The 56,926-nt window shown below is 70.1% G+C and carries 55 protein-coding genes and 1 riboswitch (1 of these 56 cut by a window edge); of the genes, 35 read left to right on the top strand and 20 right to left on the bottom strand.

Annotated features, from left to right (window positions below; genetic code table 11):
* Positions 1-544 carry the 3' portion of an ROK family glucokinase gene (locus tag ABTZ94_RS08440; RefSeq protein ID WP_351198809.1) on the top strand. It extends 398 nt beyond the left edge of the window, so 544 of the gene's 942 nt are visible here — the last part of the coding sequence; its start codon lies beyond the left edge, outside the window; the stop codon is at positions 542-544.
* A 77-nt stretch (positions 545-621) separates the two neighbouring features.
* Positions 622-1,380: an endonuclease/exonuclease/phosphatase family protein gene (locus ABTZ94_RS08435; RefSeq protein ID WP_351198807.1), complete on the top strand. Its 759-nt coding sequence runs from the start codon at positions 622-624 to the stop codon at positions 1,378-1,380.
* A 42-nt stretch (positions 1,381-1,422) separates the two neighbouring features.
* On the opposite strand, the gene ABTZ94_RS08430 is transcribed toward ABTZ94_RS08435, so the two are convergent.
* Complete coding sequence (locus ABTZ94_RS08430) at positions 1,423-2,124, bottom strand: hypothetical protein (RefSeq protein ID WP_351198805.1); 702 nt, start codon at positions 2,122-2,124, stop codon at positions 1,423-1,425.
* Complete coding sequence (locus ABTZ94_RS08425; protein WP_351198803.1) at positions 2,117-2,896, bottom strand: alpha/beta hydrolase; 780 nt, start codon at positions 2,894-2,896, stop codon at positions 2,117-2,119. Before ABTZ94_RS08425 ends, ABTZ94_RS08430 begins: the two co-directional genes overlap by 8 nt.
* Positions 2,897-3,090: 194 nt before the next feature.
* Between ABTZ94_RS08425 and ABTZ94_RS08420 the strand changes: the two genes are divergently transcribed.
* From ABTZ94_RS08420 to ABTZ94_RS08400, 5 genes are all read left to right on the top strand, one after another.
* A complete protein-coding gene (locus ABTZ94_RS08420; RefSeq protein WP_351198801.1) occupies positions 3,091-3,834 on the top strand; it encodes a lysophospholipid acyltransferase family protein in 744 nt (247 codons plus the stop codon).
* A gap of 49 nt (positions 3,835-3,883) precedes the next feature.
* Positions 3,884-5,107 (top strand): MacS family sensor histidine kinase, encoded by a 1,224-nt coding sequence (gene macS, locus ABTZ94_RS08415; protein WP_351198799.1) that lies wholly within the window; start codon positions 3,884-3,886, stop codon positions 5,105-5,107.
* The gene (locus ABTZ94_RS08410) at positions 5,104-5,796 is read left to right on the top strand and encodes a response regulator (RefSeq protein ID WP_351198797.1); all 693 of its coding nucleotides are present in this window, start codon (positions 5,104-5,106) and stop codon (positions 5,794-5,796) included. The genes macS and ABTZ94_RS08410 overlap by 4 nt, the downstream gene beginning before the upstream one ends.
* A gap of 135 nt (positions 5,797-5,931) precedes the next feature.
* A complete protein-coding gene (locus tag ABTZ94_RS08405; protein WP_351198795.1) occupies positions 5,932-6,960 on the top strand; it encodes a 6-phosphofructokinase in 1,029 nt (342 codons plus the stop codon).
* 101 nt (positions 6,961-7,061) lie between these two features.
* Positions 7,062-8,063, top strand: a complete 1,002-nt coding sequence (locus ABTZ94_RS08400) for a 2-hydroxyacid dehydrogenase (RefSeq protein ID WP_351198793.1) — start codon at positions 7,062-7,064, stop codon at positions 8,061-8,063.
* A 60-nt stretch (positions 8,064-8,123) separates the two neighbouring features.
* Here ABTZ94_RS08400 and ABTZ94_RS08395 read toward each other — a convergent pair whose 3' ends face one another.
* Both ABTZ94_RS08395 and ABTZ94_RS08390 read right to left on the bottom strand, forming a co-directional pair.
* Positions 8,124-10,016, bottom strand: coding sequence for an anthranilate synthase family protein (locus ABTZ94_RS08395; RefSeq protein ID WP_351198791.1), 1,893 nt, complete (start codon positions 10,014-10,016; stop codon positions 8,124-8,126).
* 94 nt (positions 10,017-10,110) lie between these two features.
* Positions 10,111-10,167, bottom strand: a complete 57-nt coding sequence (locus ABTZ94_RS08390; protein WP_148835614.1) for a trp operon leader peptide — start codon at positions 10,165-10,167, stop codon at positions 10,111-10,113.
* Positions 10,168-10,270: 103 nt separating this feature from the next.
* On the opposite strand from ABTZ94_RS08390, the gene ABTZ94_RS08385 reads away from it, so the two are divergent.
* Both ABTZ94_RS08385 and ABTZ94_RS08380 read left to right on the top strand, forming a co-directional pair.
* A complete protein-coding gene (locus ABTZ94_RS08385; RefSeq protein WP_351198827.1) occupies positions 10,271-11,617 on the top strand; it encodes a class II 3-deoxy-7-phosphoheptulonate synthase in 1,347 nt (448 codons plus the stop codon).
* A 168-nt stretch (positions 11,618-11,785) separates the two neighbouring features.
* Positions 11,786-12,082 (top strand): (2Fe-2S)-binding protein, encoded by a 297-nt coding sequence (locus ABTZ94_RS08380; RefSeq protein WP_351198789.1) that lies wholly within the window; start codon positions 11,786-11,788, stop codon positions 12,080-12,082.
* 13 nt (positions 12,083-12,095) lie between these two features.
* On the opposite strand, the gene bfr is transcribed toward ABTZ94_RS08380, so the two are convergent.
* On the bottom strand, positions 12,096-12,575 hold the full coding sequence (bfr, locus tag ABTZ94_RS08375) for a bacterioferritin (protein ID WP_351198787.1): 480 nt from the start codon (positions 12,573-12,575) through the stop codon (positions 12,096-12,098).
* Between the two features lie 154 nt (positions 12,576-12,729).
* Here bfr and ABTZ94_RS08370 point away from each other — a divergent pair, with 154 nt between their 5' ends.
* A complete protein-coding gene (locus ABTZ94_RS08370) occupies positions 12,730-13,362 on the top strand; it encodes a sulfite oxidase-like oxidoreductase (RefSeq protein ID WP_351198785.1) in 633 nt (210 codons plus the stop codon).
* Positions 13,363-13,389: 27 nt separating this feature from the next.
* Here ABTZ94_RS08370 and ABTZ94_RS08365 read toward each other — a convergent pair whose 3' ends face one another.
* From ABTZ94_RS08365 to thiO, 6 genes are all read right to left on the bottom strand, one after another.
* The gene (locus tag ABTZ94_RS08365) at positions 13,390-13,959 is read right to left on the bottom strand and encodes a DUF4396 domain-containing protein (RefSeq protein WP_351198825.1); all 570 of its coding nucleotides are present in this window, start codon (positions 13,957-13,959) and stop codon (positions 13,390-13,392) included.
* Positions 13,960-14,043: 84 nt separating this feature from the next.
* Positions 14,044-14,901 (bottom strand): deoxyribonuclease IV, encoded by an 858-nt coding sequence (locus tag ABTZ94_RS08360; protein WP_351198783.1) that lies wholly within the window; start codon positions 14,899-14,901, stop codon positions 14,044-14,046.
* Positions 14,902-14,907: 6 nt separating this feature from the next.
* On the bottom strand, positions 14,908-16,824 hold the full coding sequence (gene pknB, locus ABTZ94_RS08355) for a Stk1 family PASTA domain-containing Ser/Thr kinase (protein ID WP_351198781.1): 1,917 nt from the start codon (positions 16,822-16,824) through the stop codon (positions 14,908-14,910).
* A gap of 111 nt (positions 16,825-16,935) precedes the next feature.
* Positions 16,936-17,730: a thiazole synthase gene (locus ABTZ94_RS08350; RefSeq protein ID WP_351198779.1), complete on the bottom strand. Its 795-nt coding sequence runs from the start codon at positions 17,728-17,730 to the stop codon at positions 16,936-16,938.
* Between the two features lie 2 nt (positions 17,731-17,732).
* Positions 17,733-17,951 carry a sulfur carrier protein ThiS gene (thiS, locus tag ABTZ94_RS08345; protein ID WP_351198777.1) on the bottom strand — a complete coding sequence of 73 codons (219 nt, stop codon included), beginning with the start codon at positions 17,949-17,951 and terminating at the stop codon, positions 17,733-17,735.
* On the bottom strand, positions 17,948-19,132 hold the full coding sequence (thiO, locus tag ABTZ94_RS08340) for a glycine oxidase ThiO (protein ID WP_351198775.1): 1,185 nt from the start codon (positions 19,130-19,132) through the stop codon (positions 17,948-17,950). Before thiO ends, thiS begins: the two co-directional genes overlap by 4 nt.
* Positions 19,130-19,243: riboswitch (TPP riboswitch) on the bottom strand. Its footprint overlaps the gene before it by 3 nt.
* A 50-nt stretch (positions 19,244-19,293) precedes the next feature.
* Between thiO and ABTZ94_RS08335 the strand changes: the two genes are divergently transcribed.
* The 6 genes from ABTZ94_RS08335 to ABTZ94_RS08310 all read left to right on the top strand — a co-directional run bounded on the left by ABTZ94_RS08335 (position 19,294) and on the right by ABTZ94_RS08310 (position 24,084).
* Complete coding sequence (locus tag ABTZ94_RS08335) at positions 19,294-19,656, top strand: avidin-fold protein (protein ID WP_351198773.1); 363 nt, start codon at positions 19,294-19,296, stop codon at positions 19,654-19,656.
* Positions 19,657-19,665: 9 nt separating this feature from the next.
* Entirely contained in the window at positions 19,666-20,919 is a 1,254-nt protein-coding gene (locus ABTZ94_RS08330; RefSeq protein WP_351198771.1) for an NAD(P)/FAD-dependent oxidoreductase, read from the top strand.
* Positions 20,920-20,989: 70 nt separating this feature from the next.
* Positions 20,990-21,355, top strand: a complete 366-nt coding sequence (locus ABTZ94_RS08325) for an Rv2175c family DNA-binding protein (RefSeq protein WP_351198769.1) — start codon at positions 20,990-20,992, stop codon at positions 21,353-21,355.
* A gap of 105 nt (positions 21,356-21,460) precedes the next feature.
* Complete coding sequence (gene thiE / locus ABTZ94_RS08320; protein ID WP_351198767.1) at positions 21,461-22,114, top strand: thiamine phosphate synthase; 654 nt, start codon at positions 21,461-21,463, stop codon at positions 22,112-22,114.
* Between the two features lie 99 nt (positions 22,115-22,213).
* A complete protein-coding gene (metF, locus tag ABTZ94_RS08315) occupies positions 22,214-23,131 on the top strand; it encodes a methylenetetrahydrofolate reductase [NAD(P)H] (protein ID WP_351198765.1) in 918 nt (305 codons plus the stop codon).
* Between the two features lie 50 nt (positions 23,132-23,181).
* A complete protein-coding gene (locus ABTZ94_RS08310; protein ID WP_351198763.1) occupies positions 23,182-24,084 on the top strand; it encodes a hypothetical protein in 903 nt (300 codons plus the stop codon).
* Between the two features lie 103 nt (positions 24,085-24,187).
* Here ABTZ94_RS08310 and ABTZ94_RS08305 read toward each other — a convergent pair whose 3' ends face one another.
* From ABTZ94_RS08305 to ABTZ94_RS08285, 5 genes are all read right to left on the bottom strand, one after another.
* The gene (locus ABTZ94_RS08305) at positions 24,188-25,699 is read right to left on the bottom strand and encodes a phytoene desaturase family protein (protein ID WP_351198761.1); all 1,512 of its coding nucleotides are present in this window, start codon (positions 25,697-25,699) and stop codon (positions 24,188-24,190) included.
* A gap of 30 nt (positions 25,700-25,729) precedes the next feature.
* A complete protein-coding gene (locus tag ABTZ94_RS08300) occupies positions 25,730-26,347 on the bottom strand; it encodes a DUF4126 domain-containing protein (RefSeq protein ID WP_351198759.1) in 618 nt (205 codons plus the stop codon).
* A 369-nt stretch (positions 26,348-26,716) separates the two neighbouring features.
* Positions 26,717-27,328, bottom strand: coding sequence for a TetR/AcrR family transcriptional regulator (locus tag ABTZ94_RS08295; protein ID WP_351198757.1), 612 nt, complete (start codon positions 27,326-27,328; stop codon positions 26,717-26,719).
* 29 nt (positions 27,329-27,357) lie between these two features.
* On the bottom strand, positions 27,358-29,445 hold the full coding sequence (locus ABTZ94_RS08290) for a YhgE/Pip family protein (RefSeq protein WP_351198755.1): 2,088 nt from the start codon (positions 29,443-29,445) through the stop codon (positions 27,358-27,360).
* Positions 29,417-30,205 carry an ATP-binding cassette domain-containing protein gene (locus tag ABTZ94_RS08285; protein WP_351198753.1) on the bottom strand — a complete coding sequence of 263 codons (789 nt, stop codon included), beginning with the start codon at positions 30,203-30,205 and terminating at the stop codon, positions 29,417-29,419. Before ABTZ94_RS08285 ends, ABTZ94_RS08290 begins: the two co-directional genes overlap by 29 nt.
* Before the next feature lie 169 nt (positions 30,206-30,374).
* Between ABTZ94_RS08285 and ABTZ94_RS08280 the strand changes: the two genes are divergently transcribed.
* From ABTZ94_RS08280 to ABTZ94_RS08270, 3 genes are all read left to right on the top strand, one after another.
* A complete protein-coding gene (locus ABTZ94_RS08280) occupies positions 30,375-30,902 on the top strand; it encodes an SAV_6107 family HEPN domain-containing protein (protein ID WP_351198751.1) in 528 nt (175 codons plus the stop codon).
* 99 nt (positions 30,903-31,001) lie between these two features.
* Positions 31,002-31,760 (top strand): class I SAM-dependent methyltransferase, encoded by a 759-nt coding sequence (locus ABTZ94_RS08275; protein ID WP_351198749.1) that lies wholly within the window; start codon positions 31,002-31,004, stop codon positions 31,758-31,760.
* A 294-nt stretch (positions 31,761-32,054) separates the two neighbouring features.
* Positions 32,055-32,447, top strand: coding sequence for an SCO2097 family morphological protein (locus tag ABTZ94_RS08270; RefSeq protein ID WP_327275703.1), 393 nt, complete (start codon positions 32,055-32,057; stop codon positions 32,445-32,447).
* A gap of 372 nt (positions 32,448-32,819) precedes the next feature.
* On the opposite strand, the gene ABTZ94_RS08265 is transcribed toward ABTZ94_RS08270, so the two are convergent.
* From ABTZ94_RS08265 to ABTZ94_RS08250, 4 genes are all read right to left on the bottom strand, one after another.
* A complete protein-coding gene (locus tag ABTZ94_RS08265; RefSeq protein WP_351198746.1) occupies positions 32,820-35,240 on the bottom strand; it encodes a transglutaminase TgpA family protein in 2,421 nt (806 codons plus the stop codon).
* Positions 35,237-36,628 carry a DUF58 domain-containing protein gene (locus ABTZ94_RS08260; RefSeq protein WP_351198744.1) on the bottom strand — a complete coding sequence of 464 codons (1,392 nt, stop codon included), beginning with the start codon at positions 36,626-36,628 and terminating at the stop codon, positions 35,237-35,239. The genes ABTZ94_RS08265 and ABTZ94_RS08260 overlap by 4 nt, the downstream gene beginning before the upstream one ends.
* Positions 36,628-37,674: an AAA family ATPase gene (locus tag ABTZ94_RS08255; protein WP_351198742.1), complete on the bottom strand. Its 1,047-nt coding sequence runs from the start codon at positions 37,672-37,674 to the stop codon at positions 36,628-36,630. The genes ABTZ94_RS08260 and ABTZ94_RS08255 overlap by 1 nt, the downstream gene beginning before the upstream one ends.
* Positions 37,675-37,917: 243 nt before the next feature.
* The gene (locus ABTZ94_RS08250) at positions 37,918-38,481 is read right to left on the bottom strand and encodes a beta-class carbonic anhydrase (RefSeq protein WP_351198740.1); all 564 of its coding nucleotides are present in this window, start codon (positions 38,479-38,481) and stop codon (positions 37,918-37,920) included.
* Positions 38,482-38,864: 383 nt separating this feature from the next.
* Between ABTZ94_RS08250 and rsmH the strand changes: the two genes are divergently transcribed.
* The 16 genes from rsmH (at position 38,865) to ABTZ94_RS08170 (ending at position 56,862) form a co-directional block, all read left to right on the top strand.
* Positions 38,865-39,830, top strand: coding sequence for a 16S rRNA (cytosine(1402)-N(4))-methyltransferase RsmH (rsmH, locus tag ABTZ94_RS08245; protein ID WP_351198738.1), 966 nt, complete (start codon positions 38,865-38,867; stop codon positions 39,828-39,830).
* 49 nt (positions 39,831-39,879) lie between these two features.
* Positions 39,880-40,458: a cell division protein FtsL gene (ftsL, locus tag ABTZ94_RS08240; RefSeq protein WP_351198823.1), complete on the top strand. Its 579-nt coding sequence runs from the start codon at positions 39,880-39,882 to the stop codon at positions 40,456-40,458.
* A gap of 4 nt (positions 40,459-40,462) precedes the next feature.
* Positions 40,463-42,442, top strand: a complete 1,980-nt coding sequence (locus ABTZ94_RS08235; protein WP_351198736.1) for a peptidoglycan D,D-transpeptidase FtsI family protein — start codon at positions 40,463-40,465, stop codon at positions 42,440-42,442.
* Between the two features lie 18 nt (positions 42,443-42,460).
* Positions 42,461-44,188, top strand: coding sequence for a UDP-N-acetylmuramoyl-L-alanyl-D-glutamate--2,6-diaminopimelate ligase (locus tag ABTZ94_RS08230; RefSeq protein WP_351198734.1), 1,728 nt, complete (start codon positions 42,461-42,463; stop codon positions 44,186-44,188).
* A gap of 4 nt (positions 44,189-44,192) precedes the next feature.
* A complete protein-coding gene (locus tag ABTZ94_RS08225) occupies positions 44,193-45,599 on the top strand; it encodes a UDP-N-acetylmuramoyl-tripeptide--D-alanyl-D-alanine ligase (RefSeq protein ID WP_351198732.1) in 1,407 nt (468 codons plus the stop codon).
* Entirely contained in the window at positions 45,596-46,666 is a 1,071-nt protein-coding gene (gene mraY, locus ABTZ94_RS08220) for a phospho-N-acetylmuramoyl-pentapeptide-transferase (RefSeq protein WP_351198730.1), read from the top strand. The genes ABTZ94_RS08225 and mraY overlap by 4 nt, the downstream gene beginning before the upstream one ends.
* Positions 46,663-48,090 (top strand): UDP-N-acetylmuramoyl-L-alanine--D-glutamate ligase, encoded by a 1,428-nt coding sequence (gene murD, locus ABTZ94_RS08215; protein WP_351198821.1) that lies wholly within the window; start codon positions 46,663-46,665, stop codon positions 48,088-48,090. The genes mraY and murD overlap by 4 nt, the downstream gene beginning before the upstream one ends.
* Before the next feature lie 113 nt (positions 48,091-48,203).
* On the top strand, positions 48,204-49,646 hold the full coding sequence (ftsW, locus tag ABTZ94_RS08210) for a putative lipid II flippase FtsW (protein ID WP_351198728.1): 1,443 nt from the start codon (positions 48,204-48,206) through the stop codon (positions 49,644-49,646).
* 6 nt (positions 49,647-49,652) lie between these two features.
* A complete protein-coding gene (gene murG, locus ABTZ94_RS08205) occupies positions 49,653-50,747 on the top strand; it encodes an undecaprenyldiphospho-muramoylpentapeptide beta-N-acetylglucosaminyltransferase (RefSeq protein WP_351198726.1) in 1,095 nt (364 codons plus the stop codon).
* A gap of 51 nt (positions 50,748-50,798) precedes the next feature.
* Positions 50,799-51,593, top strand: coding sequence for a cell division protein FtsQ/DivIB (locus ABTZ94_RS08200; RefSeq protein ID WP_351198724.1), 795 nt, complete (start codon positions 50,799-50,801; stop codon positions 51,591-51,593).
* Positions 51,594-51,869: 276 nt separating this feature from the next.
* The gene (ftsZ, locus tag ABTZ94_RS08195; protein WP_351198722.1) at positions 51,870-53,084 is read left to right on the top strand and encodes a cell division protein FtsZ; all 1,215 of its coding nucleotides are present in this window, start codon (positions 51,870-51,872) and stop codon (positions 53,082-53,084) included.
* Positions 53,081-53,839: a peptidoglycan editing factor PgeF gene (pgeF, locus tag ABTZ94_RS08190; RefSeq protein ID WP_502967207.1), complete on the top strand. Its 759-nt coding sequence runs from the start codon at positions 53,081-53,083 to the stop codon at positions 53,837-53,839. The genes ftsZ and pgeF overlap by 4 nt, the downstream gene beginning before the upstream one ends.
* Before the next feature lie 6 nt (positions 53,840-53,845).
* Entirely contained in the window at positions 53,846-54,565 is a 720-nt protein-coding gene (locus ABTZ94_RS08185; RefSeq protein ID WP_351198718.1) for a YggS family pyridoxal phosphate-dependent enzyme, read from the top strand.
* A gap of 126 nt (positions 54,566-54,691) precedes the next feature.
* Positions 54,692-55,309, top strand: a complete 618-nt coding sequence (locus tag ABTZ94_RS08180) for a cell division protein SepF (RefSeq protein ID WP_018104459.1) — start codon at positions 54,692-54,694, stop codon at positions 55,307-55,309.
* Positions 55,310-55,379: 70 nt separating this feature from the next.
* Positions 55,380-55,664: a YggT family protein gene (locus ABTZ94_RS08175; RefSeq protein ID WP_351198716.1), complete on the top strand. Its 285-nt coding sequence runs from the start codon at positions 55,380-55,382 to the stop codon at positions 55,662-55,664.
* A gap of 49 nt (positions 55,665-55,713) precedes the next feature.
* Positions 55,714-56,862, top strand: a complete 1,149-nt coding sequence (locus ABTZ94_RS08170; RefSeq protein ID WP_351198714.1) for a DivIVA domain-containing protein — start codon at positions 55,714-55,716, stop codon at positions 56,860-56,862.
* Positions 56,863-56,926 lie beyond the last annotated feature (64 nt).

The following is a 56,926-nucleotide window of genomic DNA, read 5'->3' as shown; positions in this document are numbered from 1 at the left end:
TCTCGGCGGCGGCATCATCATCGGCAACAAGCTGCGCCGCGGACGCTTCGGTGTGGCCGCCGAGTTCGGCCACATCCGGGTCGTCCCGGACGGCCTGCTCTGCGGCTGCGGCAGCCAGGGCTGCTGGGAGCAGTACGCATCCGGGCGCGCACTCGTCCGGTACGCCAAGCAGCGCGCCAACGCCACTCCGGAGAACGCCACGATCCTGCTGTCGCTCGGCGACGGCACGGTGGACGGCATCGAGGGCAAGCACATCAGCGCAGCCGCCCGGCAGGGCGACGCGGTCGCGATCGACTCGTTCCGCGAGCTGGCCCGCTGGGCCGGAGCCGGACTCGCCGACCTCGCCTCGCTCTTCGACCCGTCCGCGTTCATCGTCGGCGGCGGCGTGTCGGACGAGGGCGAGCTCGTCCTCGACCCGATCCGCAAGTCGTTCCGGCGCTGGCTGATCGGCGGCGAGTGGCGTCCGCACGCCCAGGTGCTCGCGGCCCAACTGGGCGGCAAGGCAGGTCTGGTGGGCGCGGCGGACCTGGCCCGCCAGGGCTGAACCACCCGGAACCGGACAGCGCCGGACGCCCGTCGCGCCCCTGGGGAGCGGCGGGCGTCCGGCGTATCGTGAGACGCATGGTTCTGACGCCGCTGCCCGACTCCCGTACCGAGCGGGATGGTTCGGCCGTCATCAGAGTGCTCAGCTACAACGTCCGGTCGATGCGCGACGACTGCGAGGCACTGGCCCGCGTCATCAGCGCCTGCGCCCCCGACCTCGTCCTCATCCAGGAAGCCCCGCGCTTCTTCCGCTGGCGCAAGCGCGCCGCCTGGCTCGCGGCCCGCACCGACCTGGTCGTCCTGAGCGGCGGCGCCACGGCGGCCGGGCCACTGCTGCTCTGCTCGCTGCGGGCCACCGTGGAGCGGACGCAGGACGTGCTGCTGCCGCTCACTCCCGGACTGCACCGAAGGGGCTTCGCCACGTCGGTGGTACGGATCGCGGGCACCCGGATCGGTCTGCTGAGCTTCCATCTGAGCCTGCAGCGCGACGAACGCCTGGTCCAGACGGAGATGCTGCTGGAACGGCTGGACGCGATGGGCGTCGAGCACGCCATCGCGGCCGGCGACCTCAACGACGTACCGACCGGGACCGCGTTCCGACGGCTGGCCGGGCGGCTCCAGGACTGCTGGGCCGTCCAACCGTGGGGTGACGAGAACACCTTCTCGCCGGACCATCCGCGGCGCCGCATCGACGCGGTGTTCGCGACGGACGGGATCGAGGTGCTCGGCTGCGGTGTCCCCGCAGGGCTGCTCGGTGTCACCGACGCGGACCTGCGGGCGGCCACGGACCACCTGCCGGTGCTCGCGGCACTACGGGTGCCCGCGACCAGGCCCTGAGCTGCGCGGCGGCAGCTCAAGGCCACCTCGACCGGCCCGGTCTCAGACCACCGCTCCGCGCCCCGGGTCGTCGTCGTCCTCGTCGTCGTCCTCCATCCGTGCCACCAGCGTGACGAAGCCGCCCAGGAAGCCGCCGACGCAGACCGTCGTGAGCCACCAGGTCATGTCCCACCGCAGCAGTACCGCGACCAGCATCAGCACCGGACCGCCGACGACCGCGAGCCAGGCGAACTTCGACGTGACATCGGCCTCCGGCAGCGGCGGCGGCTCCGGGGGGACGAAATGCCCCTCGTCGCTGTCGTCGAGGTCGCTGTCCTTCGGCTCCTCGACCTCGTAGTCGCGCGGACCGGCGACGCCGGGGGCGAACACGATCGAGCTGCCGAGCGGCCTCTCCGGCGGCTTCGGGGACTTCTTTCCGATCCCCTTGTCCGGATCCAGGACGCCCGACTGGTCGTCCTCCAGCAGTGCGAGATCCTCGACCGACCTGAACGGCTTGGCGCCCGGCGGGTCCGCCGGCTCCTCGCCGTATCCGGCCACGATCGCCTTCCACACGGCGTCCTCGTCGATCGACCGGCCGGGCCGCTCGCCGTCGGCGCCCGGTGGCACTTGCTGGGCAGCAGCATCCTGCGGACCCGTACCGTCGTCGGGGACGGCCGTTCCCTCCGTGGGAAGAGCCGCTCCCTCTGCGGGCAGGGGCTCGCGTCCCTCCTCGCTGCCCGCGCGCTCCGCGTCGTGCTCAGCCACCTGACGTGCTCCCCTTCTTTCCCAAGCTCGGAGCGAGGCGGCCGATGAACCGGTGGCTCTCGTCGAAGATCCGCTCCGCATCGTGGTCCAACGTCGCGACGTGGTAGCTCTGTTCCAGCAGGATCTCCTCGACATCCGTCGACGACACCCGGCTGAGGATCCGGGCCGAGTCGGCGGGCGGCACCACATGGTCCTGCGGGCTGTGCAGCAGAACGATCGGCTGGGTGACCTGGGGCAGTTCGGTGTCGACCAGGCGGAAGAAATTCCGCAGCGAATGCGCCGCGTGCAACGGCACCCGGTCGTACCCCACCTCGGCGGAGCCCTCCAGGGCGATATCGCTCGCCAGCCCCTTCGTCGTCCGCACAAGGTGGCGGGCGACCGGCAGTGCGTACGCCGACAGTCCGTGCACCTTGTTCGCCGGATTGACGAGCACCAGACCGCTGATCGCGTCACCGTGCTTCGCCGCCAGCCGCAGCGTGAGCGCGCCGCCCATGGAAAGCCCGAAGACGAAGACCTGGCTGCACCGCTCCAGCAGGGCGCGCAGTTCCCGGTCCACCTCCGCGTACCAGTCGTGCCAGCCCGTGAGCTGCATGTCCTCCCAGCGGGTGCCGTGCCCTGGCAGCAGCGGCAGCGAGACGGTGAGCCCGCGCTCCGCCAGATAGTCGGCCCAGGGGCGCAGCGACTGCGGGGAACCGGTAAATCCGTGACAGAGAAGGACGCCGACCTCTCCGCCCTCGTGGCGGAACGGCTCGGCTCCAGGCAGGACCGGCACCGGGGTCTCCTGTTCGTGAGGCTCGAAGGGGAGCGAAAGGGGGAGTGCAGAAGGATTACTTCACCGTACGCGACCGGACCGACACCGACCAGGGCCGTCACGGCCACGGCCGCCGCTTCGGTTCCGTGCCGGGCGGGAGTGCGGACGGCCGCACAGGTTAAGGTCTGTCGGACAGAACACAGGAGGCACCCGAGTTGATCTACGGCGCAATGAAGTTCTCCATCGGCGGGTCGTTGAAGCTCGCCTTCAGGCCGTGGGTGGAGGGTCTGGAGAACATTCCCGCGCAGGGACCGGCGATCCTCGCGAGCAACCATCTGTCGTTCTCCGACTCCTTCTTCCTGCCGGCCGTCCTGGACCGCAAGGTCACCTTCATCGCCAAGTCCGAGTACTTCACCGCGCCCGGCGTGAAGGGCAAACTGACCGCCGCCTTCTTCAAGGGTGTCGGCCAGCTCCCGGTGGACCGCTCGGGTGCCCGCGGCGCCGGCGACGCGGCCATCAAGGCAGGCATCGAGGTCATCGAAAGCGGCGGGCTCTTCGGTATCTACCCGGAGGGCACCCGCTCGCCCGACGGCCGTCTCTACCGTGGCAAGCCCGGCGGACTGGCCCGGGTGGCGCTGGCCACCGGAGCGCCCGTCATCCCCGTCGCGATGATCGACACGGAGAAGATCCAGCCGCCGGGCCAGGTGATCCCCAAGCTGATGCGCCCGGGGATCAGGATCGGCAAGCCGCTCGACTTCAGCCGGTACCAAGGCATGGAGGGGGACCGCTTCATCCTTCGCTCGGTCACCGACGAGGTGATGTACGAGATCATGAAGCTCTCCGGCCAGGAGTACGTCGACATCTACGCGACCGCCGCCAAGCGGCAGATCGCAGACGACGCGAAGCGCCGTGCCGAGGAGGAGAAGCAGGCGCGCAGAGAGTCCGGAAGCCAAGGGTGACGGAACGGTTCGGCGCGTAACGCGTCGTTTCCGTCCGGGGGGTGGGGAAGTGGCCAGGCGCGAGCGGGTCGTACGGATGTCGGTCGAGCAGCCGCTGTGGCGCGCGCTGACCGCGTACCGCATTCTGACGATGCTCTACGCGGTCCTGCTCGCCGTCTTCGGCCGGGACAGGTACGACCGGCCGTGGGTCGCCATCGCCTTCCTGGTGGTGATGGCGGCCTGGACGCTCGGCACCCTCCCGAAGGTCGCGGGCGCCGTCGCCTGCACCAAGCGTTTCCTCGGCGCCGACCTGGCCCTCGCACTCGTCGGCATCCTCCTCACCCCGCTCGCCGACTTCGAGGCCCAGCACGTCGACGGTCCGACGCTGCCGTCCATCTGGACCGCGGGTTCCGTGCTGGCCTTCGCCATCAAGGGTGGCTGGCGCTGGGCGGCCTTCGCCTCCACCTTCGTCGCCGTCGTCAACATCATCGAACGGGGCGAGCCCAGCCGGGACACCTTCCACAACGTCCTGCTGGTCTGGGTCGCCTCCATCGCCATCGGGTACGTGGTCGAGGTGGCCAGGGCCAGTGAGCGCACCCTCGCCCGCGCCCTGGAGATCGAGGCCGCCACCCGTGAGCGGGAACGGCTGGCCCGCGACATCCATGACAGCGTGCTCCAGGTCCTGGCAATGGTGCAGCGCCGCGGCACGGCGCTGGGCGGCGAGGCAGCCGAACTGGGCCGGATGGCCGGGGAGCAGGAAGTCGCCCTCCGCACCCTGGTCACCAGCGGTCTGGTGCCCACCACCCGGGTCTCCGAGGACGCCGCCGAGGGCGCCGTGGTCCGCAGCGTCGAGGTCGATGACGCCCTCCTCGGGCAGGCCGAGTGCGATCTGCGCTCCCTGCTCGCCCCACACGCCGGCTCCCGGATCAGCTTTGCGGAGCCGGGCGCACCGGTGCTGCTCGCTCCCGAGGCGGCGAAGGAACTGGCGGCCGCTGCCAGTGCCGCCCTGGACAATGTCAGGGTCCATGCGGGGGAGGATGCCCAGGCCTGGATCCTCGTCGAGGACTGGCCGGACGAGGTGATCGTGACGGTCCGCGACGACGGCCCCGGCATCCCGGACGGGCGGCTTGCCCAGGCCGAGGGGGAGGGGCGGATGGGGGTCGCCCTGTCGATCCGGGGAAGGCTGCGTGACCTGGGCGGCACGGCAGAGTTGATTTCGGTGCCCGGCCAGGGCACCGAGGTCGAGTTGAAGGTTCCGAAGGTTTCACGGGGGAAGGCAGGACCAGCGACATGAGCACGGAGAACATCCAGGGTGCCGAGGAGCGGACCATCAGGGTGATGGTCGTCGACGACCACCCGATGTGGCGCGACGCCGTCGCCCGCGATCTTTCCGAGTCCGGTTTCGAAGTGGTGGCGACCGCCGGTGACGGACCGCAGGCCGTCCGCAGGGCGAAGGCCGCCACCCCCGACGTTCTCGTACTCGACCTCAACCTGCCCGGTATGCCCGGCGTTCAGGTCTGCAAGGAACTCGTCGGCTCCCACCCCGGACTGCGCGTCCTGGTGCTCTCCGCGAGCGGTGAGCACGCCGACGTACTGGAGGCGGTCAAGTCCGGCGCCACCGGCTATCTGCTCAAGTCGGCCAGTACGCAGGAGCTGACCGAGGCCGTACGGTCCACCGCTGTCGGCGACCCCGTCTTCACCCCGGGGCTGGCCGGGCTGGTACTCGGCGAGTACCGCAGGCTCGCCTCCGACCCCACGCCCGTCGCCTCCGACGAGCCCAAGGCCCCGCAGCTCACCGAGCGCGAGACCGAGGTGCTGCGGCTGGTCGCCAAGGGGCTCTCGTACAAGCAGATCGCCGAGCGTCTGGTCATCTCGCACCGCACCGTCCAGAACCACGTGCAGAACACCCTGGGCAAGCTCCAGTTGCACAACCGGGTGGAACTCGTGCGGTACGCGATCGAGCGCGGCCTCGACGATGCCTGAACGCGCCGGAGCGCGCAGCAGTGAGGCCAACCGTCCGGTAACGCAACCGAATTGACCCTCCGACCCATCCCTGAGTGACTTGGATCACGCCTAGCGTGGTCATCAGCGGGCTCACTTCGGCGAAGGGATGTTTCCATGCGGGTCGGAGTACTGACCGGGGGTGGCGACTGCCCCGGGCTCAATGCGGTCATCCGCGCCATCGTCCGCAAGGGCGTGCAGGAGTACGGCTACGACTTCATCGGATTCCGGGACGGCTGGCGCGGCCCGCTGGAGGGCGAGACGGTGCCGCTCTCCATTGCGGCGGTGCGCGGCATCCTGCCGCGCGGCGGCACCATCCTCGGTTCCTCGCGCACCAATCCGCTCGGCGCGGAGCACGGCGTCCGCCGGATCAGGGAAAACCTCGCCAAGTACGAGGTCGATTCGCTCATCACGATCGGGGGCGAGGACACCCTCGGCGTGGCGGCGGCCCTGTCCGACGAACACGGCATCAAATGCGTCGGCGTTCCCAAGACCATCGACAACGACCTCTCCGCCACCGACTACACCTTCGGATTCGACACGGCCGTCTCCATCGCGACCGAGGCCATCGACCGGCTGCGCACCACCGCCGAATCCCATATGAGAGTCCTCGTCGTCGAGGTGATGGGCCGACACGCGGGCTGGATCGCGCTCCACTCGGGACTGGCCGGCGGCGCGAATGTCATCCTCATCCCGGAGCAGCGCTTCGACATCGATCAGGTATGCGCCTGGGTGACCTCCCGGTTCGGCGCGAGCTACGCACCGATCGTGGTGGTCGCCGAAGGCGCCATGCCCGCGCAGGGCGAAATGATCCTCAAGGACGGGTCGCACGACTCCTTCGGTCATGTCCGGCTCTCCGGCGTCGGCGAATGGCTGGCCAAACAGATCGAGAGCCGCACCGGCAAGGAGGCCAGAACGACCGTCCTCGGCCATGTCCAGCGCGGCGGCACTCCCAGCGCGTTCGACCGCTGGCTGGCCACCCGCTTCGGCCTGTACGCGATCGATGCCGTGCGGGACGGCGACTTCGGCGCGATGGTCGCCCTGAAGGGCACCGACATCGTCCGGGTGCCGATCGCGGAGGCGACCGCCCGGCTCAAGACCGTCGATCCGGCCCTCTACGCGGAGGTGGGTGTCTTCTTCGGCTGAGCGGCGCACCGTGGGGATCGAGCGGCGCGCCGGGGGCACGCGCCGTATATTCGCGATGACCGGCTCATATCCCCTGATCTGCATAATGAACGGGAGAAGTCGTGGAAATCCTGGCATTCGGTGTGCAGTCCGACGAGAAGCCGCTGCTCGAGAACGCCTTCGCCGGACAGCACGAGGTCCGTTGCCTGGACGTCTTCCTGACCAAGGACACCGCCCCCATCGCGGCGGGCTACGAGATCATCTCCACCAGCGTCAACGCCGACCTGGGCAGCAGCGTCCTGCAGACGCTCGCAACGGGTGGCACGCAGATGATCGCCCAGCGCTCCACCGGCTTCAATAACATCGATCTCGATGTCGCCGAGCGTCTCGCCCTGCGGGTCGCCCGGGTCTCCTACTACTCGCCGTACTCGGTCGCGGAATTCGCCTGGACGCTCGCGATGGCGGTCAACCGCCGCATCATCCGGGCCGCGAGCCGCACCCGCGACTTCGATTTCCGGCTCGACGGCCTCCTCGGCCGGGACATGCACGGCCGCATGGTCGGGGTGATCGGTACGGGCAAGATCGGCGAGGCCTTCACCAGAATCGCCCACGGCTTCGGCATGAAGCTGCTCGGCTGGGACATCGTCGAGAACCCCGCCTGCGTCGAGCTCGGCATGGAGTACGTCGAGAAGGAACAGCTCCTCGCCGAGTCCGACCTGATCAGCCTGCACGTCCCGCTGCTGCCCTCGACGCACCACATCATCGGCAAGGACGCCCTGGCGCACATGAAGGACGACGCGATCCTGATCAACTCCAGCCGCGGCGGACTCATCGACACCACAGCGCTGGTCGCCGAGTTGCGCGCCGGCCGTCTCCTGGGTGTCGGACTCGATGTGTACGAGGCGGAGGCCGGGCTCTTCTTCCTCGACAAGTCCCTGGAAGGCATCGACGACGACACACTCGCCCGGCTCGTCACCTTCCCGAACGTCGTCGTGACCTCGCACCAGGCCTACTACACCCAGGACGCCGTGGCCCAGATCATCGACGCCACCGTCCAGAACGTCGCCGACTATCTGGCCGACCGCCGCAGCGACAACGTTCTCGTCCCGGTGCTGTCCCGCTGAACCTGTGCCTCCCGGTGAACCGGGACCCCGGAGCTCCTCCGAAGTCCCCGTCCGACTCCTTCAGCCGGCCACCGGCAGCCCCGCCAGCAGCCCGGCCACGATCGTCGTGCCGCGCAGTGTCAGCACCGACTCCGGGTGGAACTGCACCGAGGCGAAGCCCGGACCGCGCAGCGCGTGCAGTTCCCCGGTCGCCGCGTCCAGGCTCGCCTCGACACCATGCGCCGCCAGCTCGGTGACGGCGCCGTCGTCGCAGCGCGCGGTGAAGCTGTTGTAGAAGCCGACCGTCTCCGGCCGCCCGAACAGATCGATCCGGGTCTGCGCGCCCTGGTACGGCACGGTCTTGCGGACGAGCTCCAGCCCCAGCTCCGCCGCGATCAGCTCATGGCCGAGGCAGACCCCCAGCAGCCCGTGCCGGTGATCACGGATCAGCTCCGCGGCGAACTCGCGCAGCAGCCGCATCTTCGGGTCGGTGGTGTCGTCCGGATTCCCCGGACCGGGGCCCAGCACGACCGGACCCTCGTGCGCCCGTACGCGCTCGCGCAGCCCCGGCTCGTCGTAGCGGCGCACCGACACCTCCAGACCCGAGGAGCGCAGCAGATGCGCCAGCATCGCGGTGAAGGTGTCCTCCCCGTCGATCACCAGCGCATGGCCGGACAGCTCGTGCGTACGCTCCTGCATCCGCAGCCAGAACGGCGCGAGACCGTCCCGCCGGGCGTCCAGCGCCGCCCGCACCCGCGGGTCGCCCGCCAGCTGCGGACGCGCCGCCCCGGCCCTCGGCCGGCCCGGCCGCACCCCCAGTGCGGCCAGCACGCCGGCCGCCTTCGCATGGGTCTCGGCGACCTCGCTGTCCGGATCGGAGTGGCGTACGAGCGTCGCCCCGACTGGTACCCGCACCTGTCCCCCGGCCGAGATGTCGGCGGTACGGATCAGGATCGGTGAGTCCAGGGTCTGCGACCCGCCCGGCTCCTGCCGCAGCAGCGCCAGCGCGCCCGCGTAGTAGCCGCGCCCGCCCGGCTCGTACCGCTCGATGACCCGGCAGGCGTTCTGCACGGGGGAGCCGGTGACCGTCGCCGCGAACATGGTCTCCTTCAGAACCTCCCGCACATCCAGCGAGGAACGCCCGCGCAGCTCGTACTCCGTGTGCGCGAGATGGGCCATTTCCTTGAGCCGCGGCCCGACCACCACCCCGCCCATGTCGCCGACGGTGCACATCATCTTGAGCTCTTCGTCGACCACCATGGAGAGCTCGTCCCTCTCCTTGCGGTCGGAGAGGAAGGCCAGCAGATTCTCGACGGTCGGGCCCTCGGCGGGGTAGCGGTACGTCCCGCTGATCGGGTTCATCACGACCGTCCCGCCGGACATCCGCACGTGTGCCTCGGGGCTGGCACCGACGAGCGTCCTCTCCCCGGTGTGCACGACGAAGGTCCAGTACGCGCCCCGCTCACCGGCCAGCAGCCGCCGGAAGAGGGCCAGAGCGTCGGCCCGGCCGAAGCCGGGGATCTCGCCCCGGAAGGTCCGCCGGATGACGAAGTTCGCGCCCTCGCCCTGCCCGATCTCATCCGCGATGACCCGTCGGACGATCCCGGCGTACTCCTCGTCGGGGACGTCGAAGGCGCCGCCCTCGACCCGCACGTCATGGACCGGCAGCTGGTCCAGCACCTCGGCCAGCGGCAGCTCGTACGTCTCGTTTGCGACCAGCACGGACAACGGCGTCCCGTCGTCACGCACATCGAAACCGCGCTCGGCGATCTGCCGGAACGGCACCAGGGCGAGCGAGGGCAGCGCACCGACCGGGAGATCGGCGAGCCGTTCCGCTTCCCGCACCCGGCCGATCAGCACCTCGACGGTGTCCTGGTCGTGGCCGGGGGTGCGCCGGCGCAGCAGCGCGAACGGCGGGCAGTCGTCGCGCAGAAGCCTCTCGATGACGAGGCCGGTGCGGTGAGGCTGAGACATTGGGGGTGTTCCTTCCTGATGGAGGAACGGCTCCCGAAACGCAGAGAAGGCCGCCCCTCGGGCGGCCTTCGCGTGGTCTGTTGCGCGCGATCGATCAGTGGGCCGCCGGATGAGCGGTCCACCACCAGTTCTGGTTCTTCTGCGCGAACATGTTCCGAACCCTAACGGATGCCCACCCCATCCGAGCGCGCGTCTCAACTATTGAGCTTACGGATGGGCGCATCGCCGGACCCCGTAATGTTGTCGGTGTGACCGTGAACGCCAATACCTCCGTCGCCGGTGGCCACACCTGGCGAGACCTTCCCGCGGCGCAGCAGCCCGAGTACCCCGATGCCGAGGCTCTGCGCGATGTACTCGCGGACCTCGCGTCGTATCCACCGCTCGTCTTCGCGGGTGAATGCGACCAGCTGCGTGCCCGCATGGGAGCCGTCGCCAAGGGCGAGGCGTTCCTGCTGCAGGGCGGTGACTGCGCCGAGGCCTTCGACGCCGTGTCGGCCGAGCACATCCGGGCCAAGCTGAAGACGCTGCTCCAGATGAGCGCCGTCCTGACCTACGCGGCCTCCGTACCCGTCGTCAAGGTGGGCCGGATCGCCGGGCAGTACTCCAAGCCGCGCTCCAAGTCGACCGAGACCCGCGACGGCGTCACTCTGCCGACCTACCGCGGAGACTCCGTCAACGGCTTCGCCTTCACCGAGGAAGCCCGCGTCCCGGACCCGGACCGGCTGAAGCAGATGTACCATGCATCCGCTTCCACGCTGAACCTGGTCCGCGCCTTCACCACCGGCGGTTACGCCGACCTGCGCCAGGTGCACGCCTGGAACCAGGACTTCGTGAAGTCGTCGCCGTCCGGCCAGCGCTACGAGGCGCTCGCCCGCGAGATCGACAACGCGCTGAACTTCATGAAGGCGTGCGGTACGGACCCGGCCGAGTTCAAGGCGGTCGAGTTCTACTCCTCGCACGAGGGTCTGCTGCTGGACTACGAGTCGGCGCTGACCCGCACCGACTCGCGCACCGGCCGGCTGTACGACACCTCCGGCCACATGGTCTGGATCGGTGAGCGCACCCGCCAGATGGACGGCGCGCACATCGAGTTCGCCTCGAAGATCCGTAACCCCATCGGCATCAAGCTCGGCCCGACGACCACCGTCGACGAGGCGCTCGGCTACATCGAACGCCTCGACCCCGAGCGCGAGCCCGGCCGGCTGACCTTCATCGTCCGCATGGGCGCCGACAAGGTCCGCGACAAGCTCCCCGAGCTGGTCGAGAAGGTCACCGCCTCCGGCGCCACCGTGGCCTGGGTGACCGACCCGATGCACGGCAACACCTTCGAGGCCGCCTCCGGCCACAAGACCCGCCGCTTCGACGACGTCCTGGACGAGGTCAAGGGCTTCTTCGAGGTGCACAAGGGCCTCGGCACGCACCCGGGCGGCATCCACGTCGAGCTCACCGGCGACGATGTCACCGAGTGCGTCGGCGGCGGACACGAGATCTTCGTGGACGATCTGCACCAGCGCTACGAGACGGCCTGCGACCCGCGGCTCAACCGCAGCCAGTCCCTCGACCTGGCGTTCCTGGTCGCCGAGATGTACCGGGACCAGTAGGCATCACCGCAGGCGGTGCGCGTACGACTGTGGGGCACGGATCAATGTGATCCGTGCCCCACAGGGGTTCGGAGGCTTTCAAGGGCTTTGAGCGCCGGGTAAGGTTAGGTTAGCCTCACCGATCAACGGGGTGGCAGTAGCGACCGATCCCGCCGGGAGGTGAACCGCATGTACGTCTGCTCGTGTTTCGGCATTACGGAGAAGCAGGTCAAGGAACATGCGGAAGCCGGGGCGTGCACGCCCCGGCAGATAGCCTCCGCCTGCAAGGCGGGCACGGACTGCGGCGGCTGCGTCCGCGCCATCCAGGCCGTGCTCGGCCGCGGCGCCTGCCCACGCCGCGAACTGCTCGACCGGAAGCGGACACCCGGCACTGCCGCCGACGCCGCCACGGACGCCGCCCCCGAGACCGATCCGGGTACCGCTCCCGGCATCGCCCCGGGCATCCGACTCTCCGAAGCGGCCTGACCCCGCGGGGGCGCTAGCTGTCCGGCTGCTCGATCTGCTGGGCGATGTAGAGCGGCTCGCCGAGCTTCTCGACCAGTTCCAGCTGGGTGTCGAGGTAGTCGATGTGCTCCTCCTCGTCCTCCAGGATCGACTCAAAGATGTTTGCGGACGTGATGTCGCCCTTGCCGCGCATCAGCTCGATCCCGCGCTTGAGGCGGTCGATCGCCTCCACCTCGACCTGGCGGTCGGCCTGGAACATCTCGGTGAGGGTCTGACCCACCCGCACATGGAACAGCCGCTGGTAGTTGGGCAGTCCATCGAGGAAGAGAATGCGGTCCGTGAGGATCTCGGCGTGCTTCATCTCGTCGAACGACTCGGAGCGGGTGTACTTCGCGAGCTTCGTCCAGCCGAAATTGTCCTGCATCTTTGCATGCAGGAAGTACTGATTGATGGCGGTCAATTCGGCGGTCAGCTGTTCGTTCAGGAACTCAAGGACCTCGGGGTCGCCCTGCATCGCAGAGGCTCCTTCCAACCGGTGGACTGGGCAAGTTGGCCGCATCCTCGCACCGCACCCGTTGATCGTCCAGTAAGTGCACGCTTAGTATGAGTTGCCCGAATTACCCCTACCCTGGTCGGAACCATCCCTGCCTGTCTGTCACCATGGAGTCATGGGTCAGCCGGAAAGCCGGGAATACCGCGAATCAGAGCAGTCCGAGCTTCCGCCGGGTCAGCGACTGCAGCGCGGTTGGCCGGTTACCCACTACGGGCCTGTTCCCAAGTTCAAGCCCGACCGCTGGGAGTTCCGGGTCTTCGGAGCCACCGCGGACGGCGAGAAGCACTGCTGGAACCACCAGGAGTTCTCGGCCCTGCCGTTCTCCTCGGTCGTCGCCGATCTGCACTGCGTCACGAAATTCAGCATGCTCGGGGCCGAATGGGGCGGCGTCCTCGCTCGTACGATTCTGGAACTCGCACCGCCCGCCCCCGAGGTCACGCATGTGATGGTCTGGGCCGAGTACGGATTCAGCTCGAACCTGCGGCTCGCAGACTTCACCTCGGACCGCACGCTTTTCGCCACCCACAAGGGCGGTGAGCTGCTCACCGCCGAGCACGGCTTCCCGCTCCGGCTCGTCGTGCCGCATCTCTATGCCTGGAAGGGGCCCAAGTGGGTCCGGGGCGTCGAGTACATGACGGCCGACCGCCGCGGCTTCTGGGAGGAGCGCGGCTATCACAACATCGGCGACCCGTGGCGCGAGCAGCGCTACTCCTACCAGGAAGAGCCCGGGGAAGGCCCCGAGCTCTGACCTGACGGTCCCGGTGCGGGACCGTCCTCAGTGGTGGTACTGGTGCACCACCGCGTGGCCCTTGCCGCGGCCGATCATCCACTTGTTGACCGGTGTGGTGACGACGAAGGCGGCGGCCAGCGACAGCGCGAGCGCTCCCCAGAACAGTGCGTCGGCGAGCTGTGCGTCCATGGCGCCCGGCCACAGGACGATCACGCCGTTGTCGATCAGTTCCATCACCGCGATGGAGAGGGTGTCGGCGGCGAGGGCGACCCGGAACGCGGTACGGAAGTCGACGCCGGCCTTCAGGATTGAGCGCAGTGTCAGCGTGTAGCCGAAGAAGAACGCCAGGACGATCGCGAGGGTCATCGTCCCCGTGTTGCCCCAGCCGAGAGCCGTGCCGATCACCATGCCGAGGATCTCGCCGATGGCGCATCCGGTGAGGCAGTGCAGTGTGGCGCGCGCGGCCATGGCCCAGTCGACTGGGCCGGGGGAGTGCGCCGCGTGGCCGGCGTGAGCCGAGTGGTCGGCATGGCTGCTGTCGTCGTGGCCCTGCCCGTGGTGCTCGTGGTGCTGCTCGTGCTGCTGGTGCTCTCCGTCACGCGTGTCGTGCTGCATGGTGATCCCCCAATGCCGGTAGCGGTTCCTGTCGGCCACAGGAACCGTATACCCCCTGGGGGTATTCCTCAATGGGTATCGCGGTCAGCCGCAGTCGCGCAGCCCCTTCAGTCGCGCCACATCCGCCGCATGGCCTTCCTTGCCGCCCGGCGTCTCGATGATCAGCGGTACGCCGGCGGTCGCCGGATGAGCGAAAAGCTCCCGGAACGGCTCCTTGCCGATGTGACCGGCGCCGATGTTCTCGTGCCGGTCCTTGTGGGCTCCCACCACGTCCTTGGAGTCATTGGCGTGGATCAGTTTCAGCCGGCCCTCGCCGACCGTGTCCACCAGCAGGTCCAGGGTCTGCCGCATGCCCGCCGGGCCCGTCAGATCGTGGCCCGCCGCATAGATGTGGCAGGTGTCGAGGCAGATGCCGAGCTTGGGGTGGGCGTCGAGTGCGTCGAAGTACGGGCCGAAGTCCCAGGTCCGCGAGCAGAGCGAGAACCCCTGCCCGGCGGTCGACTCCAACAGCAGATACGGGTCGTCGTCGTGCGTCAGCTCGTCCAGGAGCGGCCGCATATGCGTGCGTACCTGTGCGAGCGCCTGCTCGCGCGGCCGTCCGCCGGTCGCCGATCCGGTGTGCACCACGACGCCCAGGGCGCCGATCTCACGGGCCCGACGCAGTGAGTGGCGCAGCGATTCCACGGACTTCTCGACGGTGGCCTCGGTGTGCGAACCGAAGTTGATCAGGTACGGGGCGTGGACGTACGCCGGTATGGAATCGGCGGCACACTCGGCGCGGAACTGCTCGTCCTGGGCCGGGTTGCCGACGGGCGTCGCCCAGCCGCGCGGGTTGGCGACGAAGACCTGGACGGCCTCCGCCCCCATCTCGCGGGCGTAGGGGAGACCGGCCTTGGCGAGGCCGCCGGCCACGGGAACATGGCCGCCGACTGGGTTGCGCATGTGGATTTAGAGTCCCTTGGTCTTGATGGTGATGGTGCTGCCCTCGGGGGCCTGCTTGCCGCCGTCGACGGACTGGCTCGCGATGGTGTCGCTGAAGGAGAGGAACGGGCGGTCGACCTTGACCTCGAAGCCCGCGTCCTCCAGCTCGCTCCTGGCGTCGTCGACGTTCTTCCCGGTGACGTCCGGGACGTCGATCATCCGAGGCCCCTTGGAGACCGTGAGCGTGATGGTGTCGCCCTCGGCGGCCCGGCTGCCCTCGGCCGGCGACTGATGCGCGATGTCGCCCACGACCTCGGGGGAGCTGACCCGGTCGGGCAGCACCTCGGCCTTCAGCCCCTTCTCGTCCAGCGCGGCAGTGGCGTCCTCGACGGACAGCCCGGTGACATCGGGGACGTCGACCGGAGCGCCCTTGCTGACGACGAGAGCGACCGCAGAGTCGGAATGGCGCTCGGCGCCCGCCACGGGGTCCGTACGGATCACCTCGCCCCGTCCCGTCTCCTCGCTGAACTCCTTGGTGACCATGCCGGGCACCAGGCCGGCCTTCTTCAGCGCGCTCCTGGCGTCGGCGAGTGCGAGGCCCTGAACATCGGGCACCTTCACGATCTCGGGGCCGCGCGAGACGACGAGCGTCACCGCGCCGTTCCCCCGGGTGCGGGCGCCGGACTCGGGGTCGCTGCTGATGACCTTGCCGCGCTCGACGGTGTCGCTGTAGGCCCGCTTCACGCTCTTGAGTTCCAGGCCGGCGTCCGAGAGCCGGTCTTGGGCGGTCTTCTCGGTCTGGCCGAGCACCGAGGGGACCCGGGTGAACTGCCCGGAGTTGATGTACCAGACACCGGTACCGATTCCCAGCGCCAGCAGCACGGCGACGACCACGGCGATGACGGAGCGCCGTGGACCACGGTGGCGCAGGTCGTGCGGCGCGGGCTGCAGGGATGCCGGTGGGGGCATTTCCAGCCGGCTGGTGTGATGGGCGACGCCCTGGTCGGCCGGGAGCAGCCGCGGGATCACGCTCGTGCGGTCCTCGGCGGCGTCGTGCACCTCGGCGAGGGCCTGCGGCGGTACGGCGTCCAGCTGGGCGTCGGTGAGGCCGGAGCGGGCCTCACGGGTCTCGGCGAGCAGCGCCACCGCGTCGAACGGGCGGACCTCGGGGTTACGGGCGGTGGCGCTCGCCACCAGGTCGTCGAGCGCGACCGGGAGCCCCGGGACGGCGGCCGACGGGGCTGGGACGTCCTCGTTGAGGTGCTGGTAGATGACCTGCGCGGGGGTGTCGCCGGCGTGCGGCTTGGATCCGGTCAGCATCTCGTACAGGACGACACCGCAGGCGTACACATCGGTGCGGGTGTCCGCCGTGCCCTGCTCTATCTGCTCGGGGGCGAGATAGGAGACGGTGCCCAGGACGGACCCGGTGGTGCTGGTGACGGTGCCCACTGCCCGTACGAGACCGAAGTCGGCGACCTTGACCCGGCCGTCGTCCCCTATCAGGACGTTCTCCGGCTTCATGTCGCGGTGCACGAAGCCCGCCCGGTGCGCGGCGCCGAGGGCGGCCAGGACCGGCTCCAGGATGTCCAGTGCGGCCCTCGGCTGCAGGGCACCGCGCTCGCGCAGTACGTCGCGCAGGGTGCAGCCCGCGACGTACTCCATCGCGAGGTAGACGTACTGCCCCTGGGCGCCCTGGTCGAAGACCGCAACCACATTGGGGTGCGCGAGCCGGGCCACGGACTTGGCCTCGCGGATGAAGCGCTCGACGAACGAGGCGTCGGTGGCGAGCGCCGGGTGCATCACCTTGAGGGCGAGCACCCGGTCGAGACGGGTGTCCACGGCCCGGTAGACCGTGGCCATGCCGCCCACGGCGATGCGGGCATCGACGCGGTAACGGCCGTCGAGCAGCTGCCCGACGAGAGGGTCCTGGAGGGTCGTATCCACGCATGCGATTCTACGAGCCGCCACGGACGCGGCCCACGGGCCGGGGCAGTCCCGGGGCCGTACTGCAGCCGAGCCGTGACAGGGACATGCGCTCCACGGCATCACGATGGGTCAGAACGCCGGGCGCTCCGGGTCCAGCACTGCCAGCCCCTCCGCCGGCGACGAGGCCTCGGCGAAGTGGCGGCGCGGGATCCGGCCCGCGCGGTACGCCAGCCGCCCGCCCTCCACCGCGTGCCGCATCGCCGTGGCCATCAGTTCGGGCTCCTGGGCCCTGGTCACCGCGGATGCCAGCATCACCGCCGCGCACCCCAGCTCCATCGCCAGCGCCGCGTCCGAGGCCGTCCCGGCGCCCGCGTCGAGAATCACCGGCACCCGGGCCTGCTCGACGATCAACTGGAAGTTGTGCGGATTGCGGATGCCGAGGCCGGAGCCGATGGGGGAGCCGAGCGGCATCACCGCCGCGCACCCCACGTCCTGGAGCCTGCGGGCCAGCACCGGGTCGTCATTGGTGTACGGCAGCACGGTGAAGCCGTCGTTCACCAGGGTCTCCGCGGCGTCCAGCAGTTCGATCGGGTCGGGCAGCAGGGTGCGCTCGTCGGCCACCACCTCCAGCTTGACCCAGTCGGTGCCGAGCGCCTCGCGGGCCAGCCGGGCGGTCAGTACGGCCTCGCCCGCGGTGAAGCAGCCCGCCGTGTTCGGCAGGACGCGGATGGAGAGCCGCCGGAGCACGGAGAGCACCGAGCCCTGCACGGTCGGATCGAGGCGGCGCATCGCGACGGTGGTCAGCTCGGTGCCGGAGGCGGTCAGGGAGCGTTCCAGCACGTCGAGGCTGGATGCCCTGCCGGTCCCCATGATCAGCCGGGAGCCGAAGGTGGTGTCGCCGAGGGTGAAGAGGTCGTCGGACACGGTCAGCCTCCCTGGACCGCGGTCAGGACCTCGACGCGGTCACCGTCACCGAGTGCGGCGGTGGGCCACTGGCCGCGCGGGACGACAGTCTCGTTGACGGCGGCCGCGACGCCGGAGTGTGCGGCGGTCAGGGTGGCGACAAGGATGTCCAGGGTGGTGCCCGCGGCGAGGAGACGGACCTCGCCGTTCACGGACACGCAGAGCGGTGCGGGCTCGGTCATGCGGGCTGCTCCTGACGTACGGCGACGGCGGCGGACGAGAAACGGTGCGGGGTGAAGGGGCGGGCCGTCTCGGGCAGCTCGCCGCCGGCCAGGAGCTCTGCCATGACGTCACCGGTGACGGGGGTGAGCAGCACCCCGTTGCGGTGGTGGCCGGTGGCGAGGTGGAGACCGGGCAGGGCGGTGGGGCCGAGCAGCGGGGCGTTGTCGGGGGAGGCGGGGCGCAGTCCGGCCCGGGTCTCGGTGAGTGGCAGTTCGGTGATGCCGGGCACCAGTTCGTGGGCGTCCCGCAGCAGCTCGTAGACGCCGCCCGCGGTGACGGTGGTGTCCCAGCCCATTTCTTCGGTGGTGGCGCCGACGACCAGTTCGCCGTTCTCGCGCGGTACGAGATAGACGTGGCTGCCCCGGACGACGGCCCGGACCGTCCGGGTGAGGAACGGCGCGTACGCGGCGGGCACGGTCAGCCGCAGCACCTGCCCCTTCACCGGCCGGACCGGCGGTACCGCCTCGTCCGGCAGCCCCGGGAGCCGGCCGCTGAGGCTGCCCGCGGCGAGCACGACCTGGTCGGCGGCGAGCTCCGTACCCCCGGCGAGCACGGCTCCGGCGGCCCGGTCGCGGATCACCGTCAGGCGTTCCACCCAGCCGCGGTGGAAGACCACCCCGGCCCGCTCGCAGGCGGTCAGCAGTGCGGCGGCCAGCCGGCGGGGATCGATCTGGTGGTCGCCGTCGACTCGCAGACCGCCGCGGACGCCCGGCGCGAGCATCGGCTCCAGGCGACGGCATTCGCGGCCGGTGAGCCACTGCGACTCCAGGCCCGAACGCTGCTGCAGGGCGTGCAGTTCCCGCAGATGGGCACGGTCGTCGGAGTCCAGCGCGACGGCCAGGGTACCGCAGGCGCGGAAGCCGGTCTCCTGTCCGCTCGCCGCCTCCAGCTCGGCCGCGAAGGCCGGATAGCGGGCGGCCGAGGCGACATTGAGGCCCAGCAGCAGCTGTTCGCCGTAGTGGAGTTCGGTGACGGCGGCCAGTATGCCGGCCGCCACCTGGGCGGCCCCGCCGCCCGGTTCGGGATCGGCGACCGCGGTGCGCAGTCCGCGTTGCGCGGCCCGCCAGGCGGTCACCAGACCGATGATCCCGCCCCCGATGACAAGGACGTCGGATCCGTTTCCATTGCGAGAAGAACGCATGGGCGTCCAGCCCCTCCCTTCGCCGGCATGACCCGGATCAGGTTCGTACGGTCGGAGGCCGCCCCAGCCTCCCTCTCAGCCCGGTGCGTCCGGGCTCCCGCGAGTGTTTTACGTTGGCCACCCTAAACCCAGCCCCCCGGACCAGTAAGGGAGCAGCCACCGTGGCCCGTTCGCTCGACGGACTCGTCCTCTCACCGGTCGCCGACCAGGCCCCGGGCCAGGTCGGTACCCGTACCCGCTTCACGTACCACGAGGAGAGTGGCCGGATCTGGGCCGAGTACACGGGCGGCGATGTGGTCCGCGGCCATCTCGTCGGCACCCGCGTCGACGACACCCTCGACTTCCGGTACATCCAGCTGAAGCAGGACGGAGCGACGTCCTCCGGTCACTGTGTCTCCACCGTCGTCGACCTCGCGGACGGCCGGGTCCGGCTGGACGAGCGGTGGGAGTGGGAGTCTCAGGAGGGCAGTGGGACGAGCACGGTGGAGGAACTCCCCTTTCCTGACACCCCGTCAGATGCGTAAGGTGTACGGGTGAGCGAGCAGCAGCAGTCAGAGCAGCCGGACCAGCGGGCAGGGCGCCGCGTCGTCATCGTCGGCGCGGGCATGGCCGGCGTGCAGACGGCGGTGGCCCTGCGGGAACAGGGCTTCGCCGGCCCCGTCGTCCTGATCGGCGCCGAACCGCACCAGCCCTACGACCGGCCCCCGCTGTCCAAGGCGGTACTGCTCGGCAAGGCCGAGGACTCCGCCTTCGACGTCGACTTCGAGGCGCTGGACATCGATCTGCAACTCGGTCGCGAGGTCACCGGTGTGCGGCCGGGCGCGCATGAGCTGGACACCCCGTCAGGACCCGTTCCCTACGACGTCCTGGTGATCGCGACCGGCGCCGAACCGGTCGTCCTGCCCGGCGTCGAGGGCGTTCCCGGGGTCCATCTGCTGCGTACCCTCGACGACGCGGCACGGCTGCGGCCCGTCCTCGACGGGCAGCACAGCGTCGTGGTCGTCGGCGCGGGCTGGATCGGCGCCGAATTCGTCACCGCGGCCCGCGCCGCGGGCTGCGAGGTCACCGTCGTCGAGGCCGCCGACCGGCCCCTCGCGGGCGCGATGCCCGCCGAGGTCACCGCCCCGATGGCCGCCTGGTACGCCGAGAGCGGCGCCGAACTCCTCACCGGAGCCCGGGTCGCCCGCATCGAACCCGGCCGGGTGTACCTCGCGGACGGCCGCACGATCCCGGCCCAAGCGGTCGTCGTCGGAATCGGCGCACGGCCCGCCACCGGCTGGCTGGCCGGCTCCGGCATCGCGCTCGGCCCCGACGGATCGGTGACCGCCGACGGTGCGCTGCGTACCTCGCTGCCCGATGTGTACGCGGTCGGTGACTGCGCCTCGTTCCCCTCCGCCCGGTACGGCGAACGCCTGCTCATCCACCACTGGGACAACGCCCTCCAGGGCCCACGGACCGCCGCCGCCAACATCATCGGGGCGGGGGCCGAGGACGGCCCGGCGCCGCAGACGTACGACCCCGTGCCCTACTTCTGGTCCGAGCAGTTCGACCGGTTCGTGCAGTACGCGGGCCATCACGGGAGCGCCGACACCCTGTTGTGGCGCGGCGATCCGGCCGGTCCCTCCTGGTCGGTGTGCTGGCTGCGGGACGGCGTCCTGGTCGCGGTCCTCGCCGTCGGCCGGCCACGCGATCTGGCACAGGGGCGCAAGCTCATCGAGGCGGGGGTGCGGCTCGATCCGGAACGGGCGGCCGACCCCTCCGTACCGCTGAAGTCGGCAACCCTCTGACGGCGTATCCCGACCCCCGTACGGTCGGCCCGGCTACCGACTGTCGGTCCGGGATGGCACGCTTGTCCCTGTGACCGAGATTGACGCAAAGATTGATGCTCTCGTCCCCGACTGGCTCTACCTGCCAGACATCGCCGAAATGCTCGATGTCGAGGTGACTCGCGTACGGCAGCTGGTCAAGGAGGGCCAGCTCATCGCCGTACGACGTGGTGAGAACCGGGCGCTCCAGGTGCCTGCCGCTTTCATCGACGGCAACAAGGTGGTCAAGGGCCTCTCCGGAACCCTGACGCTCCTGAGGGACGACGGCTACACCGACGAAGAGATGCTGGAATGGCTCTTCACTCCCGACCCGACCCTGCCGGGCACCCCTGCCCAGGCGCTGAGCGAGAATCGCGGCACGGAGGTGAAGCGTCGCGCCCAGGCGCTCGCCGTCTGACCGCAGGCTGTACGTGAGGTGCGGGTCGCGCAGCACTACGCGGCCCGCACCCCCGCGCCGCCCCGGCCGCCGTTTCGCAACGCTCTCCCAGGGGGGAACCGCACCATGTCCACGCCTCGCGCGCTGCTGTCCGATGCCCGGCTCTATCTGTGCACGGATGCCCGCAGGCGCCAAGGTGACCTCCCCGCGTTCCTCGACGCCGCCCTCTCCCATGGGGTGGACATCGTCCAGCTGCGCGACAAGGGCATGGAAGCGGCCGAAGAGCTCGATCACCTGGCGGTCTTCGCCGAAGCCTGCAGGCGCCACGGCAAGCTCCTCGCGGTGAACGACCGAGCCGATGTCGCCCACGCCATCGGCTCCGACGTGCTGCACCTCGGCCAGGGCGACCTGCCGGTCCCCGCCGCGCGCGCCGTCATCGGCGAGGACGTGGTGATCGGCCGCTCCACCCACGCCGAGTCCGAGGTCGACGCGGCCGTCGCCGAGCCCGGGGTGGACTACTTCTGCACCGGCCCCTGCTGGCCCACCCCGACCAAGCCCGGTCGGCACGCCCCGGGCCTGGACCTCGTACGGTACGCAGCCTCGCTCGACCAGCGGCGCCCGTGGTTCGCCATCGGCGGGATCGACGCGGGCAATCTCGACGAGGTGCTGGACGCCGGAGCGCGCCGGGTGGTCGTCGTACGGGCGATCACCGAGGCCACCGATCCCGCCGCCGCCACCGCCGAGCTGGCCAAGAGAATCCGGGCGCGCGCCGGAGCGTGATCCGGCCGGATGTCCGAAGGATGGACAAACAACCAGTCAATTCGGGCAATTACCGCTGGTCTGGTCCGGTGGTCGTCGCGCTCTGGTTAACCTGCCCGTATGGCCCTTGGCACACCTTCTACCAGGACAGATCACGCGCGCACGGTGCGTGAGCTCCTCGCGACCGGCAAGACCTCGTATTCGTTCGAGTTCTGGGCGCCCAAGACCGAGAAGGGTGAGCGGAACCTCTGGAATGCGCTGCGCCGCGTCGAGGCGGTGGGGCCGAGCTTCGTCTCCGTGACCTACGGGGCCGGTGGCTCCACCCGTGCCGGGACGGTCAAGGCCACCCAGCAGATCGCCGCCGATTCCACCCTCACTCCGGTCGCCCACCTCACGGCGGTCAACCACTCCGTCGCCGAGCTGCGCAACATGATCGGACAGTACGCCGACGCCGGGATCCGGAACATCCTCGCCGTGCGCGGAGACCCGCCCGGCGACCCGATGGGCGAGTGGGTCGAGCACACGCAGGGCGTGCGGTACGCGGCCGATCTCGTTCGGCTCATCAAGGAATCCGGCGATTTCTGTGTCGGCGTCGCGGCATTTCCCGAGATGCACCCGCGCTCGACCGACTGGGACACCGACATCCGGCATTTCGTGGACAAGTGCCGTGCCGGTGCCGACTATGCGATCACTCAGATGTTCTTCAATCCGGAGGACTATTTGCGGATGCGTGACCGCGTGGTCGCTGCGGGTTGCGAAACGCCGATCATTCCCGAGGTCATGCCGCTGACCAGCGTCAAGCAGTTGGACCGGTTTGCGCAGCTCAGCAACGCGTCTTTCCCTTCCGCGCTGAAAGAACGCATCCTCGCCGCCAAGGATGATCCCGCCGCTGTACGCTCCATTGGCATCGACTTCGCAACGCAGTTCTGCGCGAGGCTGCGGTCCGAGGGTGTGCCCGGACTGCACTTCATTACGCTCAACAACTCGACGGCGACGCTCGAAATCTACGAGAATCTCGGACTGCACAAGCAGTCGTGACCGGCCGTACCCGCCACGATCCGGGGCGGTGGCCGTAGGAGGGGGCGGGCATGGGCTGGACAGTCCTCTACATCGCGTTCGGAGCCGTGGCGCTGTGGCTGCTCGGCGAGGTGCTCCTGCAGTACAAGGCGCGCCTTCGCTGGCGTCTGCTCGCCTTCGCGGGCTTCGGCTGCGTGGTCGTCGGCGTACTGATGCCGTCCGTGTTCGTCATCGCCGTCGGCGCGATCGCGTTCGCGACCGGTCAGACCTACGTCACGCTGTCCTTCCGGCGCGGCTTCTCGACCGGCTGGGCGATAGGGGGTGGCCCCGGCGAGAGCCGTCGCCGCCGGGGCGGGAGCGACCGGGGCAACGGTGAGCCCACGCTCAAGGTGTCGGACCTGGAGACGGGGTACGACGAGCAGGTCCCGCAGCGGGCGGACACCGCGGCGCCGGGCGCTGCAATCTACGAGCCGGAGCCGCTGCCGGACGACACCGGGCAGTACGGCATCTACAGCAATCACCCGCAGGCGCAGCAGGGACAGGACCAGGGCAGTCAGCCCGGGCAACAGCCCCAGTACGCCGCGCACGACCCCTATGCCGACCACTCCACGTACGCGGCGCCGGGCCAGGACCCGTACGTCGGTCAGGACTCCTTCGCCGGGCAGTACGACTACGGCACGGGCCAGCAGCAGTACGCCGCGTACTCCGACCCGTACATCGGGACCGGCACCACCGGCGGCTCCACGCAGTACGCCGCGTACGACAGCTACGGCAACGGCTACGACAGCCACGGCGACCAGCAGCAGTACGCCGCCGATCCGTACGCCCCCGAGACCCCGCCCGGCGGTGTCTGGGTGCCGCAGCAGCGCGAGGGCGAGCAGTACCCGTCCGCACCTCCGGAGCGGCCCGCAGAACCTGCCCCGTACCCGAACGGCTACGACACCGGCTACAACGAGCAGCAGAACCGCTACTGACGGCGGCCCGGCAGGGGCAGGGGGCCGCAGGGGTGACCGGGGGCAGGGCGGCGATCGGACGCGCCCGGCACCCCGGTGGCGCCGACGGCCGGCGGCGCCACCCTCATTGGGAGCCCCGGAACCCGTCCCCCTCCACGATCAGTCCGGCGACCAGTGCCCCCGACATCCCCGCGTGGGCGAGCCCGCCGCCCGGATGCGACCAGCCGCCCGCGGCGTAGAGCCCCGGCAGCCGGGTGCGATTGCCCGGATGCAGATACGCGCCCTCCGCCCCGGCCAGCGCCGGTGCGGGCACCGAGCCGCCCTCGGCGCCGGTGTCGGCCGCCGTCTCGGCCGGGGTCCGCACCTCGGCGTGGAGCAGTCGCTCCCGTATGCCGGGCACGGCCGCACCGGCCGCCTCGATCAGCGCGTCGGCGCACCGCTCGCGCAGCGCCGTGTCCATCCAGTCCACCGCCCCGTGCGGGGCGACCGTCGCCATCAGCGTCACTGCCTCGTGCGCGTCGTCGGGGCGGGTCGACGGGTCGTCCGGACGCAGCACCGTCACCGTGGGACGGTCGGCGAGCCTTCCGCCGAACACCGCCTCGCGCTCCGCCCCACCGTCCACCGGGTGCACCAGGGTCCGGTGTACGGCATCCGCGGGCCGGGCGTCGCGCAGCGACAGCAGGACCAGGAACCGGCCCGGCACCACCCCCTGCCGGGGCTGCACCGCGACATCGCCGTCCCGCCAGAGCTCATGACCGGGCACCAGGCCCGGGTACGGACGGGCTCCCAGCACCACGTGGTCGGCCTCGGCAAGCGTCCCGTCCAGGAGCTCAACGCCCGCCGCCCGGCCGTCCTTCTCGACGACCCGGGCCACCTCGCCGCCGAAGACGAACTCCACCTTCCGGGCCAGACACCGCTCGTACACCGCCTGCGCCAGGGCCCGGATCCCGCCGGAGACGTACCAGCTGCCGAAGGTCTCCTCCATGTACGGCAGCAGGGCGGCCGCCGCCGGGGCGCGCAGCGGGTCGAGCCCGTACGACAGGGCGTACCCGTCGAGCAGGGCGGCCAGCCGGGGGTCCGAGAGCTCCCACGCGCCGATCTCCGTCACCGTGCCCGCCCGACGGGCCGAGCGCAGCAGCCGGCGCTGCCGGAGCGCCGGATACGGATCACGGCCGAGCACCTGCCAGTCGGAGCGCAACGGCTCCTCCAGCAGCGGACGCCGGGACCGGTCCCAGGCATCGCGCGCCCGGTCGAGGAACTCGCCCCAGGCCGCGCCCGCGCCGCCCCCGAGCGCGGTGTCCAGGGCGGCGACCACCCCGGCCCGTGAGGCATTCGGGAGCGAGACCGCCGTGCCGTCCGCGAAGATGTGGCGGCTCGCCGGATCGACCTGGGTCATCGTGACGCACCGCTCCAGCGGCTCCTTGCCGGTCTTCACGAACAAGTCGCGGTAGACCGCGGGCAGATGCAGCAGCGTGGGACCTGTGTCGAAGGCGAAGCCCTCATGGGCATGCCGGCCGACCGAGCCGCCGAAGGTCTCCGACCGCTCGTACACCGTCACCCGGTGGCCTGCCACGGCGAGCCGGGCGGCCGCCGCCATCGCGCCCATCCCGGCGCCGATCACCGCAATTCGTGCCATGTCAGTGACCTTAACGGCCACCTCCGGCACTCAGTCCAGCGGCCAGTGCGAACCGGCTCCCGCCAGGTGTTTCTCCTGGCGGCGCTGCGCCCTGCGGCGCAGGAACCGGCGGATCCGGGAGGTCAGGAAGACCAGTACCACCATGCCGAGCAACAGCAGTGTCCCGGCGATGACCGCGGCCACCAGTGGATGGAATACCGCGAAGGTGACGATTCCCGCGACGCCCAGGTCCTCGGCAGCGCTCACCGCGATATTGCTGAACGGCTCGGGGGAGGTGTTGACCGCCATCCTCGTGCCGGCCTTCACCAGATGGCTCATCAGCGCGGTGGAACCGCCGACGGCCCCGGCCGCGAGCGCCGGCAGCGAACCGCTCTCGCCGGCCAGCAGCGCCGCCACGACGGCGCCGGCGACCGGCCGGATGACGGTGTGCGCGGAGTCCCAGACCGAGTCCACGTACGGGATCTTGTCCGCCACCACCTCGCACAGGAAGAGCACACCGGCCACGACGAGGACATCGGTGCGCTGCAGCGATGCGGGCACCTCGTCGCTGATCCCGGTCGCGCCGAAGACGCCGAGCAGCAGGACCACGGCATAGGCGTTGATCCCGCTCGCCCAGCCGCTTGTGAACACCAGAGGGAGTACGGACACGGACGTGATCGTAACCAGACGGCGACCGGCCCGGAGTGGGGTTCGGTGCGCAGCCTGAGTATCCGTACCTAGGCAACGAGATGAGTAGGTGCGCGGATGGGTTCCCACCAGCGCGGACGGGAGAGTGGAGCCCACGGAAAGGGGCGCGGCACCGGCACCGCCGACACGGGGCGGCGGAACGGGAGCGGCACTCCTTCCGGAACGGGGGAGTACGACGGAGAGCCCGAGGACCACGGGAAGACGGGGGTCACGGGGTCACGGGGGAAGGTTCTCCGGCTGCACAGCAGACGCCGGTCCGGCGCAGGCTCGGGGGGATCGAGCCTGCGCCGGACCGGCGTCTTTGTGCGACGGTGCGCCCGGCCGCAGGGGTCAGCGCCCGCTGACCCGCCCGTGCAGTAGCAGCGACAGCGCCGAGTGCACATCGTCGATCGACCGCTCCGGCTGGAACGCCTGCCAGTCCAGGGCCGCCACCAGCACCATGCCGACCAGGGCGGCGGCCGTCAGCGGGATGTCGATCTCCTCACTGAGCTCACCGTTCTTCACGCCCTCGCGCAGCACCTCCTCGACCACGGCGACAGCCTTCTGACGCACCACCAGGAGGGTTGCCTGCCAGGCCCGGTTGGTGCGCCACAGCTCGGCGACGTACAGCTGGGTGAAGGCCGGATAGCGGTCGATGAAGGCCAGACCGGCCCTGATCATCGTGTCCAGGGCCTCGACCCGGGTGCCGCCGCGCTCCTCGGTCTCCTCTGCCGCCGAGCGCAGCGATGCCGTGAGCAGGCCGACGCCGTGGCACAACAGCTCCTCGAAGAGCTCGGTCTTGCTCTTGAAGTTGTAGTAGACCGTGCCCTTGGCGACCCCGGCCTTCTCGGCGATCTCGTCCACCGTGGTCGCCGAGAAGCCCTTCTCGGCGATGAGAGTCACGGCCGCCTCGTAGAGCTTCTGCCGGGTGGCCTGGCGGCGCGTGGTGCTACTGCTTTCCATGCCCCTGATTCTCACAGGTCCGGGCGCGCTCACAGGCTCAGTTCCGGGTGAAGCCGGTCCAGGGTCCACACCTGCTTGCGGCGCGCGGAGAGCGCGGTCAGGGCGAGCGCCCCCGCTGTGAAGGCCAGCAGCACCGCGCAGCCATGCCAGACCGGACCGAGCCCGCCGCCCGTGATCAGCCGGCGCAGCCCCTCGACGATGTAACTCATCGGCAGGTAGGGGTGGATCGCGTTGAAGAATCCGGGGCTGGTCTGGACGGGATACGTACCCCCGGCCGAGGTCAACTGGAGCATCAGCACCGCCAGCACGAGAATCCGTCCCGCAGCCCCGAACCGGGCGTTGAGCCACTGGACGATCGCTGAGAAGCAGCAAGTCACCAGCGCCAGGAAGCCGATCGTTCCGGCGGCACGGGTCATCTGCAGACCGAGCCCCCAGTGCAGTACGGACATCAGGGCAGCCACCTGCAGCAGACCGATCGAGGCCACCGGCAGCCAGCCCGCGAAGGCGATCCGCCAGGCGGAGGCCCCGGCGGCGAGTGCGCGCCGGTTGAGCGGCTGGATCAGCATGTACGCCACCATCGCGCCGACCCAGAGGGAGAGCGGGATGAAGTAAGGGGCGAAGCCGGTGCCGTAGTTGGGGGCCGCGTGCAGCGACTTGGAGGCCAGCTGCACCGGGTCGGCCATGACTTCCGTACGCGCGTCGCGGTCCTTCTTGTCGTAGTCGGGGATCTTGCCGACGCCGTCGTTGAGTCCCTGGGCGAGGGTGGCCGAACCGTCGCCGAGCCGGACCAGCCCGCCGTCCAGGTCGATCGCGCCCTTCTTGAGATTGCTCACCCCGGTGTCGAGGTCGGTGGAGCCGGTCTTGGCCGTGGCCAGGCCGGTGTGCAGTTCGCTCGCTCCCTTGGCGACCTTGTGGGCGCCGGTGTTGAGCGCGTTGACCTTCTTCACCGCGGACTTCAGGTCCTCGTCCAGGTGCGGCGCGCTCTTGGCGAGGTCATTGGCCTGCTGTTGCAGCGTGGTCAGCCGGCCGCGCAGCTTCTTCAGATCGCCGTTCTGGTTCGTGACCAGCACATTCACATCGTCGGCGACCTTCGCGACATCGGCTGCCGCGGTCTTCGCGCGCTTCAGCGGCGGGCAGACGGTGGGATCGGTGGGCGGCTGCTGGGTGCAACTGGTGCGGTAGACCTCGGCGAGGTCGTCGGAGGCCGTGTGGGCGGCGGTTGCCGCGGTGGGCGCCGACTTCACCAGCCGGTCGAGGTTGTCCCGTACGGTCTGCGAGGAATCGGCGACCAGCCGGGCGGTGTCGCCGATCGACTTGCCGTTGTCCTTCAGGAACGGGCGGGCGTCGGCCGCCACCCCGTTGACCTTGTCGGCGAGCAGCTGGGTGCCCTCGGCGACCTGCCGGGAGCCGGTTTCAAGGTCGCCCGCTCCCGTGTTCAGCTTGACGATCCCACCGGCCAGATTGCTGCTGCCGGCCTTGGCGTTCTTCAGCCCGTCCGCCAGATCCTGCGATCCCTTCTTCGCCTTGCCGATGCCGCCCTTGAGGTCGTCGGCGCCCTTGGCGGCCTTGGCCGTCGCGTCGTGGAGGTCGGAGAAGCTGATGAAGATCCGGTCGAGGAAGCTGCGCGAGGCGTTGGTCGACGCGGCGGTGCGCACCTCGGAGAACACCGTCCGGGAGATCTGCCCGACGATGTAGTTGTTGGCGTCGTTGGTCCGCACCTGGAGCGCGCCGGTCTCGGGGGAGTCACCCGAACTGGACGCGATCCGCTTGCTGAAGTCCGACGGCATGGTGAGCGAGAGGTAGTACGTACCGTCCTCGACGCCCTTGTGCGCCTCGGCGGAACTCACCTTGTGCCACTCGAAGGTCTTGGAGTCGAGGAGCTTGCCGGTGATCTCGTCGCCGACCGCGATGTGCTTTCCGGCGGCGGTGGCGCCCTTGTCGTCGTTGACCAGCGCGACCGGGATCTTGTCGAGGCGGCTGTACGGGTCCCAGAAGGAGCACAGGTACAGGGCACCGTAGAGCAGCGGCAGCAGCAGGAGCGCGATGAGTGCGGCGATCGGGAGCTTTCCCCTGCCGAAACGCTTCAGCTCAAGCGCGGCCAGTCTCGGCGAACGCATCGGCCGGTCCCTTCTCGGTCGTGGTTTCCTCGGCTGCGGTGTCCTGCGCGTCCGCCGGTGCGGCCGTGGTGCCGGTACGTACGGTGATGGCGCCCTCGGGTGCCTGGCTGCACACGGCGAGCACGGTCGTCCCGCTGTCGGCGATCGACCGCAGCAGCTCCCAGGCCTGGGCCCGTTCGGAGTCGGAGAGCTTGAGATCCGTGTCGTCCACCGCGAGCAGCCGGGGACGGCCGATCAGCGCGAGGGCGATGGACAGCCGCAGCGCCTCCAGCCGTTCCAGATCCCGTACGGAGGTCCGCTCGGCCTTGGGCAGGGCGGCGGGGGCGAGTCCGGCGGCGTCCAGCGCCGCGTCGATCCGTCCCCGCGCGGTGGCGATGCGCTCGGCGCGCGGACGCAGCAGGGCGCGCAGCGAACCGTCGAAGCGGCGCTGCAGCAGGGCCCGCTCGCGCAGGTGCTCGGCGACGGTGAAGGCCGGGTCGAGCTCGCTGACCCCGGGCACCGGACCCAGCGCACTGATGCGGCGTACAGCGGCCATCTTGCGCGGCAGGCACAGTCCGCCGATCTCCGCCCGGCCCTCGGTGGGGCGCATCCGGCCGGTGAGGGCGAGCAACAGGCAGGTGCGGCCGGAGCCGGACGGGCCCTCGATCGCCACAAGTGAGCCGGGCCCGGCCTTGATGCCTACGCTGCGGAAGGCCCAGCCGCGTGGTCCCTTGAGCCCGAAATCCTCGGCGGTGACAGCTGCCCCGTGCGGGCTGTCCACAGACCCTCCCCCTCGTTTTTGAACTGACTGGTCAGTCCAAAAAATAGCGTGAACTCCCGATCGAAGCAAAAGAGCAGGTCAGGGGGTAGGCGGGCTCGATTGTCAGTGGTGCCCCTCACGATGGATACATACGGCCACGGAGCCGTTACACGAGACAGGAGGTTTCGTCATGGCCCACTCGTCAGCAGCAGCCGCACCCCGGCGCCGCGCAGACGGCCCTGCCCCCTCACTGACCGGTCCGGCAAACGATGTCCACCCCGTTCCGCGCCGCACCACGGCGCCGCCCGCCGCCCTCGACCTGCTCGCCCAGGCCCACACCGGCCTCGACGAGGCCGCCGTTCTCGACGTGCCGAACGAGCGGTATGCCACCGCCCACCTGGCCGCGCTGCGCACCGCCGCCGCCGTGCTCGCCGTGCGGGGCCGCCCCGAGATCTCCAGGCGGCGCCGGGAGCGGATCCGCAGCGCCTGGGAGGTCCTCCCGGAAATAGCCCCCGAGCTGACCGAATGGAGCGCGCTGTTCGCCTCCGGTGCCCGTCGCAGGGCCCGCGCGGAAGCCGGTATACCGGGCGCGGCCAGTCGACGGGACGCCGACGATCTGCTGCGTGACGCGGCGACGTTCCTGCGCCTGGTCGAGCGGATGCTGGCGCTTCAGCCGGTGCTCCCGCAGGCCCGGAAGGAGCGGCCCGACGCGGGATGACGGCGACGGGGGCGCGAGGCAATAGGGTGGACAGCACCACCACCTGCACTGTTCACGCTCCGCCGTCAGTGGCGGCATCGTGTCGAGGAGTCATCTGCCGTGTCGGACCAGCTGCGCCCCCGCGCCTCCCTCCGTACCGCCGTGGTCTGGGAGGTCCTGAAGGACGCCCTCGACCGCCAGGTCAAGGCGACCGGCAGGGACGCCCTGGATGTCCTGGACACCGGCGGCGGCACCGGCAACTTCGCGGTGCCGGTAGCCCGTCTCGGCCACCGGGTCACCGTCGTCGACCCCAGCCCCAACGCGCTCTTCGCCCTGGAGCGCCGAGCCGCCGAGGCCGGGGTCGCCGACCGGGTCCGCGGGGTCCAGGGCGACATCCACGGCCTGTTCGAGGTGGTCGAGCGCGGTGGTTACGACGCGGTGTTGTGTCACGGAGTCCTGGAGTACGTGGACGACCCCGCCGAGGGCGTGCGCAACGCGGTCGCGGCTCTCCGTCCGTCCGGTGCGCTCAGCCTGCTTGCCGCCGGGCTCGGTGGCGCAGTCCTGGCCCGGGCGCTCGCCGGTCACTTCACCGAGGCCCGGCAGGCGCTCAGCGACCCGGCCGGCCGCTGGGGCGACGGGGACCCGGTGCCTCGGCGCTACACCGCGGAGCAGCTCACCGAGCTGGTCTCCGCGGCGGATGTCGAGGTCGGCGCGGTCCACGGCGTACGGGTCTTCGCCGACCTCGTACCGGGCGCCTTGGTGGACACTGAACCCGGTGCCATGGAGGCCCTGCTCAGGCTGGAGGCGGCCGCGGCCGAACTGCCCGCCTTCCACTCGGTCGCGACGCAGCTGCACGTTCTGGGCACGAAGCGCGCCTGAGCGCGACCGCCGGCCGGTGGCAGCTCAGCTGTAGCGCGGCTGATCAGGGACGCAGCCGCAGATGGAGTACGCCCCAGGACCCCCGATCGGGGACTTGGCCCCGTATGATCGGGGGACACCATCCGGCATGACGGATCGGAGGTTGGGGAATCAACGCCTCAGCAGCTGAGCCGTCGTTGCGGCCCGGACTGGCTGATTGGAAAGAGGGCGGGTTTCACGGGGACGAATCCCTGCCTATCCTGGAATGGCCGCATACCGGCCGCCCCCCCCGCGGCCGACGACGAGGAGGACTCCGTGCCGCTCTCGGAGCACGAGCAGCGAATGCTCGAGCAAATGGAGCGAGCGCTGTACGCCGAAGATCCCAAGTTCGCGACAGCGCTCGAGGGAAGCGGGCTGCGTACGTACACCCGGCGACGGGTCTACCAGGCGGTCGCAGGCTTCCTGGTGGGTATCGCGCTCCTCATGGCCGGAATGGTCGCCCAGCAGATCTGGATCAGTGTGGTGGGGTTCCTCGTCATGCTCGGCTGTGCGGTCCTTGCGGTCACTGGTTGGCGCAAAGCGCCCAAGCCGGGCGAGCGACAGGCAGCCGGAGGCGGTGGCGAACGCCGCCAGCCCAGGCAACGCCGGACCGTGATGAACCGGATCGAGCAGCGGTGGCAGCGCCGCCGTGACGAGCAGGGCCAGTAGGGCCCCGGACAATCTTGGGTGAGGGGCGGCCGCATTTTTGCGGCCGCCCCTCACGTGTGCCCGGGGCTGGCCTTCGGCTCCGGCCTGCCCTCAATCGCCGGGCAGGCCCGAGGAAGCGCCAAACCTGTCCGGCTCTTCAGGGCGAGGGACTGCGGGCCGGCCCCAGGAAGCTTCAAGCCCGCGTCCGCTGCCGGGGTGAAAGGCTGCCGGGTGGCCCCAGGCGCCTGCCGGCCCGTCCGGCGATCGAGGACAGAGGCGGGCCGCAGGCCACGCCCCCTCATGCCCGCTGGCGTGGTGGAGGCGGGCCGCAGGCCGGCCCCCCGTCACCCCTGTTGGCGTGGTGGAGACGGGGCGCAGGCCACGCCCCCCCCGTCATCCCTGTTGGCGGGACGGCCGCCGCAGCCGACCCGTCCACCGGTCCCGGCCCCACCGCGACGCCCACCTGCCGGTGAACGCCGCCCAGCGATCCGAGGCCGCCCAGATCACCCGAACGGCCGAGCGCGGTGCCACGACTGCACGGATTCGGGTGAACCGGCCGGCCGACGCCCGCAGTCCGGCCCGTACCGCCTCCACGTCCTCGGCGAGCCCGGTACCCGACCGGGGCTCCGGGGCGTAGAGCACCTGCTCCACCGCCCCCGCCACCCGGTGCACCGCGGTGGCCTCGTCGGGGTCGAGCTGCCCCAGCCGCACCACCCGGGCCGCCACCTTGCGCGGGGTCTGGGAGTCGTCCGGCTCGATGCCGTGGTCCCACGCCGTGTCGATGATCTCCCGCCAGGCCGCCAGCGTTCTGGCCGTTGCATCAGCCGGCGTACGTCCGGCGGAGAAACTCAGCCTGCGCCTGCGCGCCCGAAGCCGCCAGAGCATGGGCAGCAACGGCAGCGCCAGGACCACCAAGGCGACCAGGACCAGACCGAGGACGGTGCCTGTCGGCGTCCCGGAATCCGTCGGAGCAACCACCCCCGGCGCCGCCGAGCTGCCGCACTCGCCCTGCTTGCGCATCTGAGCCGGGCAACTGTCCGAGACGGACGGCGCGACCGTCGGAGCGGCCGAGGCGCCCTTCTCGGGCCGGGCCGGGTCGAATGTGCCGCCGGCCGGGGCGTCAGGCTGGGTGTAGGACGGGGCGGTGCCCCGCGCCGGGGTCGGTTCGAAACGGGTCCACCCGATGCCCTCGAAATACAGCTCGGGCCAGGCATGCGCATCGCGCAGCCCCACCGACACCGAACCGTTCGGCTGTGCAGTGCCAGGAGTGAAGCCCACCGCGACCCGCGCCGGAATACCCAGCGTCCGCGCCATCGCGGCCATCGTGAACGAGAAGTGGACGCAGAAGCCCTGCTTGTCCTTCAGGAACCGGCCGATCGCCGCGCTCCCGGTGCCCGAGTTCACCGAGGTGTCGTAGGTGAAGCCGCCGTCCGAGGCGAAGAAGTTCTGCAGCTTCACCGCACGCTCGTAGTTGTTGGCGGCGCCCTTCGTCACCCTGTGCGCAGTCTCCCTGACCACCTTCGGCAGGGAGCCGGGAACATGGGTGTACTCGCGCTGCAGAGCGGCCGGCGGAGTGCCTGCCGCAGCGAGCTGATCGGCGGTCGGCTGGACCATCAGACTGGAGACCTGGTACTGCGCGCCGCGGGTCGTCTCCCCGCGGTCACCGACGAGCGTCCGCCCCATCGGCTCGTACCGCCAGCGCCCGTCGATCCTGACCTCGGTCGCGGGATAGGGGAGCGGCAGATAGGTCTGCTGGTACGAACGGGACGCGGAGATGTTCGACCTGGTCTCCGTGACCATCACGTCCGGGCTGAGACCCTCCGGGGCCGGGAGCCGCTTCGGCACATCCTTCAGACTGCGGGTGGAGGGCCGCCACTCGTTTCCGTTGAACTGGTCCAGGGCCAGGATCCGCAGGTAGAAGCCCTGCGGGTCACCGGAATTGGTGCGGTAGGACATCACCTCCCGGTTCTCCGACTGGTTCAGATTGTTCTGCAGCGAGACCAGGGGGTTGACCGCTGAGATGGTGCCGCCGCTCCCCTTGCCGTTCGTGCCGCCCGTACCGGCCAGCAGACTGCTGTCGAGCGCCGGCAGCGCCGCCGGTACGACCAGTGAGATCCCCAGCGCCAGCGCGCCGATGCGGCGTCCGGTGCGGACCGGGGCCGCCGGGCGGCCGCCGGAGATCGCCGCACCGACCGCCGAACCGCCCGGGGATCTGGTCGCGCCGCTGAAGACCCGCCCCCACTGGGAGAGCCGGTCCTGGCCCTCGGCCAGCAGAAGCAGCAGATAGCCACCGGCCGCGAGCAGGAACCAGAGCCAGTCCGCTCCACCCTCGGAAAGTCCTGCGGCGACCGAGTACAGCGCGAGGAGCGGCAGACCGGCCGGGGCCGCGCTGCGGAACGTCACAGCGAGGGCGTCCACGACCAGGCCGACCAGGAGCACACCTCCGATCAGCATCAGCCGGATGCCGTCCGTCACGGGCGCCGGAGCGGCGTACCTTCCGACATCCTCGGCGCCCGACGTCAGCAGATCCGCGAGCCGGTGGACGGCCTCGGGATCCGGCAGGACGCCGGCCAACGCCTGAGTCCTGGCGAACACCACCGTCAGCAGAACCAGCGTGACCAGCGTCTGCGCCGAGACGATCAGCATTCGGGGCATGGGCACCCGGCGGGCGAGCGCGCCCATCCCGCTCTGGACCGCCAGCAGAAACGCAGCCTGCAGGATCCACCCGGCCGGCTCGACCAGCGGCAGCATCGAGCCCGCCGCCAACAGCGTCGCCGCAAAGGCGCACAGCGTCAGCCGACCACGACCGTTCATGACCATCCCCCGGAGAAACCTGTCGTGCCACCTGTCGTGCCGCCGACGGCAGCGGACTGCGTCGCCAGGCCTTGGTGCCCTGCCTGCTGCCAATACCGGGCGAGACCGGTCCCCGGCGCCACCGCCACCGCCGTCCAGCCCGATTCGCGCAGCAGCCGCAGCCGCCGCTCGAACGCCGTGTCCGCCCCTGCGGGCGGGGCGGTGCCCTGCACCCAGGCCGTACTGTCCAGTACGAACGCGACTGCGCCGCCACTGCGCTGCCGCATCCGGGCCGCCATTGCCGCCTGCTCCTCGTCCAGATCACCGAAGAACGCGATCAGCAGCCCTTCGCTGCCGCCGCGCAGCACGTCGTACGCACGTGACAGACCGCCCCCGTCGGAGTGGTCGACCACCGCCAGGGTGTCCATCATCAGACCCGCGGAGTTCGCGGACTCCTGTGTCGATCCGGCGAAGCCTCCTTCGCCCTCGCCCGGAACCGCGTTCCCGTCGTCGGTCAGCAGCCGGACCGCGAAGCCGCGCTCCAGCATGTGCACCAGCGTGGACGCCACCCCGGACACCGCCCACTCGAAGGCGGAGTCGGGCCCCATCCCCTGATAGGCGATCCGCCGAGTGTCCAGCAGTACTGTGCACCTGGCCCGCTGCGGCTGCTCCTCGCGGCGCACCATCAGTTCGCCGTAGCGTGCGGTGGAGCGCCAGTGGACCCGGCGCAGATCGTCGCCGTGCCGGTAGCCGCGCGGAATCACGTCGTCGTCACCGGCCAGCGCCAGCGAACGCTGCCGTCCCTCGCCGTACCCCGAGGCCTCGCCCGCCAGCCGTACCGGTGGCAGGGGCTCGGTCCGTGGAATGACGACGAGGGTGTCGTACGCGCTGAACGAACGGGTCAGCTCGCACAGCCCGAACGGATCGCTCAGCCGCAGCTGCAGCGGCCCCAGCGGATAGCGCCCGCGCAGATCCGACCGCACCCGATAGGAGACCTCGCGACGGCCGCCCGCCTCCACCCGGTCGAGCACGAACCGGGGTCGCGGCCCGAGTACATAGGGCACCCGGTCCTGCAGCATCAGCAGCCCGGTCGGCAGCCGCGACACGTTCTCCATCCGCAGATGGACCCGCGCCTCCGTGCCCACGGGCACCCGGGACGGTGAGAGCCGCCGGGTGCCCGCGACCCGGTAACGGGTACGGACGAGCACCACGACACAGACGAGCGGCAGCGCGGCGAGCAGTAGCCCGACCCGCAGCAGATCCGCCTGTCCCAGCACATATGCGCAGATCGCCGCGGCGATACCGGCTGCGAGGAAGGACCGCCCGCGCGTGGTCAGCCCGCTCAGAGCGGCCCGCAGACCGCCCTTGTCGTCGCCGTCGTCCATCGCGGCCGGCCCCCCGGAGGTCATCACACCCGCCGTACGCCGGGCTGCTGCCGGCCGTACACCGGACGGCCCGGGTGGTGCTGGGGCTGCACCTGGGCGCCGCCGCCGGCGGTAGGCACCGGCGTCTGCTGCAGGATCTCCAGCACGACCTGCTCGGCCGTACGACGGTTCAGCTGGGCCTGTGCCGTCGGCAGCAGCCGGTGCGCGAGCACCGCGACCGCCAGCGCCTGCACATCGTCCGGCAGGCAGTAGTCCCGGCCGCTCAGCGCCGCGGAGGCCTTCGCCGCGCGCAGCAGATGCAGGGTGGCTCGCGGCGAGGCGCCGAGCCGGAGATCGGGATGGCTGCGGGTGGCCCCGACGAGCTCCACCGCGTACCGCCGCACGGCATCGGCCACATGTACCGTCCGTACCGCCTCGATCAGCTTCACCATGTCGTGCGCGTGCGCCACCGGCTGCAGATCGTCGAGCGGCGAGATCCCGCCGTGCACATCGAGCATCTGCAGCTCGGCGTCCGCACTCGGATAGCCGATCGACACCCGGGCCATGAACCGGTCGCGCTGGGCTTCGGGCAGCGGATAGGTGCCCTCCATCTCCACCGGGTTCTGGGTGGCCACCACCATGAACGGGTCGGGCAGCTCGTACGTGTGCCCGTCGATGGTGACCTGGCGCTCCTCCATCGACTCCAGCAGCGCCGACTGGGTCTTCGGTGAGGCCCGGTTGATCTCGTCGCCGATCACGATCTGGGCGAAGATCGCGCCCGGTTTGAATTCGAAGTCGCGCCGCTGCTGGTCGAAGATGGACACACCGGTGATGTCCGAAGGCAGCAGGTCCGGTGTGAACTGAATGCGCCGCACCGAGCAGTCGATGGACCGCGCCAGCGCCTTGGCCAGCATCGTCTTGCCGACGCCGGGGACATCCTCGATGAGGAGATGCCCCTCCGCCAGCAGCACGGTCAGCGAAAGCCGTACGACCTCAGGCTTGCCCTCGATCACGCTCTCCACCGACCTGCGCACCCGCTCCGCAGTCGTGGTCAGATCTGTGAGGCTCGCTCGATCGTCATAGGTCGTCACCCGGCCCTCCTCGGCCCTGCCCCAAGCTCGCCAGGAGCAGGGGGTACCCCATTCAGGGACCGACGCGCATGTAGCGGCCCGGCCCACCCCGAAACACGGACACCCCTCCGGAAACGTCCGGCGAGATGCCACATGCGCATTCTTGTTGCCGTTGCGGCTTCGTGTCACTCGCCTGTGGATAAGTGAGGGCGATATGTCGGGTTCGGTGGGGTTATGGGTTCCCGACGAAGACCGTCCGGGTGGTCAGGAGGCGGGAAGGATCTCGCGCAGCAAGCCGCTGGTCACATCGAAGACGAAGCCGCGAATGTCGTCGGTGTGCAGCAGGAACGGCGAGGTGCGCACGCGCTGCATCGACTGCCGTACGTCCTGGTCGGCGTCCTTGTACGCCTCGACCGCCCAGACCGGTCGCTGACCGACCTCCACCTCCAGCTCGTGGCGGAATTCCTCGGTGATCGATTCCAGGCCGCAATTCGTGTGATGAATGAGTATGACGCTGCGGGTGCCGAGAGCCCGCTGGCTGATGGTCAGAGAACGGATCACGTCATCGGTGACCACGCCGCCCGCGTTGCGGATGGTGTGGCAGTCGCCGAGCGACAGACCCAGTGCGTCGTGCAGGTCGAGCCGGGCGTCCATGCAGGCGACCACGGCGACGCGCAGTACCGGCTTGGCGTCCATGCCCGGGTCGATGAATTCGGTGGCATACCGGACGTTCGCCTCGACGAGGCGGTCGGTGACCGTGCCCCCGGTGCGGGCCTGGTCGGCAGCGGGCGCGGAAGACCCGCTGGGGGAGTGCGCGGAAGTCGACATGGATATGACGTTAGCTCTCACCCCTGGTCCCGTCGTGCTGTGAGAAGGGACAAAGAACGTCAACGAGGCTTGTTGTGAGGTAACCCACAAGCCTCGCAGCTGTTCATTCGGCCGGGTGAACAGCGGGCGGGGCGACGCGCTGCCCTCCGGTTGATTGATCGGGAATCGATCGAATGGCAGGGTGGACTAAAGTGACGGGAAGTTACCGACACCCTGCACATTCCGTAGATTTCCCCCGTGTGTGCGGCGTACGTACGGTCCGGCCCTCTCCCGCTCGCCGGTCGACCGATGCCCCTTCCCCGGCGCCGGCCGACCTCCCCTTCCGAGCGGGCGGGGACCGGGCCGTACGTACGGCCACACGGGACCTGAGCCTGAGAGGGCGCATGAGCCAGACCCGACACGTCCCGGTGATGCTCCAGCGGTGCCTGGACCTGTTGGCCCCGGCTCTGGAGGCGCCAGGCCCGCCGCAGCCCGTGGTCGTCGACTGCACCCTCGGCCTCGGCGGACACAGCGAGGCGCTGCTCTCCGCTTTTCCCTCCGCGCGGCTGGTCGCGCTGGACCGGGACAAGGAGGCGCTGCGGCTCTCCGGCGAGCGGCTCGCCCCGTACGGAGACCGGGCCACCCTGGTGCACGCGGTCTACGACGAACTGCCCGAGGTGCTTGCCAGGCTCGGCATCCCCAAGGTCCAGGGCGTCCTGTTCGACCTAGGTGTCTCCTCCATGCAGCTGGACGAGGCCGACCGCGGATTCGCGTACGCCCAGGACGCTCCGCTCGACATGCGCATGGACCAGACGACCGGCATCGGTGCTGCTGAGGTGCTCAACACGTACCCGCCGGGCGAACTGGTACGGATCCTGCGGGCGTACGGCGAGGAGAAGCAGGCCAAGCGGATCGTCTCCGCGATCGTGCGCGAGCGCGAGAAGGAGCCGTTCAGTAACAGCGCCCGGCTCGTCGAGCTGATCCGTGACTCGCTGCCGCAGGCCGCCAAGCGCACCGGCGGCAACCCTGCCAAGCGCACCTTCCAGGCGTTGCGCATCGAGGTCAACGGCGAGCTCACCGTCCTTGAGCGGGCCATTCCGGCCGCCGTGCAGAGCCTCGCGGTCGGCGGCCGTATCGCCGTCCTCTCGTACCACTCGCTGGAGGACCGGTTGGTCAAGCAGGTCTTCGCGGCGGGCGCCGCCACCACGGCGCCGCCCGGACTGCCGGTCGTGCCCGAGCGCTATCAGCCCCGGCTGAAGCTGCTGACCCGCGGTGCGGAGCTGCCCACGGAGGAGGAGGTCGCCGAGAACCGGCGCGCCGCTCCCGCCAGGCTGCGCGGCGCCCAGCGGATCCGCGAGGAGGAACGATGAGCGTCCGGTGTCCGGGAACCCGGACACCGGCGACGCCCGGAGCGGCGCGGTGAGCAAACCGGCCGGGCAGTTGAAAGGGCGGGCGGCGCGGCTCGCCCGGCTGATGCCGTCCGGGCCCAGCAAGGCGGCCCGTACCCCCTTCGTCCTGCTGGTCGTGCTGCTCCTCGGCGGCGGTCTGATCACCCTCCTGGTGCTCAACTCGGCCCTCAACGAAGGATCGTTCAGGCTGAGCGAGCTGAAGAAGCGGACCACGGAGCTCACCGACGAGCAGCAGGCCCTCCAGAACGACGTCGACAACTACTCCGAGCCGGAGGCCCTGGAGCAGCGCGCCCGCGAACTGGGCATGGTGCCCGGTGGCAGCCCCGCCTTCCTCGACGCGGACGGTAAGGTCCGCGGCGTACCCGCCGAGGCCAGCGCCGAGCCGACCCCCGCAGCTCCGCCACGCAAGCCCAGTAACCCCGAGAAGCCCCCCGCGACCGCACCGTCCGGCGGCGCACCGACGCCGGCCACCGGCTCGCCCTCTCCCTCGGCACCGGCCTCGGCCGCCGTGAAGCCCAGCACCTCCGCGGCCCCGCCCACCGGGCCGCGTACCCCGGCAGACCAGCCCTCGACGAGCCCCGGCAGGTGACGCAGTGTCTCCCAAGGAACCACCGCGCCGCCGGGTCCCCGGCCCCGCGCGCCCCCGTAGCGCCGCAGGCAGCCAGGGACGCCCCCGGCCCACCCGCCGCCCCTCCTCCCCGGCGCCACGCGCCGGCGCGCCCCGCAACCGGCCCGCGCGCTCCCTCCGCCTCGGCAGCCCGCGCCCCCGGCTCCGCCTGGTCAGCGTCGCCCTGACGCTCGTCATGCTGGTGTTCGTCGTCCGCCTTCTCCAGGTCCAGGCCGTCGACGCCAACGCGTACGCGGCCAAGGCCAAGGAGAACCGCTACCTCAGCTACACGATCTCCGCCGAGCGCGGCCAGATCACCGATCGCAGCGGTATCGCGCTGGCCACCAGCGTCGACGCGTACGACATCACCGCCGACCCGTCGATGTTCACGCCCGAATTCAGCAAGGCCCCCGACGCGCCCCGGCAGGCGGGAGCGCTCCTCGCCCCGATCCTCGGCGTCGACGCCGCCGAGCTGACCGCGAAACTGTCCAAGAAGGGCCGGTACACCGTCCTGGCCCGCCGGCAGACCCCGCAGGTCTGGAATCAGATCAAGGACCTCAAGTCCGTCTTCGCCGAGAAGGCCGCGAAGGACAGGGCGGCCGGCGGCCCCGGAGCCAATGTGCTGGCCGGGGTCTTCCAGGAGTCGACCACCAAACGGGTGTACCCCAACGGAGGGCTCGCCGCCGGGATACTCGGTTATGTCAACGCCGACGGCAAGGGCGCGGGCGGCCTCGAATCGAAGCTGGACAAGGAGCTGGCGGGCGAGGACGGCAAGATCAAGTACGCCCAGTCCGGCGGCCGGCGGGTGCCCACCGCGGGCACCAAGGAAGTCCCGGCCGTCGCCGGGTCCGACATCGAGCTGACCATCGACCGCGACATCCAGTGGGCCGCCCAGCAGGCCATCACCGACCAGGTGAAGAAGTCCAAGGCGGACCGCGGCTACGTGGTCGTGCAGAACACCAGGACCGGCGAGGTCCTCGCCATGGCCAACGCACCCGGCTTCGACCCCAACGACCTCTCGCAGGCCAACGCGGCGTCGCTCGGCAATGCGGCGCTCCAGGACGTGTACGAGCCCGGCTCCACCAGCAAGGTCATGTCCATGGCCGCCGTGCTGGAGGAGGGGGTAGCCACCCCCGGCACCCATGTCACCGTCCCCAACCGGCTGCACCGCGGCGACCGGCTCTTCAAGGACGACATCGACCACCCCACCTGGTACCTGACGCTCAACGGCGTACTCGCCAAGTCGAGCAACATCGGCACGATCCTGGCCACCGGAGAGCTCGGCAAGACCCAGGCCGAGTCCAACAAGGTCCTCTACTCCTACCTGCGCAAATTCGGGATCGGCTCGCCGACCGGTCTCGACTACCCGGGTGAGACCCCCGGCATCCTCGCCAAGCCCGAGACCTGGTCGACCTCGCAGCAGTACACGATCCCGTTCGGCCAGGGCCTCTCGCTCAACGCCATGCAGGCCGCCTCCATCTACTCGACGATCGCCAACGGCGGGGTACGCGTCGCGCCCACGCTGGTACGCGGCGCCAAGGGCCCCGACGGCCGCTTCAAGGCCGCTGCCGCTCCCGAACGGACCCGGGTGATCAGTGAGAAGACCGCCAAGACGCTCGCCACCATGCTGGAGTCGGTGGTCGGTGACGAGGAGGGCACCGGGACGAAGGCCCAGATCCCGGGCTACCGGGTGGCGGGCAAGACCGGTACGGCCAACCGGGTCGATCCGGTACGCGGCGGCTACCACGGCTACACCGCGTCCTTCGCGGGCTTCGCACCCGCCGACAACCCGCAGGTCACCGTCTACTGCGCGATTCAGAACCCGACCAAGGGCAGCTACTTCGGCGGTCAGACCTGCGGACCGATCTACAAGCAGGTCCTGGAGTTCGCACTCAAGACCCTCCAGACGCCACCGTCCGGCAGCAAGTCAGCCCAGCTGCCGGTGCTCTTCCAGCCCGGCGAGTGAACACGGGGACAGCAGCCAGTGACAACCATCACCCCCGATCCCGGGAACCGGAACGGGAACCACCAGAGCCCCGACCCCTCACTTCGCGAGAGGCCGGGTGGGCCCGGTACGCTCACCGCCGTGCCCCACGCTGATCAGTTCCAAACCACCCAGAAGGACGCCCCTGTGAACTACCCGGGAGCGCCCCGCCCGGATCGGCTCAGGCCGACGCCCCTCGGCGAGCTGGCAGCCCGGCTGGGAGTCGAACCGCCGGGAACCTGCGAGGTCACCGGCATCACCCACGACTCGCGGGCGGTCCGCCCCGGTGATGTGTACGCGGCCCTGCCGGGTGCCCGCTTCCACGGTGCCGACTTCGCCGCCCAGGCGGCCGGCCTCGGAGCGGCGGCGATCCTCACCGACCCGGTCGGCGCCGAGCGCGCCGCAGCCACCGGACTGCCGGTACTGGTCACCGAGGACCCGCGCGGCCGGATGGGCGAACTCGCCGCCGAGATCTACGGACGGCCCGGCGCCGATCTCCTCCAGATCGGCATCACCGGAACCTCCGGCAAGACCACCACCGCGTACCTCGTCGAGGGTGGCTTCCGGGGCGCCGGGCGCGCCACCGGGCTGATCGGCACCGTGGAGACGCGGATCGGCGACGAGCGCATCAAGTCCGAGCGCACCACCCCCGAAGCCACCGACCTGCAGGCCCTGTTCGCCGTCATACGCGAACGCGGCGTCGACTCGGTGACCATGGAGGTTTCCAGCCACGCCCTGGTGCTCGGCCGGGTCGACGGCTGCGTCTTCGACGTCGCGGTCTTCAACAACCTCAGCCCGGAGCACATGGAGTTCCACTCCGGAATGGAGGACTACTTCCAGGCCAAGGCGCAGCTCTTCACCCCGCTGCGCAGCCGGCAGGGCGTCGTCAACTTCGATGACGAGTACGGCCGCAGGCTGGTCACCGAGGCGTCCGTCCCGGTCGTCACCTTCTCCGCCGAGGGCCACCCGGACGCCGACTGGCGTGCCGAGGACGTCGAAGTCGGGCCGCTGGGCTCCACCTTCACCGTCGTCGGCCCCAAGGGCGAGAGGATTGCCGCCAGGGCCCCGCTGCCCGGCCCGTTCAACGTCGCCAACACACTCGCCGCGATCGTCACGCTCGCCGTCGCGGGCCTCGACCCGCAGACCGCGGCCGACGGTGTCGCCGCCGTTCCGGGCGTCCCCGGCCGGCTGGAACGCGTCGACGCAGGACAGCCGTACCTCGCAGTCGTCGACTACGCGCACAAGACCGACGCCGTCGAATCCGTGCTGCGCTCCCTGCGGAAGGTCACCGAGGGCAGGCTGCACATCGTCCTCGGCTGTGGCGGCGACCGCGACACCACCAAACGCGGCCCGATGGGCGCCGCCGCGGCCCGCCTCGCCGACACCGCCGTACTGACCTCCGACAACCCCCGTTCCGAGGACCCCCTCGGAATCCTCGCCGCAATGCTCGCGGGCGCCGCCGAGGTGCCCGTCCACGAGCGGGGCGACGTTCTGGTCGACGCCGACCGGGCCGCCGCCATCGCCGCCGTGGTCGCCCGCGCCGAGCCCGGTGACACGGTGCTGATCGCCGGCAAGGGCCACGAGCAGGGCCAGGACATCCACGGCGTGGTACGCCCCTTCGACGACCGCGTGGTCCTGCGCGCGGCCATCGAGCGCTCCCTGGGGCACAGCAGCACCGAGAGTGCCGCCCACCGCGCCCACACCCACGAGAACAACAGTCAGGGATGACCAAGTGATCGCCCTTTCCCTCGCCGAGATCGCCGAAATCGTCGGCGGGCAGTCGTACGACATACCGGATCCGGCAGCGACCGTCAGCGGGCCTGTCGTCATGGACTCCCGAGAGGTGAAGCAAGGCAGCCTGTTCGTCGCCTTCGCCGGCGAACGGGTCGACGGCCACGACTTCGCGCAGGGCGCCGTCGAGGCGGGCGCGGCAGCCGTGCTGGCCGCCCGCCCCGTCGGTGTTCCGGCGATCGTCGTCGACGACGTCGTGGCCGCGCTCGGCGCGCTCGCCCGCGCTGTCGTCGGCCGCCTCGGCACCGCCGTCGTCGCCCTCACCGGCTCCGCGGGCAAGACCTCCACCAAGGACCTCATCGCCCAGCTCCTCGAACGCAAGGGGCCCACCGTCTACCCGGCGGGCAACCTCAACAACGAGATCGGCCTGCCGCTCACCGCACTGCGCGCCACCGCGGACACCCAGCACCTCGTTCTCGAAATGGGTGCGCGCTACATCGGCGACATCCGTTACCTCACCGGCCTCGTCCCGCCCCGGATCGGCCTCGTCCTCAACGTCGGCACCGCCCACATCGGCGAGTTCGGCGGCCGCGAGCAGATCGCCGAAGCGAAGGGCGAGCTGGTCGAGGCACTGCCCGAGGACGGCCTCGCCGTACTCAACGCCGACGACCCGCTCGTGCGCGCCATGTCCTCCCGCACGAAAGCCCGGGTGCTGCTCTTCGGTGAAGCCGCGGATGCGGACGTACGGGGAGAGAACGTCCGTCTCAACGACGACGGGCGCCCCACTTTCAAGCTCCACACACCCACCGGGTGCAGCGACGTGACCATGCGCCTGTACGGTGAGCACCACGTGTCGAACGCGCTCGCCGCGGCCGCCGTCGCCCATGAGTTGGGCCTGTCCGCAGACGAGATCGCCGAAGGGCTCTCCGCGGCGGGCACCCTCTCCCGCTGGCGCATGGAGGTCACCGAGCGTCCGGACGGCGTGACGTTCGTCAATGACGCCTACAACGCGAACCCCGAATCCATGAGAGCAGCGCTGCGCGCGCTGGCCGCCATGGGGAAGGGTCGGCGTACGTGGGCGGTGCTCGGCCCCATGGCCGAGCTCGGCGACGCCTCGCTCGCCGAGCACGACGCGGTCGGGCGGCTCGCCGTCCGGCTCAACGTCAGCAAGCTCGTCGCAGTCGGGGGCAGAGAAGCCTCCTGGCTGCAACTGGGCGCATACAACGAGGGTTCGTGGGGTGAGGAGTCGGTGCACGTGTCCGACGCACAGGCTGCCGTCGACCTGTTGCGCAGTGAACTGCGCCCGGGAGACGTCGTGCTGGTGAAGGCGTCCCGGTCGGTCGGCCTGGAGCAGGTCGCCATGGCACTGCTGGAGAACGTGTCCGAGGGCGAGGTCGCGGGCCGATGAGGCAGATCCTCTTCGCGGGGGCCATCGGGCTCTTCCTGACCCTGGTCGGAACTCCGCTGCTGATCAAGCTGCTGGCCCGCAAGGGATACGGGCAGTTCATCCGGGACGACGGCCCGCGCACCCACGGGTCCAAGAAGGGCACGCCCACCATGGGTGGTATTGCCTTCATCCTGGCGACGATCATCGCGTACGTCCTGGCGAAGGTAATCACCGGCGAGCAGATGCGCTTCTCCGGTGTGCTGGTGCTCTTCCTGATGGCCGGCATGGGGCTCGTCGGCTTCCTCGACGACTACATCAAGATCGTCAAGCAGCGTTCGCTGGGTCTGCGGGCCAAGGCGAAGATGGCGGGACAGCTGATCGTCGGCATCGCCTTCGCCGTCCTTTCACTCCAGTTCGCGGACAAGCAGGGCAATACCCCGGCCTCCACCAAGCTGTCGTTCGTCGCGGACTTCGGCTGGTCGATCGGCCCGGTGCTGTTCGTCGTCTGGGCGCTGTTCATGATCCTCGCCATGTCCAACGGCGTGAACCTGACGGACGGCCTCGACGGCCTGGCCACCGGTGCGTCGGTGATGGTCTTCGGCGCGTACACCTTCATCGGGCTGTGGCAGTTCCAGGAGTCCTGCGTCAACGCGGAGACCCTGACCAACCCCAATGCATGTTTCGAGGTGCGCGACCCACTCGACCTCGCCGTCGTCGCTGCCGCGCTGATGGGTTCCTGCTTCGGCTTCCTGTGGTGGAACACCTCGCCCGCCAAGATCTTCATGGGTGACACCGGCTCGCTCGCCCTCGGCGGCGCGCTCGCCGGCCTGGCGATCTGCTCCCGCACGGAGTTCCTGATGGCCATTCTCGGCGGCCTCTTCGTGATGATCACCATGTCCGTGGTCATCCAGGTCGGCTCCTTCAAGATGACCGGTAAGCGGGTCTTCCGGATGGCGCCGCTCCAGCACCACTTCGAACTCAAGGGGTGGTCCGAAGTCCTTGTCGTGGTCCGTTTCTGGATCATCCAGGGCATGTGCGTGATCGTCGGACTCGGTCTCTTCTACGCGGGATGGGCAGCCGAGAAGTGAGCAACCAGGACTGGCAGGGCAAGCGCGTCACCGTCGCGGGACTCGGAGTCTCCGGAATCCCGGCGGCCAAGGTGCTGCACGGCCTCGGGGCCGTCGTCACGGTGGTCAACGACGGGGACGACGAGCGTTCCCGTACGCAGGCCGCGGAGCTGGAGGCGCAGGGCATCACCGTGCGCCTCGGCGACGGGGCGACCCTGCCCGAGTCCACCGAGCTCATCGTCACCACCCCCGGCTGGAAGCCCGACAAGCCGCTCTTCACCGCAGCCGCCGAGGCGGGCGTCCCGGTCTGGGGCGACGTCGAGCTCGCCTGGCGGCTGCGCGGTCGGGACGGCAGAGAACCAGCACCCTGGCTCGCGGTCACCGGCACCAACGGCAAGACCACGACCGTCCGGATGCTCGCCTCGATCCTGGAGGCGGCCGGGCTGCGCACCGCTGCCGTCGGCAACATCGGCGTCTCCCTCCTCGACGCCGTCCTCGGCGACGAGAAGTACGACGTACTCGCCGTCGAGCTGTCCAGCTACCAGCTGCACTGGGCGCCCTCGCTGCGCGCCCACTCCGCGGCCGTCCTCAACCTGGCCCCGGACCATCTCGACTGGCACGGCTCCATGGAGGCGTACGTCGCGGACAAGGGCCGGATCTACGAGGGCAACCGTGTCGCGTGCGTCTACAACGCGGCAGAGAAGGCGACCGAGGACCTGGTCCGCGAGGCCGACGTCGAGGAGGGCTGCCGCGCCATCGGCTTCACTCTGGCCACACCGGGCCCGTCCCAACTGGGCGTCGTCGACGGCATTCTCGTCGACCGCGCCTTCGTGACGAACCGGCAGAAGCAGGCCCAGGAGCTCGCCGAGGTCGCCGACGTCAACCCGCCGGCCCCGCACAACATCGCCAACGCCCTGGCGGCCGCGGCCCTGGCCCGTGCCTTCGGTGTCGAGCCCGCGGCCGTACGGGACGGACTGCGGGCTTTCCGCCCCGACCCGCACCGCATCGAGCATGTCGCGGACGTCGCCCAGGTCGCTTACATCGACGACTCCAAGGCCACCAACACCCACGCCGCCGAGGCCTCCCTCGCGGCCTACGACCCGATCGTCTGGATCGCCGGCGGCCTCGCCAAGGGAGCCACCTTCGACGGGCTGGTGACCGGGGCGGCCGGGCGGCTGCGGGGCGTCGTACTGATCGGCCGCGACCGGGCCCTGATCCGCGAAGCCCTCGCGCGACACGCCCCCGAGGTCCCGGTGGTCGACCTCGACCGGACCGACACTGGGGCGATGTCCGAGGCGGTCCGCGAGGCGGCACGGCTCGCCCGGCCGGGGGACACCGTACTGATGGCCCCGGCCTGCGCCTCGATGGACATGTTCGTCAATTACAACAAGCGGGGCGAGGCGTTCGCGGACGCGGTCCGCGCACTCGCCGCCGAGAGCGCCTGACGGGCCCGGCCCCCGCGCCGTACTGTCCCGGACGACCGGGTGCGGGCGGTCGCGCCAAAGGCCCCGGCCCTCGGCAGCAGCCCCGGGCACGAGCAGTGGAGGGGACAGCGACAATGCCGGCCGAAGAGAGCTCCGCCGCGTCCCGTGGGGACCGCTCACGGGCCGCCGCGGCGATCAGCCGGGCGCTCACCCCGCCCCTGCTCGCGGGCTCCCCGGTGCACCTCGGCCCCGCCCTGCGGGTCCGGCCGGTCACCGGCTTCCGGCGCCCCTCGGCGCCACGCTCCAAGGGGCGCTCCACCGGCGGCCCCCGCTCCCCCCGCGGCGGCGGTGTGCGGCGGATGTACGAGCAGGCACGCCGGGCCTGGGACCGCCCTCTGACCGCGTACTACGTGATCCTGGGTGCCGGCCTGCTGATCACCGTGCTCGGCCTGGTGATGGTCTACTCCGCCTCGATGATCAAGGCCCTGGAGCTGGACAAACCCAGCACCTATTTCTTCCGCAAACAGTTCCTCGCCGCCGTCATCGGCGCCGGACTGATGGCGCTCGGTGCCCGGATGCCCGCCAAACTGCACCGGGCGTTCGCCTATCCGCTGCTCATGGGGTCCGTCTTCCTGATGGTGCTGGTCCAGGTGCCGGGGATAGGGATGTCGATCCACGGCAACCAGAACTGGCTCTATCTGGGCGGCCCCTTCCAGCTCCAGCCCAGCGAGTTCGGGAAGCTCGCCCTGGTCCTGTGGGGCGCGGACCTGCTCGCCCGTAAACAGGACAAACGGCTGCTCACGCAGTGGAAGCACATGCTCGTACCGCTCGTCCCGGTCGCCTTCATGCTCCTCGGGCTGATCATGCTCGGTGGCGACATGGGCACTGCGATCATTCTCACGGCGATCCTGTTCGGACTGCTCTGGCTGGCCGGGGCCCCCACCCGGCTCTTCGCCGGGGTGCTCGCCTTCGCCGGAGTGATCGCCTTCGTGCTGATCAAGACCAGCCCGAACCGGATGTCCAGGCTCGCCTGCATCGGCGCCAGCGAACCCGGCCCGGGGGATTCCTGCTGGCAGGCCGTGCACGGCATCTATGCTCTGGCGTCCGGCGGATGGTTCGGTTCCGGACTCGGTGCAAGTGTGGAAAAATGGGGTCAACTACCTGAACCGCACACCGACTTCATCTTCGCCATCACCGGGGAGGAACTGGGGTTGGCGGGGACACTGTCGGTACTCGCCCTCTTCTCGGCTCTAGGCTATGCGGGTATCCGCGTGGCCGGACGCACGGAGGATCCCTTCGTGAGGTACGCCGCGGGAGGTGTGACCACCTGGATCATGGTGCAGGCCATGATCAACATTGGTGCGGTGCTCGGCCTGCTGCCGATCGCCGGTGTCCCGCTCCCGCTGTTCTCCTACGGAGGATCGGCCCTGCTGCCGACCATGTTCGCTGTGGGGCTGCTGATCGCGTTCGCGCGAGAGGACCCCGCCGCGAAGGCGGCCCTGGCCATGCGGAGGCCCGGGGTGAGATGGAAGACGATGAGACGGCGCGTCAAGAAGCGTCCGTCCGGAGAGCGGTGAATTTCGGTGCATGTCGTACTCGCCGGTGGGGGGACCGCCGGCCACATCGAGCCCGCGCTTGCCCTCGCGGACGCCCTGCGCAGGCAGGACCCGACCGTGGGAATCACTGCCCTCGGCACGGAGCGCGGACTCGAGACCAGGCTCGTACCCGAGCGGGGGTACGAACTCGCCCTGATCCCGGCCGTGCCGCTGCCGCGCAAGCCCACCCCGGAACTGATCACCGTCCCGGGACGGCTGCGCGGCACCATCAAGGCCGCCGAGCAGGTCCTGGAACGCACCAAGGCGGACTGCGTGGTCGGCTTCGGCGGCTATGTCGCCCTGCCCGGCTACCTGGCCGCCAAGCGGGCCGGTGTGCCGATCGTCGTCCACGAGGCCAACGCCCGGCCGGGCCTGGCCAACAAGATCGGCTCGCGGTACGCCCACGGGGTCGCCGTCTCCACCCCCGACAGCAAGCTGCGCGGTGCCCGCTACATCGGCATCCCGCTTCGCCGGACCATCGCCACCCTGGACCGGGCCAGGGTCCGCCCCGAGGCGCGTGCCACCTTCGGTCTCGACCTCAATCTGCCGACGCTGCTGGTCTCCGGCGGCTCGCAGGGCGCTCGCCACCTCAACGAGGTGGTCCAGCGGGTCGCCCCGCTGCTGCAGCGCTCCGGGATCCAGATCCTGCACGTGGTCGGCCCGAAGAACGAATTGCCGCGCGTCGACAACATGCCCGGAATGCCGCCCTACATCCCGGTACCGTACGTGGACCGGATGGATCTCGCGTACGCGGCGGCCGACATGATGCTCTGCCGTGCGGGCGCGATGACCGTCGCCGAACTCTCCGCTGTCGGGCTCCCTGCCGCGTACGTACCGCTGCCCATCGGCAACGGCGAACAGCGGCTCAACGCCCAGCCGGTGGTCAACGCCGGCGGCGGTCTGCTGGTGGACGACGCGGCGCTCACCCCAGAGTGGGTGCAGGGCAACGTCCTTCCGGTGCTTGCGGATCCGCATCGGCTGTACGAGATGTCCCGCGCCGCCGCCGAGTTCGGCCGCCGGGACGCCGACGACCTGCTCGTCGGCATGGTGTACGAGGCGATTGCCGCACGCCGCAACGCGTGAGGCGGGCGGGTTCGGGGGCGCCGGCCCCCGAACCCGGCATAAGGAGCGAGCGTGGCCGGACCGACGACCGCCCAGCGCGGTGCAGTGCAGCGGGGGGACTCCCCGGCCCGCCCGCCGCGCCCACGCCCAGAAGGGCGCAGACGGCCCAGCCGCAGACAGCTGATCGTGATCGGCGTGCTCGTGCTGCTGCTCGCCTGCGGCGCCGTCTGGGCGCTCTACGGCTCCTCCTGGCTCCGGATCGAGCAGGTCAGGACCACCGGTGTCGACGTACTGACACCGGCCGAGGTGGAGGCCGTCGCAGCGGTACCGATCGGGGCGCCGCTGATCTCCGTGGACACCGACGCCATCGCCGACCGGTTGCGCCAGAAGTTGCCTCGTATCGACTCGGTGGATGTCGTACGGTCATGGCCGCACGGAATCGGACTTAAGGTGACCGAACGACAGCCGGTCCTGTTGGTGAAAAAGGGCGCAAAGTTCATTGAAGTAGACGCGAAAGGTGTGCGCTTCGCAACGGTGGACAAATCGCCCGGGCGTGTGCCTCTGCTGGAATTGACACCTGATCAGTCCGCGAGCCTGCGCCGCTTCGGCAGTGCCCGGCTGGTGCGGGAAGCGGTCCGGGTCGCGGGCGAACTTCCGGTCGGCGTCGCCAAGGAGACCAAGGTCGTACGGGTCACCTCGTACGATTCGATCTCCCTGGAACTCACCCGGGGGCGCACGGTGGCCTGGGGCAGCGGTGGAGAAGGTCCTGTGAAGGCAAGAGTCCTCACCGCTCTCATGAAAGCCGCTCCCAAAGCGGGACACTTCGACGTGAGTGCACCCACTGCCCCTGCAGTGTCGGGCAGTTGACGCACATTTGGCCTGGCCAGCACCCTGGTTGGTCAGCGCTACGGGTGATCACATAGGGTGAAAAGAAAAACGGGAGGTTCGGCGTGTTCGTTGAACGTGCGCCACTTGTCGACTTAGTGTCCTGTTCGGAAGGTTCATGAAGCAGACACACTGGTAACCCTAAACTTCAACGTTAGGGTTTGGGTCGGCGTTTCGGACCGTCCCAATCGGCATCCGTCGTCGCGGCGGTACTACCGCAAAGCGACGACACGTAACTCGAGGCGAGAGGCCTTCGACGTGGCAGCACCGCAGAACTACCTCGCAGTCATCAAGGTCATCGGTGTCGGCGGCGGTGGTGTCAATGCCATCAACCGAATGATCGAGGTCGGTCTCAAGGGCGTCGAGTTCATCGCGATCAACACTGATGCGCAAGCCCTGTTGATGAGCGACGCCGACGTCAAGCTCGACGTCGGCCGCGAACTCACCCGCGGCCTCGGCGCCGGGGCCAACCCGGCCGTCGGTCGCAAGGCGGCAGAGGACCACCGTGAGGAGATCGAGGAGGTCCTCAAGGGGGCCGACATGGTCTTCGTCACCGCCGGAGAGGGCGGCGGCACCGGCACCGGCGGCGCACCCGTCGTGGCCAACATCGCGCGCTCGCTCGGCGCCCTGACGATCGGCGTGGTCACCCGCCCGTTCACCTTCGAGGGCCGTCGACGCGCGAACCAGGCGGAGGACGGCATTGCCGAGCTCCGCGAAGAGGTCGACACCCTCATCGTCATTCCCAACGACCGACTGCTGTCCATCTCGGACCGCCAGGTCAGCGTGCTCGACGCGTTCAAGTCGGCCGACCAGGTGCTGCTTTCGGGTGTCCAGGGCATCACCGACCTCATCACGACCCCGGGTCTGATCAACCTCGACTTCGCCGACGTCAAGTCGGTCATGTCCGAGGCCGGATCGGCGCTCATGGGCATCGGTTCCGCCCGCGGCGACGACCGTGCGGTGGCCGCCGCGGAGATGGCGATCTCCTCGCCGCTCCTGGAGGCGTCCATCGACGGCGCCCGCGGTGTCCTGCTCTCCATCTCCGGCGGCAGCGACCTCGGTCTCTTCGAGATCAACGAGGCGGCACAGCTGGTGAGCGAGGCGGCGCACCCCGAGGCGAACATCATCTTCGGTGCGGTCATCGACGACGCACTGGGCGACGAGGTACGCGTCACCGTGATCGCAGCGGGCTTCGACGGCGGACAGCCGCCGGCCCGTCGCGAGAACGTCCTGGGAGCGAACGCCACCAAGCGCGAGGAGCCGGCCGCGCCGGTCCGCGCTGCCGAGCCCGTGCGCCAGACCGGCGGACTGGGCTCCCTGCCTCTGCGCGAGGAGACTCCGGTCCAGGCCGAGCCCGTTCCGGCGGCCAATGAGAGTCACCTGCCGCCGGTCGCTCCGCCGCACATCCCGCCGGCCCGTCCCTACCATGACTCCCAGGCCGAAGAGCTGGATGTTCCGGACTTCTTGAAGTGATAGGTCCGCACCACGCAGTGCCCGCAGTGTCTTCAGTACCCTCGGGGGGGCGCGCGCACTTCGCTTTCACCGACAGGTGGGGCGGGGTGAGCGTCGCTCCGTACGAGGAGCTCAACCTCGGCGGCGCGGTCGGAGATGACCCCGCCGCCGTTCTGGCCAATCGCGAGCGCGCAGCACGGGCCTTCGGTCTGGACCCGACGCAGGTCGTCTGGATGAACCAGGTGCACGGGCGGGACGTCGCGGTCGTCGACAGCCCGTGGGGAGACGCTTCGGAAATCCCCGCGGTGGACGCGGTGGTGACCGCACGGCGCGGCCTCCCTCTCGCCGTCCTCACCGCCGACTGCACCCCCGTACTGCTCGCCGACCCGGTCGCCGGGATCGCGGCGGCAGCGCACGCGGGCCGTCCCGGTCTGGTCGCCGGGGTCGTCCCCGCCGTGGTCGAGGCCATGATCGGGCTGGGCGCCGAGCCCTCCCGGATCATCGCCCGCACCGGACCGGCGGTCTGCGGACGGTGCTACGAAGTCCCGTCCCGGATGCGCGCCGAGGTCGCCGAGAGCGTCCCGGCCTCATGGTCCGAGACCAGCTGGGGCACCCCGGCCGTGGATGTCACCGCCGGGGTCCACGCCCAGCTCGAAGCCCTCGGGGTCAAGGACCGGCAGGCATCTGCGGTCTGCACCCTCGAATCGGGCGACCACTTCTCGTACCGCCGCGACCGCACCACCGGGCGGCTCGCCGGATATGTCTGGTTGGACTGATAGGGCATGACGGACCGTAAGACTCAACTCGCCGAAAATCTGGCGCAGGTGGAGGAACGCATTGCTTCCGCCTGTATCGCCGCCGGCCGCAAACGGGAAGAAGTGACCCTCATCGTGGTCACCAAGACCTACCCCGCGAGCGATGTGCGGATTCTGCATGAACTCGGTGTGCGTCATGTCGCTGAGAATCGTGACCAGGACGCGGCACCCAAGGCGGCCGAATGTGCGGATCTGTCGCTCGCGTGGCATTTTGTCGGTCAATTGCAGACGAACAAGGTTCGTTCCGTGGCGAGTTATGCCGATTTTGTGCAGTCGGTGGATCGGATCAAATTGGTCACGGCTCTCTCGGCGGCGGCCGTGCGCGAGAGGCGCGAACTCGGCTGTCTCATCCAGGTCGCACTCGACGCGGAGAGCGGCGAGCGGGGCGACCGGGGCGGCGTCGCGCCGGACGGGATCGACGAGTTGGCCGCCGCGGTCGAGTCCGCGCCCGGGCTGCGGCTCGGCGGTCTGATGACTGTCGCACCGCTCGCCGGACCGTACGCGGGACGGCAACGCGCCGCCTTCGACCGGCTGATGGAATTCTCATCCCGCCTGCGCGGGAACCATCCGGCTGCGAACATGGTCTCTGCGGGGATGAGCGCGGACCTCGAGGAAGCGGTTGCGGCCGGAGCGACACATGTGCGCGTCGGTACGGCGGTACTCGGAGTCCGACCGAGGCTCGGGTAACGTCGCCAAGCAGGTCGGACCACAGCAGAAAATATGGTCATTCCCGCCTTTGGCGGGCAGGCCTCAGTGGATCGCGGGGCACTTGGTGACAGATGCCGATCCACCACAGAGCGGAGGACTCAGAGCATGGCCGGCGCGATGCGCAAGATGGCGGTCTACCTCGGCCTCGTGGAGGACGATGGGTACGACGGTCCGGGGTTCGACCCCGACGACGAATTCGAACCCGAGCCGGAGCCCGAGCGCGACCGGCGGCGGCACCAGCCCGCGCATCAGGTGGAGCGGGACCGGGAACGGGACGAACCGGTACGAGCGGTGCAGCCTCCCGCGCAGCGGGAGCCGGTTCAGATCCCGGCGGAGAGGGAACGACCCGCCCGAATCGCGCCCGTGGCATCCATCACACCTGAACGCCCGAACATGGAGAAGAACGCACCGGTGATCATGCCCAAGGTTGTGTCCGAGCGGGAGCCCTACCGCATCACCACGTTGCACCCCAGGACCTACAACGAGGCCCGTACCATCGGGGAACACTTCCGTGAGGGCACTCCGGTGATCATGAATCTCACGGAGATGGACGATACGGACGCAAAGCGACTTGTCGACTTTGCCGCAGGACTCGTCTTCGGTCTCCATGGCAGCATTGAGCGCGTGACACAGAAGGTGTTCCTGCTGTCGCCTGCTAACGTCGATGTCACGGCGGAGGACAAGGCCCGTATCGCTGAGGGCGGATTCTTCAACCAGAGCTGAGAACACGACACCGGGAACAACCCGGCCGTAGGGCCGGAGCTACGAGAGCCAGGGGAGAGGGAAGCGCGAAATGGGCGTCGCACTGCAGGTTGTCTATATCGCGTTGATGTGTTTCCTTATCGTGCTGATCTTCCGGCTGGTCATGGACTACGTCTTCCAGTTCGCACGTTCATGGCAGCCCGGCAAGCCGATGGTGGTCATACTCGAGGCCACCTACACGATCACCGATCCACCGCTCAAGCTTCTGCGGCGGTTCATCCCGCCGCTGCGTCTCGGGGGCGTGGCACTCGACCTGTCCTTCTTCGTTCTGATGATCATCGTCTACATCCTGATCAGCATCGTGATCAGGCTGTGAGCGATACGGTCTTGCCGACTGCCGACGACTACGTAGAGGTGAAGAAGAGATGCCGCTGACTCCTGAGGACGTGCGGAACAAGCAGTTCACGACCGTCCGCCTCCGAGAAGGCTATGACGAGGACGAGGTCGATGCCTTCCTCGACGAGGTCGAGTCCGAGCTGACCCGCCTGCTCCGTGAGAACGAGGACCTGCGCGCCAAGCTGGCCGCCGCCACGCGTGCCGCCGCGCAGAACCAGCAGCAGCAGGGGATGCGCAAGCCGGAGCCGCAGGACCGGCCCGGGGCACCTGTGCCCGCCGCCATATCGGGTCCGCCGGTCCAGCAGCAGCCCCCGCAGATGGGTCCGCCCCAGCTGCCCGGTGGTGTTCCGCAGCTGCCCGCCGGTCCCAGCGGTCACGGTCCTGGTCCCCAGGGCCCGCACGGCCCCGGTCCGATGCAGGGCGGTCCCATGGGTGGCCCGATGGGCGGCCCCATGGGCGGTCACGCCCCGCAGCAGCAGATGCAGCAGCCGCCGCAGATGCAGCAGCCGCCGCAGATGCAGCAGCCGCCGCAGATGCAGCAGCCCGGTCAGGGCCCCGGTGGCGACAGCGCCGCCCGTGTCCTCTCGCTCGCACAGCAGACGGCCGACCAGGCGATCGCGGAGGCCCGTTCCGAGGCCAACAAGATCGTCGGCGAGGCGCGCAGCCGTGCCGAGGGCCTGGAGCGGGACGCACGTGCCAAGGCGGACGCGCTGGAGCGGGACGCTCAGGAGAAGCACCGTGTGGCGATGGGCTCGCTGGAGTCGGCCCGCGCGACGCTGGAGCGCAAGGTCGAGGACCTGCGCGGCTTCGAGCGCGAGTACCGGACCCGGCTGAAGTCCTACCTGGAGAGCCAGCTGCGCCAGTTGGAGACCCAGGCCGACGACTCGCTGGCCCCGCCGCGGACCCCGGCGGCCGCTTCGCTGCCGCCGTCGCCCTCGCTGGCTCCGGCCGGTGCCGGTGCCATGAGCCACACCATGGGCGGCAGCCACGGCGGTCACGGCAACCAGCAGATGGGCGGCAACCCGTCCATGAGCGGTGGACCCTCGTACGGTGGCCAGCAGCAGATGTCGCCGGCGATGACCCAGCCGATGGCGCCGGTGCGGCCGCAGGCGCCGCAGCCGATGCAGCAGGCTCCTTCGCCGATGCGTGGGTTCCTGATCGACGAGGACGACAACTGAGCCGGGTGCGCGCGTTGAGCGCGTAGCCGTCGGCAGGCTGAGGGCCGGGCCCCGGGGTTTTCCC

This window comes from Streptomyces sp. NPDC002785, from assembly GCF_040295565.1.
Lineage (GTDB): Bacteria > Actinomycetota > Actinomycetes > Streptomycetales > Streptomycetaceae > Streptomyces.
This window is presented reverse-complemented; position numbering and strand designations above follow the sequence as displayed.

Bases quoted from the DNA above. Each gene is read 5' to 3' on its own strand.
- ABTZ94_RS08410 (WP_351198797.1), top strand. From the start codon at position 5,104: ATGAGCACGGAGAACATCCAGGGTGCCGAGGAGCGGACCATCAGGGTG.
- thiE (WP_351198767.1), top strand. From the start codon at position 21,461: ATGTCCACGCCTCGCGCGCTGCTGTCCGATGCCCGGCTCTATCTGTGC.
- ABTZ94_RS08170 (WP_351198714.1), top strand. From the start codon at position 55,714: ATGCCGCTGACTCCTGAGGACGTGCGGAACAAGCAGTTCACGACCGTC.
- ABTZ94_RS08290 (WP_351198755.1), bottom strand. From the start codon at position 29,445: ATGCGTTCGCCGAGACTGGCCGCGCTTGAGCTGAAGCGTTTCGGCAGG.
- ABTZ94_RS08365 (WP_351198825.1), bottom strand. From the start codon at position 13,959: ATGCAGCACGACACGCGTGACGGAGAGCACCAGCAGCACGAGCAGCAC.
- ABTZ94_RS08175 (WP_351198716.1), top strand. From the start codon at position 55,380: ATGGGCGTCGCACTGCAGGTTGTCTATATCGCGTTGATGTGTTTCCTT.
- ABTZ94_RS08265 (WP_351198746.1), bottom strand. From the start codon at position 35,240: ATGAACGGTCGTGGTCGGCTGACGCTGTGCGCCTTTGCGGCGACGCTG.
- metF (WP_351198765.1), top strand. From the start codon at position 22,214: ATGGCCCTTGGCACACCTTCTACCAGGACAGATCACGCGCGCACGGTG.
- thiS (WP_351198777.1), bottom strand. From the start codon at position 17,951: ATGACCGAGCCCGCACCGCTCTGCGTGTCCGTGAACGGCGAGGTCCGT.
- ABTZ94_RS08280 (WP_351198751.1), top strand. From the start codon at position 30,375: ATGGCCCACTCGTCAGCAGCAGCCGCACCCCGGCGCCGCGCAGACGGC.
- ABTZ94_RS08185 (WP_351198718.1), top strand. From the start codon at position 53,846: ATGACGGACCGTAAGACTCAACTCGCCGAAAATCTGGCGCAGGTGGAG.
- ABTZ94_RS08380 (WP_351198789.1), top strand. From the start codon at position 11,786: ATGTACGTCTGCTCGTGTTTCGGCATTACGGAGAAGCAGGTCAAGGAA.
- ABTZ94_RS08360 (WP_351198783.1), bottom strand. From the start codon at position 14,901: ATGCGCAACCCAGTCGGCGGCCATGTTCCCGTGGCCGGCGGCCTCGCC.
- ABTZ94_RS08305 (WP_351198761.1), bottom strand. From the start codon at position 25,699: ATGGCACGAATTGCGGTGATCGGCGCCGGGATGGGCGCGATGGCGGCG.
- ABTZ94_RS08435 (WP_351198807.1), top strand. From the start codon at position 622: ATGGTTCTGACGCCGCTGCCCGACTCCCGTACCGAGCGGGATGGTTCG.
- ABTZ94_RS08260 (WP_351198744.1), bottom strand. From the start codon at position 36,628: ATGACCTCCGGGGGGCCGGCCGCGATGGACGACGGCGACGACAAGGGC.
- bfr (WP_351198787.1), bottom strand. From the start codon at position 12,575: ATGCAGGGCGACCCCGAGGTCCTTGAGTTCCTGAACGAACAGCTGACC.
- ABTZ94_RS08250 (WP_351198740.1), bottom strand. From the start codon at position 38,481: ATGTCGACTTCCGCGCACTCCCCCAGCGGGTCTTCCGCGCCCGCTGCC.
- ABTZ94_RS08395 (WP_351198791.1), bottom strand. From the start codon at position 10,016: ATGTCTCAGCCTCACCGCACCGGCCTCGTCATCGAGAGGCTTCTGCGC.
- ABTZ94_RS08310 (WP_351198763.1), top strand. From the start codon at position 23,182: ATGGGCTGGACAGTCCTCTACATCGCGTTCGGAGCCGTGGCGCTGTGG.
- ABTZ94_RS08180 (WP_018104459.1), top strand. From the start codon at position 54,692: ATGGCCGGCGCGATGCGCAAGATGGCGGTCTACCTCGGCCTCGTGGAG.
- ABTZ94_RS08370 (WP_351198785.1), top strand. From the start codon at position 12,730: ATGGGTCAGCCGGAAAGCCGGGAATACCGCGAATCAGAGCAGTCCGAG.
- rsmH (WP_351198738.1), top strand. From the start codon at position 38,865: ATGAGCCAGACCCGACACGTCCCGGTGATGCTCCAGCGGTGCCTGGAC.
- ftsW (WP_351198728.1), top strand. From the start codon at position 48,204: ATGCCGGCCGAAGAGAGCTCCGCCGCGTCCCGTGGGGACCGCTCACGG.
- mraY (WP_351198730.1), top strand. From the start codon at position 45,596: ATGAGGCAGATCCTCTTCGCGGGGGCCATCGGGCTCTTCCTGACCCTG.
- thiO (WP_351198775.1), bottom strand. From the start codon at position 19,132: ATGCGTTCTTCTCGCAATGGAAACGGATCCGACGTCCTTGTCATCGGG.
- ABTZ94_RS08295 (WP_351198757.1), bottom strand. From the start codon at position 27,328: ATGGAAAGCAGTAGCACCACGCGCCGCCAGGCCACCCGGCAGAAGCTC.
- ABTZ94_RS08405 (WP_351198795.1), top strand. From the start codon at position 5,932: ATGCGGGTCGGAGTACTGACCGGGGGTGGCGACTGCCCCGGGCTCAAT.